This window comes from Streptomyces sp. NPDC033178, from assembly GCF_055577685.1.
In genome coordinates this window covers 56340-109709 of record NZ_JBVIPT010000009.1, presented here as the reverse complement: position 1 = coordinate 109709, position 53370 = coordinate 56340, and the positions used below count along the sequence as shown (strand labels likewise).

Below are 53370 nucleotides of genomic sequence, written 5' to 3'. Positions count from 1 at the left end.
TCAGGGGCGCGGGGAACTGCGCGCTCAGCCCAAACGAACCGGCACCCGGTCCCCAACCTCAGCCCTCACTCACCCAGGGGCGCGGGGAACTGCGCGAGCACCCCCACCGGCCCGCACACGCGAACGCCCCTCACATCAGCCACCCCGACTCCGCAGCAATCCGAACCGCATCGACGCGATTGCGGGCGTTGAGCTTGGTGACGACCGAGGTCAGATAGTTCCGCACCGTGCCCACGGAGAGATGGAGCGCCTCGGCGATCTCCGTCGCGTCCGCGCCCTGCGACGCGAGACGGAGGATCTCCGTCTCGCGCCCCGTGAGGGGCGACTCGCCGTCCGCGAAGGCGGAGAGCGCGAGCTGCTGGTCGATGACCCGCTCACCGGCCGCCGCCTTGCGGACGACCTCGGCGAGGTAGGAGGCCGGTGAGTCCTTGAGGACGAACCCGGCCACCTGCTGGGCCAGCGCCCGCCGCAACGTCCCCGGCTTGCCGAGGCTGGTGATGATCACCGTGCGGCAACCGGGCAGCCGCTCGTGCAACTGCCCCGCCGCGGTGATCCCGTCCACGTGTGGAAGGTCGTAGTCGATGACAGCCACATCCGGCCGTACGGCAAGCGCCGCCGAGAGGATCGCGTCGCCCCGGTCCACCTCTGCCACGACCTCCAGGTCGGGTTCGAGATTGAGCAGTGCCACCAACGCACCGCGCACCATCGAGACGTCCTCGGCCAGCAGAATCCGTATCAACCCGCCCCCAGCTCTCCCGCGGGCGCGACTCCGCAACCCCCTTGCGAGGAAGTCTAGTTGGGTCATATAGCCGAGTTGTGGAGGACTTGTGCGCAGGGGTCCGTTGTAGGGGCGTACCGGGGTCAGGTTCGGCCACTCACGGGGCGCTCGGTGCGCGTGGGGATGTCCGGATACGTCGTACGCGCCTCCTCCTCAAGCCCCGCCCGCCGCTGCAGCCGCCGCAGGGGGGCCGGGGCCCACCAGGTGGCCCGCCCGGTGAGCCGGAGCACGGCGGGCACCAGCAGGGCGCGTACGACCATCGCGTCCATCAGCACGGCCAGCCCCACGCCCAGGCCCAGCATCTTGATGTTGGTCACACGCGAGGTGCCGATCGCCACCATCACCACGGCCAGGATCAGCGCCGCGGCCGTGATGAGCCCGCCGGTGTGCCGGATGCCGAGGACCACCGCGGCACGGTGGTCGCCGCCGGTCTCGTACTCCTCCTTGATACGTGAGACCAGGAAGACCCCGTAGTCCATGGACAGCCCGAACGCCACGCAGAACATCAGCACGGGCAGTGCCGTCTCGATGTCCCCGGTGGGCGTGAAGCCGAGCGCGCCGGACAGGTGCCCGTCCTGGAAGACCCAGACCACGGCTCCGAACATCGCGGTCAGACTGAGCCCGTTGACGAGGACCGTGAGCAGCGGCAGCAGCACACTTCCGGTCAGCAGGAAGACCAGGATCAGCGTCGTGACGGCGATGACCGCGAGCGCCCAGGGCAGCCGCTCGGCCGTCCCGTGCTGGGTGTCGGCGAGCACGGCGGCCGGTCCGGTCACCGAGGTCTCGAAGGAGGCCGGAACCGCGCGGATCTTCTTTACGAGACTCACACTCTGCGGTGAAGCGCTTTCCGCCGAGTGCAGTACGGAGACGTACCCGACGGCCGGGGGTGCCTCTTCCACCCGCTTCCCGTCCACGAACCGACCGGCGGGGCCCGCGACTTGGACGACGTACGGCAGCCGCGACACCTCACCGCTGTACTCCGCGAGCGCTTCGGCGGCCGGCTTCCCTTCGACCAGTACGGCCAGTGCGCTGCCGGGGCTGCCGGGGAACTCGCCCCTCAACTCCTCCTGTACGACCCGGGCTTCGGTGCTCGACGGCAGCTGGCGGTCGTCGGCAGTGCCGAACCGCACGTCCTTGAACGGCAGTCCGAGCGCGAGCAGTACGGCGACCGTGCCGACGGCGAACAGCGGGGCGCGTCGCATCACCAGCCGGGCCAGCCGCGCCCAGCCCGCTCCCGGACTCCCGCCGCGCCTGCCGACCGGCAGCCGCAGGGCGTTGACCCGGTGTCCGAGCAGTACGAGCGCCGCCGGCAGCGCGACGAGCGAGGCCGCGGCGGAGATGAGGACGACCGCGATACCGGCGTACGCGAGCGAGCGCAGGAAGTACTGCTCGAAGACCAGCATCGAGGCGAGGCAGACCGCGACGGTCAGCGCCGAGTACAGCACCGTGCGTCCGGCGGTACGCAGGGTCACGGCCACCGCGTCCCGTGGCTCGCGGCCGGCCGCGAGCTCCTCGCGGTGGCGTCGCACCAGGAACAGCGCGTAGTCGATGGCGAGTCCGAGACCGAGGGCCGTCGTCAGGTTCTGCGCGTACACCGACACGTCCGTGAACTCGGTGATCACGCGCAGTACGGCGTTCGTGCCGAGCACCGACACGATCCCCACCAGCAGGGGCAGGGCTGCCGCGACCGCGCTGCCGAACACCACGACGAGCAGCACCAACGTGACCGGCAGCGCGATGACTTCGGCCCGTACGAGGTCGTCGGCGATCACCTCCTGGGAGGCGTGCCGCACCGCCGCCGGGCCGCCGAGCCGGACATCGACCGCGCCCTGCGCGCCCCGGTAGCGCGGCTCCAGAGCCTCCAGTGCGTCGTCGACTGCGTCCTCGTCCCCCTTGATGCGCGCGGTGATCAGCGCCTCGCCGCCGTCCCGGGCGCGCAGCGCGGTGTCCTCGGTCTGCCAGTACGAGACCACGCCCAACACGGTCTTCTCGTCGGCGAGTCGGCGGGCCAGGTCGCGCGCCGCGGAGGCGACGGCCGGGTCGTCGACGTCCCGTGACCTGTCGCGCGGCGACACGAGCAGCAGGAGACTGGGCTGCGAGGCGGGCCAACGGCGCTCCAACTCCGCTGTCGCGTAGGAGGATTCGGCGCCCGGGATCTGCGAGCCGCCGCTGCTCATGCGCTCGGCGACCCCGCCGCCGACCACCACCGAGCCCGCCGTGAGCAGCAGTATCAGGAGGAGCAGCAGACGCGGCCGGGTGGTCACCACGCGGGCGACCCGCCCCCGCGGTCCGGCTGCGGACTGTGGTGACGAAGAGGTCGGCGAACTCGGCGAACTCGGCGATGTCTGCGGTGTCATCGGCCCTGCCCTCCTGGACGGTCGCTCTCGCGAAAGACGATCGTCCGGTGAGGGGCTAAAGGGTCGGCTGGGGGCGTGTCTCGCCGCGGCCGGTCCGGTGCAGGGGGCGTTTCACTCGTCGGGGGAGTTCAGATACGCGCGCCATCCTCCGTACGCCGTGATGTCACGCGCGCCTTCCAGCGCGCCCGGCTCGCACAGGAAGCCGGGTGCGTCGTCGCCGTCGGCCAGTTCGACGCGGCCCAGAGCCATCGGCCGGGGCACCGCGGCGAGCAGCCGGCCGAGCCCCTCGGCGGGCAGCCGCCACACCTCGGCCTCGATCGCGGCGCCTCCCTCGCCCACGTGGACGAGACCGGGCTTGGGCGGTTCGGTCGACAGGGCGTGCAGCCGGTAGACGGGAGCGGTCCTGGTCGTACGTTCCAACCGGGCACCCAGGGAGAGGAGTTGGCCGTTGAGCGGCTGGCCCGACAGGTGGGCGCCGACCACGGCGATCCGGGTCGTCGGCGCTTCCAGGGTCCGGGCGATCAGGGCGAGGCGTTCGTCGGTGAAGGCCGGGCCGATCAGCATCACGCCGAACGGGAGGCCCGCCACCTCGCCCGCCGGGACGGCCACGGCCGCCAGGTCGAAGAGGTTCGTGGAGTTGGTGAAGCGGCCGAGCCGGGCGTTGGAGCCGAGCGGGTCGGCGGCGACCTCGGCGAGCGTCGGGTGGCCGGGGGCCGTCGGGAGGAGCAGGGCGTCCGCGTCGCCGAGCTCCGCCAGTGCGCGGGTGCGCAGGACCGCCAGACGCTCCTGGTCGGCGAAGAGCTGGTGGGCCGGGATGTCACGGGCGCGGGTGATGATGCCGGCGACCGTCGGGTCGAGGCCCGTACCGCCCTCGGAGAGCAACTTGTCGACGAAGCTGCCCACCGCGGTGTAGCGCTCGGCCACGAAGGCACCCTCGTAGAGCATCGCGGCGGCCTCGGTGAAGGGGGCGAGGTCGAGGGGGCGCAACTCGGCTCCCGCTGCCCGGAGTTGCGCTGCGGCCTCCTCGTACGCCTCGGCCCAGCCCTCGTCCAGCTCGCCGAGCTGCTCGCGGGGCGGGACGGCGATGCGCCAGGGGCCCGGGGCCCGCGGGGAGAGCGGCGGGAGGGCGCGGGCGGGTGGGGACGCCATGTGGGCCAACGCCTGTTCCGCCTCCTGGAGGGTGCGGGCGAAGACCGTCACGCAGTCGAGGGTGGCGCAGGCCGGGACCACGCCGTCCGTGGGGACGAGGCCTCGGGTCGGCTTGAGGCCGACGATGCCGTTGAAGGCCGCGGGGACGCGGCCGCTGCCCGCGGTGTCCGTGCCGAGGGCGAGGTCCACGATGCCGAGGGCCACCGCTACCGCGCTTCCCGAGCTGGAGCCGCCGCTGATTCTCTCGGGGGCGACGGCGTTGCGGACGGGACCGTGGGGGGAGCGGGTGCCGACCAGGCCCGTGGCGAACTGGTCCAGGTTGGTGGTGCCCAGGGCGATCGCGCCTGCCGCGCGGAGGCGGGCGACCACTGGGGCGTCCGCCTCCGGGCGGTATGAGTAGGCCGGGCAGCCTGCCGTGGTGGGCAGGCCTGCCACGTCGATGTTGCCCTTCGCCGCGAAGAGCTTGCCCGCGAGGGGGAGGTGTTCGCCTGCGGCGAGGCGGGTGTCGATGGCTTGGGCCTCCTCTTCCACCTCTGCCTGGGGGCGCAGGTCGATCCAGACCTCGGGGCGGGCTGTGGCCTCGATGCGGGCGTAGGCCCTGCGGACGCGGGCCACTGCGGGGCCCGCTGCGTGGGGCTGGGGCTGGGGCGACATCTGGGCTCCTTGCTTGCGGTTTCGTCGTCGAGTGCGGGCCGGTGGTCGTCTGTGCCCACCCGTTCCGCCCTGCGGAACGCCTGCCCACAGACAGACAGACGGACAGACAGACAGACAGACGGGCGGGTCGGGCTCCTGCCCGCGGACGGGCGGGCGGGTCGGGCTCCTGCCCGTGGACGGGCGGGCGGGGCTGGGTTCTGCCCGTGGACGGGCGGGCGGGGCGCCTGTCCACGGACGTACGGCATGGTGCAGGGGCTCAGGACGGTGGTGGGCCCACCACCGCCAACGCCGTCCCCGCCTCCACCTGGTCGCCGGGCCTGGCGAGGAGTTCGAGGACCACGCCGTCCATGGGGGAGGGGACCCGGGACTCCATCTTCATGGCTTCCAGGGCCAGCAGGGGCTGGCCCTGGATGACCGCGTCGCCCTGCTCGACGTTCAGCTGCCATACCGAGGCGGCGAACTCGGCCTCCACCAGGCGGCCACCCGGCGGCACCGTCACCTCAACGGGGGCGGCCACCGGGGCCGACACCGCCTCCGCACGGGTGAACTCGCCCGCCGCCTCCCAGGCGTCGCGCTCCGCGGAGAAGGCCGTGCCCTGCCGGGTGCGGAACTCCTCGATCGCGTCGGCGTTCTCGGCGAGGAAGGCCTCGTACGAGGCGAGGGAGAACGTGCCCTCCTCGATCCTCGGGACGAAGCGGCCCGAGGTGATGTCGGAGCGCAGGTCCAGCAGTTCGTCCGCGTCCACCGGGTACCACTTGATGCGGTCGAAGAAGCGCAGCAGCCAGGGCGAGCCCGGCTCGAACGCACCCCGCTGCTGCCACCCCGACCACACCTGCGTCGTACGGCCGACGAACTGGTAGCCGCCGGGCCCCTCCATCCCGTAGACGCACAGGTACGCCCCGCCGATCCCCACCGAGTTCTCGGCCGTCCACGTGCGCGCCGGGTTGTACTTCGTGGTGACGAGACGGTGCCGGGGGTCGAGCGGCGTCGCCACCGGCGCCCCCAGATAGACGTCGCCGAGGCCCAGGACCAGGTACTCGGCGTCGAAGACCGTCCGGTACACGTCCTCGACCGAGTCGAGACCGTTGACGCGGCGGATGAACTCGATGTTCCACGGGCACCAGGGCGCGTCGTCGCGTACGCCCGCCATATAGCGGGCGATGGCCTCGCGGGTCGCCGGATCGTCCCAGGAGAGCGGGAGGTGCACGGTGCGCGACGGCACGACGAGCTGGTCTGCGGGCGGGAGTGAGGTGACGATCTCCCTTACCAGGGACAGGAGTTCGGGCTGCGGGAGCTCGTCCGGGTCCGTCTGGATCTGGAGCGAACGGATGCCGGGCGTGATGTCCGTGATCCCGGGCAGCCCGGCCGATGACACCGCCTCCATCAGCGCGTGCACCCGCATCCGCAGCGCCAGGTCGAGCTGCATGGGCCCGAACTCCACGAGCAGGTTGTCGTCACCGCTGCGCCGGTACGTCACGTCGGCGTCCCGGGCCAGTACGCCGCCGTCGGCGATCTCCGCACGGTCCGCGACCGGCGCGGCGGCCGGGGTACGCCGCAGCCGTGCGGCCTCGGGCACGGTCACCGGCACGAACCGCACCGTGTCCCCGGGCCGCAGCTGGCCCAGCTTCCACCGCTGCCCCTTCGCGACGGTCGCCGGGCAGACGAACCCGCCAAGCGAGGGCCCGTCCGGGCCGAGCAGCACCGGCATGTCACCCGTGTAGTCGACCGCGCCGACCGAGTAGGGCGTGTCATGGATGTTGGAGGGGTGCAGGCCCGCCTCGCCGCCGTCGGTACGCGCCCAGCGGGGCTTGGGCCCGATCAGCCGTACGCCCGTACGTGCCGAGTTGAAGTGCACCTTCCACTCGGCCGCGTAGAAGTCGCGGATGTCCTCCTCGGTGAAGAACTCCGGTGCGGCGTGCGGCCCTTCGAGCGCACCGACCCGCCACTCGGCCCCGAACACCGGCCGCTCGCCGACCGGAACGGGACCGCCAACAGAAACAGGACTGGAAACCGGCCCACCTGCCGAAGCCACCGCGGCACCACCGGTCACCCCAGCAACACCACCCACCACAACGCCCCCGTGCAGCACATCCCCCGTCCGCAACGCCCGCCCACCGTGCCCCCCGAAGCGGCCCAGCGTGAACGTCGAGGCGCTGCCCAGGAAGGCCGGCACGTCCAGGCCGCCGCCGGCGAGGAGTACGTACGTCCGCAGCCCGTGTTCCGAGGGTGTGCCCACCTCCAGCACACCGCCCGCGGGGACCGTCACCGGTTCCCACTGCGGGACCGCCGTCCCGTCGACCGTCACCGGCGCCGGAGCACCCGTGACGCACACGGTCGTCGGATGAGTGAACTTCAACGCCGGGCCCTGCAGGGTGCATTCGAGCCCGGGAGCGCCCTCGTCGTTGCCGAGTGCCCGGTTGCCGAGCCGGAACGACAGGTCGTCCATCGGCCCGCACGGCGGTACGCCCACCTGCCAGTGGCCGGTCCGCCCCGGCCAGTCCTGGACCGTCGTCAGCGTTCCGCCGGAGACGACCTCGATCCGCGGCGTCGGATCGCTCACCGCGGCGAGGGTGGCCGTGGAGTGCGCGGCCGCCCGGAAGTCCGGGTCCGACAGCGCGGCCCGGACCAGGCCGAGGTTCGTCTCGATGCCGTCCACCCGTGTCCTGGCCAGCGCCTCGTCCAGCCGCTCCAGCGCGTGTGCCCGGTCGGAGCCGTACGCGACGACCTTCGCGAGCATCGGGTCGTACGCCGTGGTGACCTCGGTTCCCGTCTCGATCCAGCCGTCCACGCGCACGCCCCGCGGGAACTCGACCCGCGTCAACAGGCCCGCGCTCGGCCGGTGTTCGCGCGAGGGGTCCTCGGCGTACACGCGCGCCTCGACGGCGTGACCGCGCGGCGCCCCCGGATCGCGTACGACATCGGCGTCGCCGCGGGCAAGGCGCAGCATCCACGCGACGAGGTCGACCCCGTAGATCTCCTCGGTGACCGGATGTTCCACCTGGAGCCGGGTGTTGACCTCCAGGAAGTACGCCTCCTCGCGGGCCGCGTCGTAGACGAACTCGACCGTGCCGGCGGAGCGGTAGTCGATGCTCGCGCACAAGTCTCTTGCGGAGGCGGCAAGTTGGGCCCGTACGCGGGAAGGCAGGCCGGGGGCCGGAGCCTCCTCCACGACCTTCTGGTTGCGGCGCTGGAGAGAGCAGTCGCGGTCGCCGAAGGTGACGACCCTGCCCTCGCCGTCGCCGAACACCTGCACCTCGACATGGCGGGCGTGTTCGACGAGCCGCTCCAGGAAGACACCGGCGGAGGAGAAGGAGGCCGCGGCGACGCGCTGCACACGCTCCCAGGCGTCACGGAGGTCCTCCGGCGAGCGGCACGCGGACATGCCGATGCCGCCTCCGCCGCCGGTCGCCTTGAGCATCACCGGGTAGCCGATGGCCTCGGCCCGGTGCAGGGCCTCGTCGACGTCCGCGAGCAGGCCCGTCCCCGGTGCCAGCGGCACCCCCGCTGCCTCGGCCGCCGCCCGTGCCGTGTGCTTCGCCCCGAACAGCTCCAGCTGCTCCGGCGTGGGTCCCACGAACACGATGCCCGCGTCCTGGCAGCGCCGCGCGAACGCCGCGTCCTCGGAGAGGAAGCCGTAGCCCGGATGGATCGCCCCGGCGCCGGTGTCCTTAGCCGCCCGCAGGACGAGGTCCGCGTCGAGATACGACTCCTTGGCGGGCGCGGGCCCCAGCCGTACGGCCTCGTCCGCAAGCCGCACATGGGGCGCCGAACGGTCCGGGTCGGAGTACACCGCGACCGTGCGCAGGCCCAGCTCCCGTGCCGTACGGATGATCCGGACCGCGATCTCGCCCCGGTTGGCAACGAGAAGCGTGTCGAAGTCGGTCCCTCCGTCGCTGCTCGTCCCTGTGCCGGCCGTTCCGCCGCCGTCACTCATTCGGGAGCCCCGATCGTCATCTCCACCGCGGTCGGCTCGAAGCCGTTGCAGGGGTTGTTGATCTGGGGGCAGTTGGAGACCAGTACGAGCACGTCGCGCTCGGCGCGCAGGGTCAGCGAGAGGCCCGGCGCCGAGATGCCGTCGACGATGCCGAGGGTGCCGTCCTTCTCGACCGGCACGTTCATGTACCAGTTGATGTTGGAGACCAGGTCGCGCTTGCCGAGGCCGTAACGGGCGCCCTCCGCGAGGAAGTTGTCCACGCAGGCGTGCTGGGACCAGGTGTGGTGCCCGTACCGCAGCGTGTTCGACTCCTTGGAGCAGGCGCCGCCGACCGTGTCGTGCCGGCCGACGTCGTCCGCGACGACCGTCATCAGCGGCGTGTGTTCGTTCGACATGAGCACACTGCCCGTGGTCAGGAAGATGTTCCCCTGCGCCTGGATCGTGTCGGGCGCGCTGTACCGCACGGCCGTGTCGCCGGCGTCGTACACGAGGAAGTCGACGGCCTGGTTGCCGTGCAGGTCCGTGATGGTGAGCGTGGCGCCCGCGCGGACGACGGCCGACCAGGCGGCCCGGGCCGCGACGGTGGTCCTCTGGACGGTCTGCTCGCTCATGCGATCCCCCTGGCGGCAAGGAACTCGGCGGTGTTGAGGAAGGCGCGGTGGCCCTCGGGCGTGGCCTCCCACAGCGGATCGCCGGACCGGGTGGCCTCGGCACGCCAGGCCAGTACCTCCAGCGGCGTGCTCGTGTAGTCCTCGCGCGGATCGGCCGGGTGGGGAACATTGGCCAGCAGCACCGTGACGTCCTGCTCGGTGCGCAGCGTCACGCTCACCCCGGGACCGGCCGAACCGGTGAAGTCCAGGGAGCCGTCCTCACGTACCTCCACGCCCTGGAAGAAGGACAGCGAAGGCGGAAGATCCCGCGGCGCCAGCCCGTTCTTGGCCGCCGCCAGCTTGAACAGCTCACGCCCGGCGGGCGATTCGGACTGCGGCGTCCCGTCCCCGTACCGCTCCGTGTTCCGTACGAGACCGGAGGTGCCGCACAGCGCGTCGTGCCGCCCGGAGGTGTCGGCGATCACCGTGGCGAGGACGCGGCCCTGGTCGGAGAGGAGCAACTGGCCCTCGCCGAGGTAGGCGTTCCACTGCACCTTCACCGTGTCGGCCACGTTCAGGCGCTCCCACGGCCGGTCGGCGGCGAAGAGGAGCAGATGGGCGCAGGCGTCACCCCTGAGGTCGGTCAGCCGCAGCTCAGTGCCGCGCGCCAGCACCTTGTGCGTGTAGTTGCCGCCCGCCACCGTCTCGGCCCACACGAGGTGGCCCGCCTCGCACGGCGGCGCGGGCCAGGCACTCGCCGGGACGACGGGCATGGCCTCGGCGCGGGTGCCCTCCTGGGCGCGGGCGTGCGCGCGGGCTCCGTAAGTGGTCGCTGTCGCCATCGCGGGACCTCCGGCTCGGCAGTGGTCGGTCATGGGTGCGGTCGAGCGGGTGCTCGTATTTCTGTCGCCCGACAGAAATTAGGAGTCGGGCGGGTCGCCGCCGTTGCCCGCGGGTTGCGGCCCCGTTACCGATCCCTCACCGAGATCGCCTGGTGGGGCGGTGTGCGAGGATCGAACGCATGGGTTCCAGTGGACGACGAGTGGGCAGGCCGCGCGCCGAGCAGCGGCCGGACAGCGGCCTCTCGCCGCGCGACGAACTGCTCGCCGCCGCCGCGGAGCTGTTCACGACGCGCGGGTACGCGGCCACGACCACCCGGGCCGTCGCCGAGCGGGCGGGCATGCGCCAGGCGTCGATGTACCACTACGTGTCCGGCAAGGAGGAGCTCCTCGCCGCGCTCCTGGAGTCCACCGTCACGCCCTCGCTCGCCTTCGCCCGGCAGCTCCTCGCCGAGGACGACACCGCCGCCGAGGACCGGCTCTGGGATCTGTGCCGCACGGACGTCGAGCTGCTCTGCGGCGGCTCGCACAACCTCGGCGGGCTCTATCTGCTGCCCGAGGTCCACTCGGAGCGCTTCGCCGGCTTCCATGCCGTGCGGGCCGAACTCAAGGACGCCTACCGGCAGTTGCTCGCCGCGACCGAGGCGGGCGGTGGGCTCGCCAAGAGTGAGCTCGACCTCCGGACCGATCTGCTCTTCGGACTCATCGAAGGTGTGATTCTCGTACACCGCTCCGATCCCGAGCGGCCGGTCTCTGCCTTCGCCGAAGCCACCGCGGACGCGGCCCTGCGCATCGCCGGAATCTGAGCCGGAGGCCGCCTCCAGGCGGTGTCTCACCCCTTCTGATGAGGGGTTTTCGTATGCCTGTACGCCGTCACTCGCTGTGTGCGAATGACGGCGCTGCGTGTAAATGGAGCAGAGCGTACTCCTGTCGCGAGGGCGATTTCAGGTGCTTGCTGAATATGACACAGCGATGATCCGGTCGGACTAAGCTCGCCCGCAGCGCACCGAGTTGAGGTGTATTCGTGCGCTTGTTCCCCAAAGTTCTGTAGATCCAGTTACCTCCCCCGACCTCCAGTCGATTTGTCTCAGAGGGCATACATGGTGAGTGTTCAATCGCCTCCCGGTGGCCGAGAAGTTCCCTACGCGCGCGCGTTGTTGCTGCCTGCCATAGCGATGGCCGCGGCGACCGGGGCCGCCGTCGCCTTGCTGACGGGCCCCGCCCGGACCGCTGTCGGCTGGTGCGGTGCCATCGCGACAGTGCTCGTGACCGCGACAGCCGCCCAGGTGGTCCGCCGCGGCCGTGCCGTCCGCGCGGCGCGAGCCGAACTCGCCCACCGGACCCAAGTCATGGAACGGCGCGTCTCCCTGCACGACGCCGAGATCGACCACCTCCGCGAGGAACTGCTGCCCGCGGCGCTGGACCTGATGCGCAAGGGATCGTCGCCCCAGGACACCGTCCGGGTGATCGTCGACGAAGACCCCGCCCAGCTGAACATCCCCAAGCCCCAGCGGGCGTTGCTGCTCGAACTGCTGCGGATCATCGACCACGAGGAACTGCAGCGAGAGGCCGCGCAGCGCTCCTTCGTCAGCATCGCCCGCCGTGTCCAGGCGATCGTCCACCAGCAGAACGTGGAACTCCGCGAGATGGAGGAGGACCACGGTCGCAACCCCGAGGTCTTCGACGACCTCCTGCGCATCGACCACGGCACCGCGCTGATCGGCCGTCTCGCCGACTCGATCGCCGTCCTCGGCGGCGGCCGCCCGGGCCGCCAGTGGCCCAAGCCCGTGCCGCTCTACAGCGTGCTGCGCGGCGCCATGTCCCGGATCCTGGAATACCGGCGCATCGAACTGCATTCCATCGCCAAGATCGCCGTCAACGGCATCCACGTCGAGCCGGTCATCCACGCGGCCGCCGAACTCCTCGACAACGCCACCCGCTACTCGCCACCGCACACCAAGGTGCACGTCACCGCCGTCGAGGTGCAGACCGGCGTCGCCATCGAGATCGAGGACGCCGGCGTCAGCCTCAGCGAGGAGGCCCGCGCACGGGCCGAGGCGATGCTCGCGCGCGCGGCGCTCGGCCCGGACCTCAACAACCTGGGCGAGGACCCCCGGCTCGGCCTCGCCGTCGTCGGCCGCCTCATGGACATGTACAAGATGCAGGTCTCCCTGCGGCAGTCCGCGTACGGCGGTGTGCGCGCCGTGCTCGTCGTGCCGCGCAAGCTGCTCACCGAGGAGCCCGCCAACGCCCTCGCCCACGGCATCGGCGCAGCCGCCGTGCCCAAGGTCGACTTCGGCGGTGTCAAGGGCCCCGAGCGTTCGGTGAAGAAGCGCCGGCCGACCACCGGACCCCGTGTCTCCGAACGGGACGGCATGGAGGACGACGTCCCCGAGGTCACCGAGTGGACGGCCAACGGCCTGCCGCAGCGCCGCAGCCGCATGAAGGTCCCGTACAGCCAGCGGGTGAAGGAGGCCCGTGCCGCCGCCGCGGAGGCCGAGGCCGCGCGCAAGGAGGGCCGCCCGGTCATCGACTGGACCCGGTCGTCCACCCAGGTGCCCAAGAAGAAGAAGGAAGAGAAGGAACCCGGGCTGTGGGTCGAGGCCTTCATGGCCGGCCTCAAGGGCGGAGACGGCGACCAGAAGCAGACACCCGGCGAGACGAACAGTCCGGCCCCCACCGAGGCCGACGACGAGGGGGACCTCAAGTGACCCAACTGCGAGCCAACTTCGACTGGATGCTCAAGGAGCTGTCCGACGGGGTGTACGGCACTCGGCAGGTCGTCGTGCTCTCCGCCGACGGACTGCGCATCGCCCGGTACGGCGGCGACCCCGACGCCGCCGACCGCATCGCCGCGGCCTGCGCCGGACTGCAGAGCCTCGCGGGCGCCGTCGCGACCGAGATCCCCGACACCGACGGCAAGATGCGCATGGTGATCATCGAGATGGAGGGCGGCTACTTCTACATGATGGCCGCCGGCCCCAACGCCTACCTCGCCGTGCTGGCCGAGGCGCATGTGGACGCCGGGCTCATGAGCGCCCGCATGCGCGACCTCGTCGTACGGATCGGTGCTCACCTCACGAGTCCGCCCCGGCGGAACGGGCAGACCGTATGACTCCTCCACAACGACGACGGCGCTTCCCCAAGGAGGCGCCGAAGGAGAAACCCGCACTCCCGGCCCAAGAGCCGGGAGGACCTGGTGGACAGGGCGGAGAGGGCGGCGACGGCGAGACCCGCGAACCGGAACGGCTGTACGTCGTCACCGGCCAGGCCGAGGGCGGCGACCGCGCCGAACTCGACCTGGTGACCTTAATCGTGGCGTGCGCCGACGCTCCGCCCACCGCCCAGCCGGAGCAGTCGGCGCTGCTCCGGCTCTGCCAGGCCCCCATGTCCGTGGCCGAGCTCTCGGCCTATCTCAACCTGCCGTTCAGCGTGGTGACCGTACTGCTGACCGAGCTGCTGACGGCTGAACTGGTACAGGCGCGCGCCCCGATCGTCCGCTCGGAGCTGCCCGACCGTTCCCTCCTCGAAGCGGTGATGCATGGACTTCAAAAGCTCTGACACCATCCCGGGACCTCGCGCCGAGGACCATCTCCCGCACACGGCCGCCGCCGCGGTGAAGATCGTGATCGTGGGCGGTTTCGGGGTCGGCAAGACGACGATGGTGGGCTCCGTCAGCGAGATCAGGCCGCTGACCACCGAGGAGACCATGACGCAGGCCGGCATCGGTGTCGACGACAACTACGGCTCGGAGACGAAGACGGCCACCACCGTGGCCATGGACTTCGGCCGTATCAGCATCACCGAGCAACTGGTGCTGTACCTGTTCGGCACCCCCGGCCAGGAGCGCTTCTGGTTCCTCTGGAACGGCCTGTTCGAGGGCGCCCTGGGCGCGGTCGTCCTCGTCGACACCCGCCGCCTGGAGGTCAGCTTCGACGTCATCGGACGCCTGGAGGAGCGCGGCGTACCGTTCGTCGTCGCCGTCAACGACTTCCCGGACGCGCCCCGTTACCCCATGGATGACCTGCGGGCGGCGCTCGACCTCTCCGAGGAGATCCCCATGATGAAGTGCGACGCGCGCCGCCGTGCCTCCAGCCGGGACGTCCTGATGACACTGATGCGCTTCCTGCACTCGATCACCATGGCCTCGGCGTAGGCGCTCCGCGTTGGCGCTCCGCTGGACGCGCGGTGATGACCTGCGGGTCGGTGGGGGCTGGTCGCGCGGTTCCCCGCGCCCCTGAAGGGGCGCGGCACCCCTGCCGATCCCAGCCGCGCCCGCATCGACCGAACATCCGATACATACCGGCCCAACTTCCCAGAAACCAGAACGACTTCAGTTTCGGAGCCACCACCGTGACGCCTGAACCCCACTCCCTGACCGACACGGACGACCCCATGTCCGGCCCGCCGCCCGGCTGCCCCGCCCACGGCGGAACGGGCCCCGGCGGACTGCGCCGCCTGTACGGACCCGAGGCGCAGGACCTGGCGGGCCTGTACGAGAAACTCCGCGCCGAGCACGGCGCCGTCGCACCCGTGCTGCTCCACAACGACGTGCGCTTCTGGATGGTGCTCGGCCACGGCGAGAACCTCCACATGGTCAGCAACCCGGCGATCTACACACGCGACAGCCGTGTCTGGACCGCCCTCCTGGACGGCACCGCGGGGGCCGACCACCCGCTCATGCCGCTCATCGCGTGGCAGCCCATCTGCTCCCACGCCGAGGGGGACGAGCACCTGCGACTGCGCGGGGCGGTCATGGGTGCCATGTCGACCATCAACCCCCGCGACCTGCGCCGTCACATCAACCACTGGACCGAGCAGCTGGTCAACAAGATCTGCGAGCGGGGCACCGCCGACCTGGTCTCCCAGTTCGCCGAGCATCTGCCGATGGCCGCCCTGTGCGAGATCCTCGGTATGCCCGAGGAGTACGACGACCGTCTGGTGCAGGCCGCCCGCGACCTGCTCAAGGGCACCGAGACCGCGATCGCCAGCAACGAGTACGTCATGAGCGTCCTGATGCGGCTCACGGTCCGTCGCCGTGCCGAGCCCGCCGAGGACTTCACCAGCTACCTCATCAACCACCCGGCCGGGCTCAACGACGACGAGGTCGGCCAGCACCTGCGTCTCGTCCTGCTCGCCGCGTACGAGGCCACGGCGAACCTCCTCGCCAACGTGCTGCGGGTGGTCCTCACCGACCCGGGCTTCCGCGCCCAGCTCAACGGCGGTCAGATGACGGTGCCCCAGGCGGTGGAGCAGTCCCTGTGGGACGAGCCGCCGTTCAGCGCCGTGCTCGGCTACTTCGCCAAGCAGGACACGGAGTTGGGCGGCCAGCGCATCCGCAAGGGTGACGGGCTGTTCCTCGGGATCGCGCCGGGCAACGTCGACCCGCAGGTCCGCCCGGACCTGAAGGCGAACATGCGCGGCAACCGCTCGCACCTCGCCTTCGGTGGCGGCCCCCACGAGTGCCCCGGCCAGGACATCGGCCGTGCCATCGCCGACACCGGCGTCGACGCGCTCCTCAAGCGGCTGCCGGACGTCCAGCTCGCCGTGGAGGAGGACGAGTTGAGGTGGACCGCGTCGATCTCCTCGCGGCACCTGGTGGAACTCCCGGTGGTGTTCGACCCGGCATCGCCGCAGGACATCATGCGGCGACCAGGGGTGAACACCGTGACACGTCCGCGTCCGGACTCGGACAATGCCGTGTCGGTGCCCAGGCCCACGCTCGAACCCCGGCCCTCGGCACCCGAGTCGGAGGCCACAGCCACCGAACCGGTGCGCCGGCCCGGTGCCTGGCAGCGTTTCCTGCGCTGGTGGCGCGGCTACTGAGACCGTTCGTCACCGGCCCATTCGTCGTACGCGGACCACGCCAGGAGCATCCGTCCGCTGCGGTGCGCATGCCGGTGCCCCGTGACCGGATCGGTGAACTCCAGTACCCGCGCCAGCAGTTGGAGCGGGCGCCGGAAGTCACCGGCCGGCACGGGGCCGGTCACCACCGGGTACAGCGGGTCGCCGAGGATCGGCAGGCCCAACGCGTTCATGTGCACCCGCAGTTGGTGCGTCTGCCCGGTGCTGGGCAGCAGTCGGTATCTCGCCAGCCGGCCCCGGTGCTCGGCCAACTCGACGCGGCTCACCGCGTTCGGCTCGCCCGGCACCTCCCGGGCGGCCATCACACCCCGCTCCTTCTCGATCCGGCTGCGGACCGTGCGCGGCAGCTCCAGCGCCTCCCGGTACGGGGCCACCGCCTCGTACTCCTTGCGTACGGCCCGGTCGCGGAACAGCGACTGGTAGGCGCCGCGTTCCTCGGGCCGCACCGTGAACAGCACGAGCCCGGCGGTCAGCCGGTCGAGCCGGTGCGCGGCTCCGAGCGCCGGGATCCCCAGCTCGCGCCGCAGCCGCGCGAGTGCCGTCTCGGTGACATGGCTGCCGCGCGGGGTGGTGGCGAGGAAATGCGGTTTGTCGGCCACCACGATGTGCTCGTCCCGGTACACGACCTCCAGCGGGAACGGCACCGGCACCTCGTCGGGCAGCTCCCGGTGGAACCACACGAACATCCCCGGCACGTACGCCGCGTCGGGCGCGACGGGCCGCCCGTCGGCCCCGACGATCAGCCCCGCGTCGAGCATTCCGTCGATCACCCCGGCCCCCACCGCGAGCCGCTCCACCAGATGCTCCCGCACGGTCTCCCAGGTCCCGTCGAACGGCAGCCGCACCCGCACCGGATCCACCCCGTCACGCTGCGGCAGGGGAGAGGGCGGAACCGGCGATCTACGTCTCACCTGGTCAAGCGTACGCAGCGTCCGCCGACCGGGCCTTGTAGGCACGGTATGCGCCGCCCAGGACGAGGGTGACCCCGAGGAACAGCACGGTGAACCACTGGAAGTACCAGTGCCCGCCCGCCGGGTCGTACACCTGCGCGCGGGGCCAGGCCAGGTTGACCGTCATGAACAGGCCGTAGAGGAGGGCGAGCGCGTTGACGGGGACGCCCCAGCGGCCGAGGGAGAAGAGCGGGCGGCCCGTCTCGTCGGTGCCCTCGACCGTGAAGTCGCCGCGCACGCGCCGCCACAGCAGGGGGCCGGTGACCATCGCGTACGCGAGGTACAGCATCACGATGCAGGTGGTGCCGATGGCCAGGAAGGCTTCGGGCGAGGCGAAGTTGAGGAGCAGCAGGGCCGCGGCGAGGACACCGACGACCAGAGCGGGGGCGCTCGGCATACCGGTGCGCGGGTTGACCTTCGCGAGGCGTCCGGAGAAGGGCATCTGGCCGTCGCGGGCCATGGAGAACAGCATCCGGCAGGCCGACGTCTGGATCGCGAGGGTCGCGACCGCGATCGCGACGACCACGTCCACGAGCAGGGCCCGGCCCACGCCGTCACCCAGGCTGCTGGTGAGGACGTAACTCAGGCCCTCGACGCCGAGCCGGCCGTCGGTGAGGCTCGGCGCGGCGAGCAGACCGCCGAGGATGATCAGGCCGCCGAGCAGGCCCGCGGCACCGAGCGCGGTGAGGATCGTGCGGGGCGCGGTGCGCCGGGGGTGGTGTGTCTCCTCGCTCATCTCGCCCGCGCTGTCGAAGCCGATCATCACGTACGCCGCCGTGAACGACCCCACAAGGAGCGCCCCCACCAGGCCCGACTCGGCGGCCGTGCCGGTGTGGAAGGTGATGCCCGGGGTGCGCTCGGAGTGGGTGAACAGGAGCACGATGATCAGGGCGGCGCCGATGATCTCGGCGGTCACCCCGATGCGGTTGATCAGGGACATCACCCGGTTGTCGATGACGTTCACGAACGTCGTCAGGACCAGCAGGAGCACGCCGAGGATCGCCGCGTTGGCCGCGCCGCTCGCCGACGTGGGCGCCGGGTCGTCGCCGATCAGCTGGAAGCCGGACCAGATCGCGGGCATGACCACCTGCAGCGCGAGCGCCGCGGCGGCGACCACCACGATCTGACCGATCACCATGATCCAGCCGGCGAACCAGCCGAAGGTGAGGTTGGAGAGCCGGGACGACCACTGGTAGATGGCGCCGGAGATCGGATAGCGCGCGGCCAGTTCGGCGAAGCACGCGGCGACCAGCAACTGGCCGACCAGCACGGCGGGCCAGGCCCAGAAGAAGACGGGGCCGCCGAACGCGTACCCGAAGGCGAAGAACTGGAAGACGGTCGTCAGGACGGAGATGAAGGAGAAACCGGCGGCGAACGAGGCGTACCTGCCCAGGCTGCGGTGCAGCTCCTGGCGGTAGCCGAACTCCGCGAGGGAGCGGTCGCCGGACGACTCCGGCGGATCGGGGCGTACGTCGGAGGGGGCGGTAGTGGTCACGGCGGCGGCACCTGCCTTCGGCGCAGGGGAGCGGGATCCTGACGGCGACTTGCGGAACTCCGCGGCGGAATTCCTGTCGGGTGACAGAAATTAGGGAGAGCCTGTTTCGCCCGCGTGACGCGGCCATGTCGAGGCCGGGCCTAAGTCCTCACGCCCTTGCGCCGGATCCTGAGTCGCGATACATCGCGTGTATTGCGTTCGCCGTCGAGACGCGATGTGTTCGGCCGACGAGGTGGCGCGTCTGCTGGCCGAGCGGCTCAAGGTGCTGGACGTGCAGGCGGCCGGCGCCCGCGGCGGCCTGACGAAGCTGTACGAGACGCTGCCGCGGATCTTCCTCGTCGAGAGCGAGTACCAACTGCACATGGTCGAGGCGCAGGCCGAGTGGGTCCGCGGATTTCTGCGCGAGCTCCGGTCCGGCGCGCTCGACGGGATCAAGGAGTGGCGGAGCTTCCACGAGACCGGGGAAGTGCCGCCGGAGTTCGAGGAGTTGGAGGCCCGCCACTTCGACAAGGAGTGAATCACTTCGACAAGGAGTGAATCAGGAACAAGAAGACAGGAACAAGAAGACAGGAACAAGAAGAACAGACCCCGGCAGAGCTGTTGCACCAGCTCCGCCAGGGTCTCGAACCCCGAGCCGACTCCGCGGTGAGGCAAGCCAGGCGATCGAGGTGCGGCACACCCGGGATAGCCCGGCGCTCTTCACGCGGATCAGCCGTCATCCGCTCACCCAGGAGAGCAGTCGTCATGAGCACCCGTGCGCCACTGCTGCCCCGCTTCCACCTCACGGACGCGGCCGGCTGCCGGGTGAAGGGCTACTCGGGAGGCATGCAGCGCCGCCTCGACGTCGCACCTTCCTGCTGCTGCCGCTGACCTTCCTCTCCTCGGCCTTCATGGCCCCGGCCCGGATGCCCGGCTGGATGCGCGACATCGCCGACTACAACCCACTCAACTGGGCGATGGTGGCGGGCCGTTCGGTGATGTCGGACAACCCCGACTGGTCCGTCGTGCTGACCAGGAGCGGCGCATTCCTGGCCCTGGCGATCAGCGGTCTGGCTGTCGATCCGCACGTTCAGGTCGTACCAACGCTCGGTACAGCCCCTTAAGGAGCGGTCCGCTCTGTAGCCCGCCCCTTCAGGGGTGCGGGGCTCTGACATTTGCGGCTCCGCCGCGGGGCGCGACCAGCCACAACGAACCCGCAGACGACAACGAACCCGGGGCAGAGCCTAGGCAACCGGCGGAGCCTCCTGCTCCGCCTCGACCTGCGCGTTCCAGTCCCGCTTCGCGGCCTGCCACCCGTCCTCGTTGTGCCCCAGCCGCCAGTACCCGGAGATGGACAGATCCTCACGGGCGACCTCGTGCTCGACGCGGAGCAGCCGACGAAGCTCCTTCACGAACGCGGCCTCACCGTGCACGAACGCGTGCACCCGACCCTCGGGGAAGGAAAGGCCCCGCACGGCCTCGACCAGCGCCTCACCGAGCGGCCGGTCGCCGCGGTGCAGCCAGACGACCTCCACGTCGGAGTCGATCTTCTGCTCCTCCTCCGGCCCCGAGACCTCCACGAAGGCGTGCACCCGCGCGCCGTCGGGCATCGCCTCCAGCGAGGCGGCGATCGCGGGCAGCGCGCTCTCGTCACCGGCCAGCAGATGCCAGTCCGCGTCGGCGTCGGGGGCGTACGCTCCGCCGGGGCCGAGGAACCGGACGATCTCGCCGGCCTGGACGCGTGTCGCCCAGGGCCCGGCGAGGCCCTCGTCGCCGTGGATCACGAAGTCGAGTGTCAGCTCGCGCAGTTCGGGGTCCCATGCGCGCACCGTGTACGTACGCGTCACGGGCCACTGGTCGCGCGGGAACTCCTCGCGGATCCGGGTCATGTCGAAGGGCTCCGGATAGGTCACGCCCTCGGCCCCGAACAGCAGCTTGACGTAGTGGTCGGTGCTCGTGCCCGCGGAGAATTCGGCGAGGCCGTCGCCGCCGAGGACCACACGCTGCATATGCGGCGTGAGTCGCTCCGTGCGGATCACGCTCGCGGCGTGGGGCTTGGGAGCCCTCCGTGCCGGACGCTCTGCCATGACAGCCTCCCGAAGTTCGCTTAGGCTTACCTAAGTTAGCACCTCACCGCCCACTGGCGCCCCCTTCTTGAGAACCCGATTACCGTTCTGTGGGAATCGAATTGCTGCTTCACCTGCGGAGTGTCGTCAGCAGTCGCGCCAGCGAGCCACCCAGGCCCCAGCGTGTCGCGAGCTCCTCCAGAGCTGCCGGATCGCGCGGCGTGTGGGGCAGCGCGGTGGTCACGTCCGGCAAGGGTACGTCTCCGGCCACCCGGACGACCTTGGGCGCGACGGCGACATACGGCCGGGACTCGTCCAGACGCTTGCGCTGGGACGGTGTGAGCTTGGCCCTGGGGTCGTCGACCGCCGCCATGATCCCGGCCAGGTCGCCGAACTCGGCCAGCAGCTTGGAAGCGGTCTTCTCGCCGATGCCCGGCACCCCCGGCAGACCGTCGCTCGGGTCGCCGCGCAGCAGTGCCAGAGTCGCGTACCCCGCGCCGTCGACGCCGTACTTCTCGCGCAGCCAGGCCTCGTCCGTGACCTGGAGCATGCCGACGCCCTTGAGCGGGTACAGCACGCGCACCTCCCGCTTGTCGTCGACCAGTTGGTACAGGTCGCGGTCGCCGGTGACGATGTCGACCGGGCCCGTGGCGCGGCCGGCGAACGTCCCGATCACGTCGTCCGCCTCGTACCCCTCGACGCCCACGCGTGCGATGCCCAGTGCGTCCAGGACCGCCTCGATGACCGGCACCTGCGGCGAGAGGGTGTCGGGCACCTCCTCCTCGTCCGGGCCGGTCTCGGTCTCCTGGGCGACGCGATGCGCCTTGTAGGAGGGGATCAGGTCGACCCGCCACTGGGGCCGCCAGTCCGCGTCCATGCACGCGACCAGATCGTCCGGGCGGTGGTCCTTCACCAGCCGGTCGATGAACTCGAGCAGACCCCGCACGGCGTTCACCGGTGTGCCGTCCGGGGCCCGCACGGAATCCGGGACCCCGAAATAGGCCCGGAAGTACAGGGAGGCGGTGTCGAGGAGCATGGTTCGCCGGGGCTGCTGCGTCTGCTGCGTCACGCCTCGCATCATGCCGTACGCCGCTGACAGTCACCGGCAGTCACCAGTCGGCGCGGAGAGTGGACGAAAGCGGGTGCCCGCACCGTCCGGATGTAAACGCCTTGTGAACTGGGACACGGTCGCGTTTGCGCCATCCGGTCGGGGGCAGGCGCCGACCCGGAGCGAACCCGGTCGCATTTTCAACCACATCTGACATATGCGCACCGGACGAGCGGGCGGAACCCGCATCGCTCCACGGCCCGCCGGCGGGGGAGGCGGGCCGTCTTCGTTCGACCCGAGAGGTACTTGTGTCATCCAGGCTGCAGGCGGAACAGCTCTACAAAGTGTTCGGCAGACGACCCGGCGAGGCGGTCGAGCGACTGCGCGGCGGAGCCGACCGTGAGGAACTGCGCGCGGACGGCACCACGGCCGCGGTGATCGACGCGTCGTTCACGGTCGAACCGGGCGAGATCTTCGTCGTCATGGGCCTGTCGGGGTCCGGCAAGTCCACCTTGCTGCGCATGCTCAACGGACTCCTGGAGCCGACCGCGGGACGCGTGGTCTTCGACGGGCAGGATCTGACCGCGCTCAACGACCGTGAGATGCGCGAGGTCCGCTCCAGGAAGGTCAGCATGGTCTTCCAGCACTTCGCGCTCTTCCCGCACCGCAGCGTCCTGGAGAACGCCGCGTACGGCCTGGAAGTGCAGGGCGTGCCGCGCGCCGAGCGCGAGGAGCGTGCCACCAAGGCCCTGGTGCTGGCCGGACTCGCCGGCTGGGAGACGTCCTGGCCCGACGAGCTGTCCGGCGGTATGCAGCAGCGCGTGGGTCTCGCCCGGGCGCTCGCCACCGACGCCGACCTGCTGCTGATGGACGAGTCCTTCAGCGCGCTCGACCCGCTGATCCGCCGCGACATGCAGGACCAGCTGATCGAGCTCCAGAAGAAGCTCAAGAAGACCATCGTCTTCATCACCCACGACCTCAACGAGGCCATGCGCCTGGGCGACCGCATCGCCGTCATGCGCGACGGCAGCATCGTCCAGATCGGCACCGCCGAGGACATCCTCGTCCGCCCCGCGAACGACTACGTCGCCTCCTTCACCAAGGACGTCGACCGCTCCCGCGTCCTCACCGCGACCTCCGTCATGGACACGGAGCTGCGCGGCGACGAGGCCGACTGCGGCTGTGAGACCGCCAGGCCCGACTCCTCGTTCGGCGAGCTGTGCGCCATCAGCGCGCGGCTGACGCACCCCGTGGCCGTCGTCGACAAGAAGGGCAAGCTGGTCGGTGTCGTGCCCCGGCAGCGGCTCGTCGGCTTCCTCGGCGACGAACAGAGCGAACCCGTGCCCTGCGACACACCGCGCGACAAGAACGTCAAGGCGGTGAAGGCCGGTGCCTAGGATCCCCTTCGGCGACTGGGTCAACGACACGGTCGACTGGCTGCTCAACCACATGGCGTGGCTCTTCGACTTCCTGAAGACCGTCTTCCAGGGCACCTACGACGTCATCAACGACGTACTGCAGGCGCCCGAACCCCTTCTCCTCGCGGGCATCTTCGCGGTCATCGCGTTCTGGCTGCGCGGCACGTCCGCCGGTGTCCTCGCCTTCGTGGGATTCGCCTTCATCGACTCCCTCGAACTGTGGGAGAACGCGATGGTGACCCTGTCGCTGGTCCTCGTGGCGACGATCATCGCGCTCGTCATCTCCGTGCCCGTCGGCATCTGGGCGGCACGCTCGGACCGGGTCAGCGGCATCGTGCGCCCCGTGCTCGACCTCATGCAGACGATGCCCGCGATGATCTACCTCATCCCGGCGATCCTGTTCTTCGGCACCGGCGGACCCGCGGGCATCGTGGCCACCCTGATCTTCGCCCTGGCACCCGGCGTCCGTATGACGGAACTGGGCATCCGCCAGGTCGACAAGGAACTGGTCGAGGCCGCCGACGCGTTCGGCACCACCCCCCGCAACATCCTGCTGCGCGTCCAGCTGCCGCTGGCGCTGCCCACCGTCATGGCCGGCGTCAACCAGGTCATCATGCTCGGCCTGTCCATGGCCGCCATCGCCGGCATGGTCGGCACCGGCGGCCTCGGCGGTGACGTCAACGAGGCGATCGGCCAGCTCAACGTCGGCCTCGGCGCCGAGGCGGGCATAGCCATCGTCATCCTCGCCATCTACCTGGACCGCATGACCAGCGCCCTGGGCACCCAGGTCTCGCCGCTCGGCCGCCGCACCGCCGCCAAGCTGCGTGCCGCACAGGGCCTGCAGATCTGGTCCTACCGCCCCCGGCCCTCCGTGGCCGTCATCGGCGTCGTCGTGCTCGCGCTCGTCGCGGGCGGCATGGGCATCTTCGGCTCCGGCGACACCGAGACCACCGCGTCGGACGCCGGGAACGTCGGCCAGGGCAAGAAGGTCAGCATCGGCTACATCCCCTGGGACGAGGGCGTCGCCTCCACCTTCCTCTGGAAGGAGATCCTGGAGCAGCGCGGCTTCGAGGTCGAGACCAAGCAGTTCGACGCAGGACCGCTCTACACCTCGCTCGCCCAGGGCGACATCGACTTCCAGACCGACTCCTGGCTGCCGGTCACGCACGAGCAGTACTGGAAGAAGTACGGCAAGCAGCTCGACGACCTGGGCTCCTGGTACGGCCCGACGTCCCTGGAGCTGAGCGTGCCCGCGTACATGAAGGGCATCGACTCCCTGGAGGACCTCAAGGGCAAGGCGGGCGAGTTCGGCGGCAAGATCACCGGCATCGAGTCCAGCGCCGGAATGATGGGCCTGCTCAAGACCAAGGTCCTCAAGGAGTACGGGCTCGACAAGGAGTACAAGGTCGTCGACAGCTCCACGCCCGCGATGCTGGCCGAGCTGAAGCGCGCGTACGCCAAGAAGGAGCCGTTCGTCGGCACGCTCTGGTCGCCGCACTGGGCGTACAGCGAGTACAAACTGAAGAAGCTCAAGGACCCCAAGGTCGCCTGGGGCGAGGGCGACGGCGTGCACACGCTCTCCCGCAAGGGCTTCGCCCAGGACAACCCGGTCGTCGCCAAGTGGCTCAAGAGCTTCAAGATGACCGAGAAGCAGCTCACCAGCCTTGAGGCGGACATCAACAAGGCCGGCAAGGGCAAGCAGCAGGACGCCGTGCGCACCTGGCTGAAGAGCAACCCCGGTGTCGTCGACAAGCTGGCCCCGGTCGAGAAGTCCTCCTCCGGCACCCCGGCCGAGGCGAAGCGCACGGTGGACGTCGCCTGGTTCCCCTGGGACGAGGATGTCGCCGTCACCTACCTGTGGAAGGACGTCCTGGCCCGTCGCGGCTACAAGCTGAACCTGAAGCAGATGGACGTCGGCCCGGTCTACACGGGCCTGGCCACCGGCGACATCGACCTCAACTTCGACGCCTGGCTGCCGTACGCGCAGGCGAACTACTGGGACAAGCACAAGAACAACCTGCGCGACCTCGGCACCTGGTACGAGCCGACCTCCCTGGAGATCGCCGTTCCCTCGTACGTGAAGGACGTCAAGTCCCTCGCGGACCTCAAGGGCAAGGGCGATCTCTTCAACGGGAAGATCATCGGCATCGAACCGGGCACCGGCGAGATGAACCTCGCCAAGACGAAGGTCCTGCCCGGCTACGGCCTGGACAAGGAGTACGAGATCGTCGACGGCTCCACGCCCGCGATGCTGGCCGAGCTGAAGCGCGCGTACGCCAAGAAGGAGCCCGTCGCCGTCACGCTCTGGTCGCCGCACTGGGCCTACAGCGAGTACGAGCTGACGAAGCTCGCGGACCCGAAGAAGACGTTCGGTGAGGGCAACACGATCCGGACGATCTCCAGCAAGAAGTTCCCGGAGCAGTATCCGCAGCTCACGAAGTGGATCAAGAACTTCAAGATGAGCGAGGACGAGCTCGGCAGCCTGGAGAGCGAGATCAAGGACCGCGGCCAGGGCCAGGAGGAGGAAGCCGTCTCCGCGTGGCTGAAGGAGCACCCGGACATGGTGGAACGGATGACTCCGCAGTAGACACGTCCCCAGTGGGGGTCTCCGCGAGGGGTGGGCAGCGCCATACGGCGAGGCCCACCCCTCGCGGCGTCACCTGTGCATACGACCCGGGCAAGGGCCACGCCGACTTTCCGGCACCGTCCTCACGCCCCGGCAGCCGCGCCGGCGCTCCCACCGGCGCGAACCGTGACGGTCGGTCACGCGATCGGTGCGGCGATGTTTACAGCGATGTGACGGGCGCATGAAACGGTTTGCCGAACACCCGTAGGGTGCAGACAAGACATCAGGAACTCGCGAGAAATCGGCGTGTACGTACAACGAACGTGCCGCCACCGCACCGCACGTACCGCATGCACCGAGCAGCGCACCGACGACGCACAGGGGGGAGCCGAGGCGATGGACGAAAACAAGGAGACCCTTCGAGTGGGCGCGGCCGTCAGGCGGCGGCGCCGGGCACTGGAGCTCACCCTCGCCGTTGTCGCCGAGCGCAGCGGTCTGTCGGTGCCGTTCCTGAGCCAGGTCGAGAACGAGCGGGCGCGGCCCAGCATGCGTTCCCTCCAACGGGTCGCGGACGCCCTGCACACCACCTGTGTCGAACTCCTCGCCGCCGCCGACCCGGCGCGCAGCGTCGACGTGGTGCGCGCGGACGACTCCGAGTTCACCCACGAGCCCCGAGTGCGCCCCCTGGTGCGCGGTCACCACCAGTTGCACGCCATGGAGTTCTCCGGCGACCACGACGCCGGCCGCGAATTCCAGCACCGCAACGACGAGTTGATGTACGTGGCCGACGGCGCCGTCGAGGTCGAGGCGGAGGGCCGCGCGTACCGACTGGGACGCGGCGACACGCTGCACCTGACGGGCGGCGTACGGCACCGGTGGCGGGCGACCGACGCGGACACGCGTGTACTCATCGTCGCGGTCGCGGACCACATCGAGGCCGTGGAGGACGATCCACGCCGATGACCGTCATCCGGAGTACTCGGCCATGAGAGTGGTTCGGTCATGAGAGTGGTGTCACTCGTCCCGTCGCTCACCGAGGCCGTCGCCGTGTCCGCGCCGGGCGTCCTGGTCGGGGCGACCGACTGGTGCAGCCATCCGGCCGGTCTCGACGTCGTACGCGTCAAGGGCACCAAGAACCCGGACGTCGAGCGGATCGTCGGCCTCGCGCCCGACCTGGTGATCGCCAACGAGGAGGAGAACCGCGAGCCCGACCTGACCGCCCTGCGGCAGGCGGGACTCGACGTGTTCGTCACCGAGGTACGGGACGTGCCGGGGGCCTTCCGGGAACTGGAGCGGGTGGTCCGCGCGTGCGGACTGCCGACGCGGCCGCGGTGGCTGGACGAGGCCGAGGAGGCCTGGCTGGACCCGCCCCGCCCGGAGAGGCGGCTGCGCGCCGCCGTACCGATCTGGCGGCGGCCCTGGATGGTGGTCGGGCGGGACACGTTCGCCGGGGACGTGCTGGCGCGGCTGGGCGTCGACAACGCGTACGCGAGCCATGCCGAACGCTATCCGCGTGTCCCGGTCGAGGAACTGCGCGCCGCGGACCTCGACCTGGTCGTGCTGCCCGACGAGCCGTACCGATTCACGAACGACGACGGCCCGGAGGCGTTCCCCGGAGTGCCCTGCGCCCTGGTCGGCGGGCGTCATCTCACGTGGTACGGACCGTCGTTGGCGCAGGCACCGCGAGTGCTCGGCGAGGCGCTGCGAGCAGCCGTCCGCTGACCAGGCCACGGGCCGTGTGGACGGCGGCCACCGCCCAGGCCGCGAGGAGCAGGGCGTACAGGGCGACCGTGAGCCCGTCGTAGACGACGAGCCCGGTGTGCCGGGCGAGCCCCTCGGCGCCCGTCACGCACGTACCGACCGGGAAGGTGAACGCCCACCAGGTCATGCCGAAGACCATGCCCCGGCGGCGGGCCCGCAGCACCAGGGCAGCGGCCAGCGCCAGCCAGAGCAGTGCGAAACCCATCACCGGGACGCCGTAGAGCACGGGCAGGATCCCGAATCCGCGGTCGTACGGGGCGGGCACCACGCCCGGGGCGGCGACGGCGAACTTGTCGACGGCCGTCGTGGACTGCCCCAGCGGGCCCAGGACCAGGAACAGGGTCGGGGCGAGCGCGAGCGGCAGCGGGCCGCCCGTGACCAGGCGGGCGAAGATCATCGGCAGCATCACGAGCGTGGCGAGCAGGCTGAGGCCGAACATCGCGAAGCAGGCGAGCAGCAGGGTCTCGCGGGCCTGGCCGGCCGGGAGATGCGGTACGAGCAGGGGACCGAGCGCCGCGGAGACCATCGGTGCGACGAGGGGGAGCAGCCACACCGGGGTGGCCTGGGACGGGTCCACCCGGTGGCGCGCCACCATCAGGTACGGGACGGCCACGGCCGCCGCCAGGCCGATCAGGGTGCCCGTGGAGAAGAGGACGGCGTCCAGGGCGACCGCCGCCTGTGTGCCGATCCAGTCCCGCCCGACCACCAGCGCGCCGCCGCCCACGGCCAGCAGGGCCATGGAAAGACAGCCGTAGAAGGGGGCCATCGACGGGTCCAGGAGGTGGGCGCGGGCCTGGTCCCTGTGGTGCGTCCAGTGGGCCGCCCGGGCGGCGAGGAGGGCGACGAGCAGAGTCAGGGCGAGTGCCCAGACGGCAGTGCAGAACGTGCGCAGGCCAGGGACGCCGAAGGGGAGGCCCGCGCCTGCCGTGGCCACGATGGCCGTGCCCATCACCGGGGCGTACCAGTTGGGGCCGAGGTGGCGGAAGGGGGATGCCTTTGTCTTCGCCTCTGTCTCTGCCCCTGCGTTTGCCTTTGTGGGGCGGCTGGGGTTGGCATGGCTGGTGTTGTCCGTGGTGGCGGTGAGCGGGTGGGCTGTGGCCATGAGTTCACCGTGCCTCGGCGGGGGACGGCTCACCAGGGAGTACCGGTCTATGAGGACATAAGGTGGGCTTATGAGTCGGGATGACGGGACGAGTGACCAGGGGGCTCGCGAGACGGCGTCCATACCGGGAGGTGGGCTGTCGCACCGGGTCCCCGATCTTGGTGCGCTGGAGCTGCTGCTCGCCGTGGCGCGGCTCGGGAGCCTGGGGCGGGCCGCCCGGGAGGTCGGGATCACGCAACCGGCCGCCAGCAGCCGGATCCGGTCCATGGAACGGCAGCTGGGGGTCGCCCTCGTGGACCGCTCGCCCACCGGGTCGCGGCTCACCGACGCGGGGGCGCTGGTGACGGACTGGGCCCGGCGGGTGGTCGAGGCCGCGGAGGCCTTCGACGCGGGGGCGCAGGCGTTGCGGGACCGGCGGGACTCCCGGCTGCGGGTCGCGGCGAGCATGACGATCGCCGAGTATCTGCTGCCCGGGTGGTTGCTCGCGCTGCGCGCGCAGCGGCCCGACACCGCGGTGTCGCTGATCGCCGGGAACTCGACGGTCGTGGCCGAGCGGGTGCTCTCCGGTGAGGCTGACCTCGGGTTCGTGGAGGGAGTGTCCGTGGCGAGCGAGCTGGACTCCGTGGTGATCGCCCATGACCGGCTGATCGTGGTGACCGCACCCGGGCATGCGTGGGCGCGGAGGCGGCGGGCGCTCGACGCGGGGGAGCTGGCGGGGACGCCGTTGATTCTGCGGGAGGAGGGGTCGGGGACGCGGCAGGTGCTGGACGCGGCGCTCGGCGGACTGGCCCGCCCTCTGATCGAGCTGTCCTCCACGACGGCGGTGAAGGCGTCTGCGGCTTCGGGGGCGGGGCCGGCCGTTCTCAGCGAGCTGGCGTTGGGGGAGGAGCTGTCCGCTCGTCGGCTTGTTGAGATTCCTGTGGAGGGGGTTCGATTGAGCCGCGACCTCCGGGCCGTCTGGCCTGTGGGGCATCGGCCTACTGGACCGGCGCGGGACTTGTTGACGTTGACGCGGTCGTAGGGGCGCGGGGCTGTGACGTTTGCGGCTCCGCCCCCACTCTCGGCTTCGCTTGAGCGGGGCCCCATCGTGGGCGAGACCGGCCCCCACCCACCCGCACGTGACACGCCACCCGGGCACGCCACCCGGGCACGCCACCCGGGGACCCCACCCGGGCGGAGCCCCCGTCGCACCCGCGGTGGGAAAAGTGGTGGCGACAGGGAGAGCCGCCGACGGACGATGCAGTGCATGACGATGAGCGCACCGCCTGCGACAGGCGTCCGTACCCCGTGGGAAGCGGTACCCGAGCCGGTCAGGCGGGCCGTCGCGGACCTGCTCGGCGCCCCCGTCGTGGAAGCGGTCACACAGACCGGCGGATTTTCGCCGGGACCGGCCGCGCGGGTGAGGACCGCGGACGGCCGACGGGCATTCGTCAAGGCCGTCAGCGCCGAGGCGAACCCGGACAGCCCGGACATGCACCGACGCGAAGCGAGGAACGCCGCCGCCCTGCCGGCCGGGACCCCCGCACCGAGGTTTCTGGGAATGCACGACGACGGGAACTGGGTGGCGCTCGTATTCGAGGACATCGACGGGCATCAGCCCCATGTGCCTTGGAAAGACGGCGAGTTGGCGCGCGTTCTCGACGCCGTGAGGGAGCTCGGCCGCACGCTCACGCCGTCCCCCGTGGACGTCCCGCCGGTCGGAGCGACCCTCTCGCGCGCCTTCCGAGGCTGGCAGAAGATGCTGGACGAGGGGCACGGGGCCGGAGGCGGGGGCGGGGGCCTCGACCCCTGGACCGTGCGTAATCTTCCCACCCTCGCCGAACTCGCCGCTCCCTGGGCCGAGTTCGCCTCGGGCGACACCCTCGCCCATGGCGACCTCCGCGCCGACAACATCCTCCTCACAGCCCCGGAGAACGCACCGCATCGTGTGCTCTTCGTCGACTGGCCCCACGCCCAGCTTGCCGCCCCCTGGTTCGACCTCCTGGTGATGTTGCCGTGCGTCCGCGCACAGGGCGGCCCTGATCCCGAAGTGCTGTTCACCGAGCACCCGTTGGGGAGGGCGGCGGACCCGGCCGGAGTGACGTCCACCCTGGCGGCGCTGGCGGGATACTTCGTCGGACACTCACGGCGGCCCTCGCCGCCCGGCCTGCCGACGCTCCGCGCGTTCCAGCGGGCCCAGGGCGACGCCGCCCTCGAATGGCTCAGGAAGCGGCTCGGACCAGGCCGGACATGACTCGCGGGTCCTCGCCCATCTCAGGGTGCCACTGGACGCCCAACACCCAGTTGGGGCCGGGGAGTTCGACTGCCTCGATCGTGCCGTCCGTTGCGTGGGCGGAGGGGGCGAGGGCGGTGCCCAGGCGGTCCACCGCCTGGTGGTGGTAGGTCGGTACGGAGGTTTCCTCGGGGACCAGGGTGGCGTAGAGGGAGCCCGGGACCGGCTTCACCGAGTGGTGGCCGAAGACTCCTACCGATTCGATGTGGTCGTCGATGTGCTGGACGAGGGTTCCGCCGAGCGCGACGTTCAGGAGCTGCATTCCGCGGCAGATCCCGAGGAGGGGCGTGCCGGAGGCCAGCGCGGCGTCGATCAGGGCGAGTTCCCAGGTGTCGCGGGCGCGGGCCTCGGGGCCGCATCGTGGGTCGCGGGCGGCCCCGTAGCGCGACGGGTCCACGTCAGGACCTCCCGCGACCACCAGACCGTCGAGCCGGGCCACGGTCTCGGCGGCGTGAGCGGGTTCGTCCGGTGGCAGCATCGCGGCCAGGCCGCCCGCCGACCGGACCAGGCGCGGGTAGCCGGCCGGCAGCAGTGCCGCCTCCAGTTCCCAGACGCCCCAGCGTGCGGTCTCCAGGTATGTGCTGACTCCGATGAGCGGTCTGCCTGCCATCCCCACGCTCCCTGTTTTCTCGTGCGCCCCTAGGGAGGAGGCTAATAGACCGACCCCATACCTTTACAGGGGTGACCTGACCGGATCTTGTGTGTGGTGCCTCGCGCAGGTTCCTATGCCAGGAAGCCGCGCAGGAGTGCAGCCGTGCCCGCGCAGTGTTCGCGCATCATCTCGCGGGCCCCGTCCGCGTCCCCGTCGAGCACCGCCTCGACCAGTGCCTCGTGCTGGCGCTGCGAGTGCTCCAGGTTCCGGACCAGGAGGGGGATGCAGTCGAGCAGGTCGTTCACGGTGGCGCGTACGGCCGCGTACTGGGCGGTGAGTGTCGGGGAGCCGCACAGCTCGGCGAGGGTGAGGTGCAGGAGGGTGTCCAGGCGGCGGTAGTCCGCCAGGGGGGCGTCCTGGGTGCGGGCCAGGGCCTCGCGCAGGCGGGTCGACTGGTCGGAGGACAGGCCGTGTGCTGCGCAGAGGCCCGCCGCGCCCACCTCCAGGACCTCACGGAAGCGCAGGACGTCCTCTATGTCGACCTCGTCGATCCGGCGGCGCAGCTCCGCCTCGCCGGGGGCGTCGGTTCGGGGGAGGACGAACGTGCCGCCGTAGCGGCCGCGTCTCGACTCGACCAGGCCCTGGTCCTGGAGGACCTTCAGGACCTCGCGCAGCGTCACCCGGCTGATCCCGAGGCGGTCCGCCAACTCCCGTTCGGCGGGCAGCCGTTCGCCCCCGGGCACCAGGCCGAGCCGGACGACCTGGAGGATCTGCTCCAGGGCCTCCTCGAAGCCGTTGCCCGCGCGCACCGGGCGCAGGACCGGCGTCAACCGGTCGTTCAGTTCGTGTGGATCCGGCTGCGACATCCGGCCGTGCCCCCTTCCCAAGCAATGGTTCTCGGCAATACCTTATGGCTCTCGGCTGACCGAAGGAGGCATTTCCCGTGGCAGACCGCACACCACCCCTCAGTGTCGAGGAGCTGCACGCCCTCGTCGCGAGCGGCGAGATCGACACGGTCGTCCTGGCCTTCCCGGACATGCAGGGGCGGCTCCAGGGCAAGCGGTTCGCCGCGCGTTTCTTCCTCGACGAGGTCCTGCACCACGGTACGGAGGGCTGCAACTACCTCCTGGCCGTCGACACCGACATGAACACCGTCGACGGGTACGAGATGTCGTCCTGGGAGCGTGGATACGGCGACTTCGCCATGCACCCGGATCTGAGTACGCTGCGTCGTGTTCCCTGGAACGCGGGTACGGCGATGCTCGTCGCCGACCTCGCCTGGGACAACGGATCGCCCGTCGTGGCAGCGCCCCGCCAGATCCTCCGGCGTCAGCTGGAGCGGCTCGCCGAGCACGGGTTCACCGCGCAGGTCGGGACCGAGCTGGAGTTCATCGTCTTCAAGGACACGTACGAGCAGGCCTGGGACGCGAACTACAGAGGGCTGACGCCCGCCAATCAGTACAACATCGACTATTCGGTGCTCGGGACCGGGCGGATCGAGCCGCTGCTGCGGCGTATCCGCAACGAGATGGGTGCCGCCGGGCTGATCGTCGAGTCCGCCAAGGGCGAGTGCAATCCCGGGCAGCACGAGATCGCGTTCAAGTACGACGAGGCCCTGGTCACCTGCGACCAGCACGCCATCTACAAGACCGGGGCCAAGGAGATCGCCTCCCAGGAAGGTGTCTCGCTCACCTTCATGGCCAAGTACGACGAGCGCGAGGGCAACTCCTGCCACATCCACCTCTCGCTCGCCGACGCCGACGGCACCAACGTGATGGCGGGCGACGGAACGGGCGGGATGTCGCAGGTCATGCGGTACTTCCTCGCCGGACAGCTCGCCGCGCTCCGCGACTTCTCGCTGCTCTACGCGCCCAACATCAACTCGTACAAGCGGTTCCAGCCCGGGTCGTTCGCGCCGACGGCCGTGGCCTGGGGGTACGACAACCGCACCTGTGCGCTGCGGGTGGTCGGGCACGGTCGCTCGATGCGGTTCGAGAACCGGCTTCCGGGTGGCGATGTCAATCCGCACCTCGCCGTCGCGGGGCTCGTCGCGGCCGGGCTGTACGGCATCGAGCAGAAGCTGGAGCTGCCGGAGGCGTGTACCGGGAACGCGTACACCTCGGGGTACGAGCACGTGCCCACCACGCTGCACGAGGCCGCCGAGATCTGGGAGAACAGCGCCATCGCCAAGGCCGCCTTCGGCGACGAGGTGGTCGCGCACTACCGCAACATGGCGCGCGTCGAACTGGACGCCTTCGACGCCGCGGTGACCGACTGGGAGCTCCGCCGCTCCTTCGAACGTCTGTGAGGCCGAAGGTGTCGCACCTGCACGAACTGGTAGTTCTCAACCCTGCGACGGAGGAGGTCATCGCCACCGTCCCGGGCGCCACCCCCGAGGACGTCGACGCCGCGGTCGTACGGGCGGAAAAGGCACAGGTGCGATGGGCCGCCCTCGCGCCCGGTGAGCGGGCCCGGCTGTTGCGCCGGTTCGCCGTCGTCGTCGACGAGCATCTGGAAGAGCTCGCCCGGCTGGAGGTCCGCGAGGCCGGGCATGTGGTCGGCAACGCCCGCTGGGAGGCGGGCAATGTGCGTGATCTGCTCGACTACGCGGCCGGGGGCGTGGAGCGGCTCACCGGGCGCCAGATCCCGGTGCCGGGCGGTCTCGACATCACGATCCTCGAACCGCTGGGCGTCGTCGCCGTCATCGCGCCCTGGAACTTCCCGATGCCCATCGCGGCATGGGGTACGGCTCCGGCGCTCGCGGCGGGCAACGCGGTCATCCTCAAGCCCGCCGAGACGACGCCTCTGACGGCTCTGCGACTGGCCGAACTCGCCCTGGAGGCGGGCCTGCCCGAGCATCTCTTCCAGGTGCTCCCGGGAGCGGGCGCGATCACCGGCAACGCGCTGGTCGAGCACCCCAGGGTCGCGAAGATCGTCTTCACGGGGTCAACGGCCGTGGGCAAACAGGTGTTGGCGAAGGGCTCGGCGCTTCTCAAGCGCGTCACCCTCGAACTCGGCGGCAAGAGCCCCAACATCGTCTTCGCCGACGCCGACATCGAGGCCGCCGCGGCAGCCACCCCCATGTCCTTCCTCGACAACTCCGGCCAGGACTGCTGCGCCCGCACCCGCATCCTCGTCCAGCGGTCCGCGTACGACCGCTTCCTCGAACTGCTGGTCCCGGCCGTCGAGTCCGTCGTCGTCGGCGACCCGGCCGACGAGAAGACCGCCATGGGCCCACTGATCTCCAAGTCCCAGCTGGAGCGCGTACGGTCGTACGTCACCGGGGCCACCGACCGTGCGGTCGGCATCCGGGGCACCGCCCCCGAGGGCCCCGGTTTCTGGTTCCCGCCCACCGTCCTGACCGGAATCGAGTCTCACGCGCGCGTGGCCGTCGAAGAGGTCTTCGGACCGGTCGCCGTGGTCCTCCCCTTCGAGGACGAGGCCGACGCGATCCGCCTCGCCAACGCCACCGAGTACGGCCTGTCCGGTTCCATCTGGACCCGGGACGTGGGCCGCGCCCTGCGTGTGTCGAGCGCCGTCCGCGCCGGGAACCTGTCCGTCAACTCCCACTCCAGCGTCCGCTACTGGACCCCCTTCGGCGGCTTCAAGCAGTCGGGCATCGGCCGCGAACTCGGCCCGGACGCCCTGGCCGCCTTCACCGAAACCAAGAACGTCTTCATCAGCACGGAGGGCCCCGCACAGTGAGCGCATCGACCGACGACATCATCTGCCGCCGCCTGGTCGGCCGCACCGCCGTCATCACCGGGGCCGGCAGCGGCATCGGTCTCGCCACCGCCCGCCGGCTCGCCTCCGAGGGCGCCCACGTCGTCTGCGGCGACGTCGACGAGACCCGCGGCAAGGCGGCCGCTGAGGAGATCGGCGGCATCTTCGTGAAGGTCGACGTCACCGACCCCGAGCAGGTCGAGGCGCTCTTCAAGACCGCGTACGACACGTACGGGTCCGTCGACATCGCCTTCAACAACGCGGGCATCTCGCCGCCCGACGACGACTCGATCCTGGAGACGGGCCTGGACGCCTGGAAGCGCGTCCAGGAGGTCAACCTCACGTCCGTGTACCTGTGCTGCAAGGCGGCGATCCCCTACATGCGGCAGCAGGGCAAGGGCTCGATCATCAACACGGCGTCGTTCGTGGCCCGGATGGGCGCGGCGACCTCGCAGATCTCGTACACCGCCTCCAAGGGCGGAGTTCTCGCCATGTCCCGTGAGCTGGGTGTGCAGTTCGCGCGGGAGGGAATCCGCGTGAACGCGCTGTGCCCCGGGCCGGTCAACACGCCCCTCCTCCAGGAACTGTTCGCCAAGGACCCGGAGCGTGCCGCACGCCGCCTCGTACACATCCCGGTCGGGCGGTTCGCGCGGGCCGAGGAGATCGCCGCGGCGGTCGCGTTCCTCGCCAGCGACGACTCCTCGTTCGTGAACGCCACGGACTTCCTGGTGGACGGCGGGATCTCTGGCGCATACGTGACCCCGCTCTAGGCCTCTGGCGGAGGCGGGCGTGTCCCGGTGGGCGGGTGGCGCCTAGAGTGCCGGGATGAGCATGACGCCCCCGCCCGGGTGGTACCGGGACCCCTCCGCCCCGCACATGGAGCGCTGGTGGGACGGGACCGCCTGGACCGAACACCGGCGCTCACCTGACGCGTCGACGCCACAACAGCCGTACGCGCAGCCGCAGTTCACGCCTTCGACGCCGACGGTGCCGCTCGGGACCGGCAGCTCCGGCGCCTCCCGCGGCTCCGGCCGTGCGAAGGCGATCGCCCTCACCGCCGCGGCGGTCGTGCTGGTCGCCGCGATCGTCACGGGTGCCGTCGTCCTGAGAGGGGACGACGGCGACCCGCAGACGCAGACCGCGCCGACACCCACGTCGTCCGAGCCCACGGGCGCCGCGCCCTCCCCCTCGCCCTCGGAGTCCAGCTCCGAACCGTCCGCCGACGACCCCTCCGTCGTCGTGGACGAGCTCAACGGCATCACCCTGCCGCTCCTCGACGGCTGGGCCAGACCCCAGAGCGTCACCGAGACCGACATCATGATGACCACGTCCGGGACGTACGACTGCCCGGGCGACGACGGCCTCTGCCGCCACGGCACGGTCATCTCGCGCACGGTCACCTCGAACGACGAGAAGTCCCCCGAGACCCTCGCCAAGGGCGACATATCCGAGGCGGCCGACCGCGCCTACGACCGCAACAAGGTCAACCAGCGCCCCTTCCACGGCATCACCTCCCACGAGGTGGTCGAGCAGGGGTCGGTGGCGGTCGCCGGCCGCACCGGGTACTTCGTGCGCTGGCGCGTCAAGACCGAGGCGGGACCCGGAGGTTACGTCCAGTCGATGGCGTTCCCGTCCAGTGTCGGCTCGGAGTCGATGGTCATGGTGCGGTACGCCTTCGACGCGGGCGAGGAGGGGCCGCCCCTCGCCGACATGGACCGGATCACCAAGGGGATCCGCCCAGTTGGAGACGAGGGCACGGGCGGCGGAGTGGGCAGCAGCATCGGCCCCACCGAGTAACCGGCCCCACCGAGTAACCGACTCCGGCCTGCCCGGCAGGCCGGAGTCGACCGTCGGCTACAGGAACGTGTGGCCTTCCCCGCGATAGGTCGGGACCGTCGCCGTCACCGCGTCGCCCTCCACGAGCTGCAGCACGTCGAACCGCTCGCACAGTTCCCCGGCCTTCGCGTGCCGGAACCACACCTTGTCGCCGATCAGCAGATCGTCCGCGGGTGAGCCGAGCAGCGGCGTCTGCACCTCGCCGGCCCCCTCCTGGGCGTCGTACCGCAGCCCCTCGGGCAGGTACGGCACGGGCGACCGGTCGGGACCCGCGGCACCCGACGCCGGGTAGCCGCCGCCGAGGACGGTCACCACACCCACCCCCGGCCTGCGCACGACGGGCTGCGCGAAGAGCGCGGCCGGACGCCCGCTGAACGACGTGTAGTTGTCGAAGAGCCGAGGCTGGTACAGCCCCGACCCGGCCGCGATCTCGGTCACCGAGTCCTCGGCCGCGGTGTGCTGGACGCTGCCCGTGCCACCGCCGTTGACGAACTCCAGGTCCGGCGCGACGGCCCGGACCGCCCGCACGACGTCCGCACGGCGCTGCGCCAGCTCCTTGCGGGCCGTGGCCTGCATCAGCCGGATCGCACGCGACCGCAGCGGCCGCCCCTGCACGGAGTCGCCGACCCCCGCGATGTGCCCCTCGTACGCCATGATCCCGACGAGCCGGAAACCGGGCCGACGAGCGACCGTACGAGCCATCTCGGCGACCTGGGCGGGGGAGTGCAGCGGCGAACGGCGGGCGCCGACCCGGACCCGGCCGCCGAGCATCTTCAGCGCGGTGTCCAACTCCAGGCAGACACGCACCTCTTCGCGTCCGCCGTCCCGGTCGTCGTCGATCAGCTTCAGCTGCGCCGGGTCGTCGACCATGACCGTCACGGCGGCCGCGAGCTTCGGATCGGCGGCGAGCTCCGCGTACGCCTTGCGGTCCGCGGACGGATACGCGAGCAGTACGTCCTCGAAACCGGACCGTGCCAGCCACAGCGACTCGGCGAGCGTGAACGACATGATCCCGGCGAAGCCGTCCCGGGCCAGCACGCGTTCGAGCAGCGCACGGCAGCGTACGGACTTGCTCGCGACGCGTACGGGCTTGCCTGCCGCCCGCCGTACGAGATCCTCCGCGTTGGCGTCGAAGGCCTCCAAGTCCACGATGGCGACGGGTGCGTCTAGGTGAGCGGTGGCCCGGTCGTAACGGGCCCGGTCTGCGGCGCGGGCAGTCATGGGCGAAGCCTGCCAGACCTGATTACCGCAGGGTAGGGGGACGTTCCGGGCAGATGCCCCGGGCCTGCCGACTGGTTCCCACTCGCACAGCGTCAACCCGTAGAGTGACGCGCACGCAAGCAGGGAACGGGTCCGGAGGGGATCCTTCGGCGGGCCGGTCGCCGGGGCCGAGGAAACGGGGGGTGCATGAGCACGGAAGCGCGCCGCGCCTCCATTCCGCCACGCCCCTCGACGCCCCCCGAGCAGCCCTCGGCGGAGAGCGGACGAGAGCAGTCCGAGGGATCCGGGGATACGGCAAACGCGGGCAACCCCGATACGCCGTCGGGCCGTGGCGCCGCCGAGGCGCCCGAGAGCCCGGACCACCGGCCCTGGTTCGACGCTTTCGGATCTGCGAGGTCGGGGCGTGCGTCGCACCAGCCCGGGACCGCGGGTGTTCCGCAGCGGCCCGAGGGGTCGGACGCCGATGACACGGACTCCCTGGCCGGGCGCGACTTCATAGACGTACCGCCCAGGCCCGGCAGCGCGGGGACCCGGCCGGGCTCCGGCGCCCCGGGCACACCGCACCGGCCGCACGCGTCGGACGGGACCGGCCCCCGAGGCACGTCCTCGGCCGCGCCGTCCCGCTTCCCGAACCTCCGTCCCGCCGGCCAACGGCGCCACGAACCGGAGATGCCCCCGCCGCCGCCCGCTTCGGCACGCTTCCCGGACACACCGCCGCCCGACACGGGTGCCATCCCGCGCGTGGACCGGACAGGGAAACCGCCCGTCCCACCACGTCCGGCGACCGGCCCACGCACCACCCCGACGAGCCCGGAGAACGCGGCTCGCCCACCACGTCCGGCCGGCGCCCCCGGGGTGACTCCGGGACACACCGAACAGACGACTCCGGCACGTGCCGAGCAGACGGGCGTTCCGCCGCGTCCACCGCGTGAACCAGGCGCGGCCCCAAGGGCCACCGACCGGGCCGATGTCCCACGCCGTCCGGCGACCGAGTCCGGGGCGACCGCAGGGCGTGCGGGGCAGGCAGGCATCCCGCAGCGTCCGGCGGGGGATCCGCATGCTTCGAGGAGGAACGCCGAGGGGGCGGCCGGGGTCCCGCCGCGTCCCGCGAACGCACCGGGCGGGCCGGGCGGGCCGGGAGCGGCCGGTCGGAGCACTCGGGGGACCGACGGTCCGGCGCGGCCCGCGGCCGAGCCCCGCGGCCCGATGACGAACGGCGAGGGCAGGTCCGTCCCGCCCCGTCCCGCCGCCGATCCGCGGACGGCCGACGGCACCTCCCGGACAGCCGACGGCACCTCCCAAAAGCGTCCCGGCTCCGGACTGCCCCTACGACCCTTCGTCCCGCCGAGGCCGGAGACTCCGGCGCCCCGGCCAGGCGCCGCCGAACGCCGCGTCGCGCCGCCGTCCGGGCCGGGTGCCGCGGAACGCCCGGCCAGGCCGCCCGTTCCGCCGCGGCCGAGCACCTTCCACCCCTCCGCGCGGCGCACCGGTGCGCCCTGGGAGACCCCGTCGGAGACGACCACCAGGCTCCGGCCCGTCCCGGCCGAGCCGCCCGCGGCAGCCAGCACCCCGCGCCGTCCCGACATCCGCCTGTCCGGCTCGGCAGAGTCCTTCACGGAACCCACCCCGCACGTCACCGAGCCCCCCGACCCGACCCACCGCCCCTTCGTGTCCCTCGCGGCCCCCGACACGTACGACAACGACACCGTCCAGCCGCACACCGGAGGCGCCCGGCCGCGCCCCCGCCTCGCGGCCGTGGTGGCCTGCGTCGTGCTGGGGCTCGGGCTCATCGGCGGTGCGGTGACGGGCAGTTGGCTGAGCGGTGACAGCGCGGGCGGGGCAACACCGGACGCGTTCACGGCGGCCGGGGCCCTGTGGCACAGCATCCCCGTGGACGAGCTCTTCCCGCCCACCGTCGACGGCGAGGGCGCGGGCCCGGGCGGCGCCGACCGCACGTGGACCCGTATCGCCGTGGCCCCGGACAGCGGCTGCAAGGACGCCTTCGACCCGCTCCTGCGCAAGGCCCTCGCCCCCGCGGGCTGTCTGCGCCTCCTGCGCGCGACGTACACGGACGCCACCCGCAGCCACGTCACCACGGTCGGCCTGCTTTTCACGAAGGCGGACTCCGCGGCCATGAGCACCCTGCGCGCCCGGTTCAACGCGCAGGGCCTCGACCGGCGGCGCGACCTCATGCCCCGCCCGTACGCGGCGCAGGGCACCCTCGCCGCCGGGTTCGGCGACGCCCAGCGCGCGTCCTGGACCATGTCGGTCCTGACCGACGCCCCGGTCGTCGTCTACGCCGTCTCCGGCTTCGCCGACGGCCGTACCGTCACCGAACCGCAGCCCGCCGAGGACGCGATGAAGGCCGACGCCACCACGCCCGCCGCCCAGGGCGGCCTGGGCCACGACGCACAGGGCCTCGCCGACCGCATCGAGCGAAGCCTCCGAAAAACCGTCAACTCGGCCACGGAGAAGCCGTCATGACCCGCAGGGCCCTGCACAGGAGGGGACTCGTGGTCGGCCTTCTGGCCGCCACCATCGCCCTCCTGCCCTCCACCGCCGCTCACGCCGACGGCATCCGCGCCAAGCAGTGGGCCCTCGACGCGATGCACACGCAGGAGGCGTGGCAGACGACCAAGGGCAAGGGCATCACCGTCGCCGTACTCGACACGGGCGTCGACGACGAACACCCGGACCTTGAGGGCAACGTCCTCACCGGCAAGGACATGGTCGGCTTCGGCGCCGGCCGCGGCGACCGCCCCTGGGCCCGCCACGGCACCGCGATGGCCGGCATCATCGCGGGCCACGGACACGGCGTGGGCGACGCCGACGGAGTCATGGGCATCGCTCCCGAGGCCAAGATCCTCCCCGTCCGCGTGATCCTCGAAGACGGCGACTCCGCGCGCGGCAAGGCCCGCAACACCCGCGGCAACGCCCTCGCCGAAGGCATCCGCTGGGCCGCCGACCACGACGCCGACGTCATCAACCTCTCCCTCGGAGACGACTCCAAGTCCGCCCACCCCGAGGCCTCCGAGGACGCCGCCGTCCAGTACGCCCTGAAGAAGGGCTCCGTCGTCGTCGCCTCGGCCGGCAACGGCGGCGAGAAGGGCGACCACATCTCGTACCCGGCGGCCTACCCGGGCGTCATCGCCGCGACGGCCGTCGACCGCTACGGAACCCGCGCCTCGTTCTCCACCCGCCGCTGGTACGCCACGGTCAGCGCGCCCGGCGTCGACGTCGTCATCGCCGATCCGGACCGGAAGTACTACGAGGGCTGGGGCACGAGTGCCGCGTCGGCCTTCGTCTCCGGCGCGGTCGCCCTGATCAAGGCGGCCCACCCGGGCCTGTCCCCGGCCCAGATCAAGCAGCTCCTGGAGGACACGGCCCGCGACGCCCCCAGCGGCGGCCGTGACGACTCCCGGGGCTTCGGCTTCGTGGACCCCGCGGCCGCCATCAAGGCGGGCGCCGATCTGAAGCCCGAGGGCCTGAAAGCGGCGGCCCACGACAACAAGTACTTCGGCAAGGGCCCCGACACCGCCAAGGAGGACAGTCCCACCTCGGCCTGGGCGGGCCCCCTGGCAGGCAGCACCGGCGGCGTCCTCCTGGTGGTGGCCATCATCCTCTGGCGAGGCAGCAGAAAACCGACGGCCCCGTAGGGCGCCCCTTCAGGGGGCGCGAGGACCGCGCGCTCAGCCCTCCTCGAAACAGGCCACCGCCGCCTTCGCAGCAGCCTCAACCACCGAAACCCCCTTCTCCTTCGTCGAGTTGCCGTCCGACAGGACAGCCACCAGATACTCCCGACCGTCCACACCCACGCGCCCCACGCTGTTGATGTCCCACAGCCCGGTCGCAGTCCGAGGCAACCACCCGTTCTTCAGGGCGATTTCGGAGGACCCGGCAGCGGACACCCCCCAGTCCTGCCCCACGGCGATCTCCCCCATGAGCCCGGCCAGATACGCCCGGGACCCCTCACTCAACTCCGACGTCGTCCCGAACACCTGCCGCAACAAGGTGAGTTGATCGGCGGCCGTGGTCTGCGTCAGCCCCCACAACGCCCCGTCCCCACCCTCCGTGTCCAGCAGCCCGAACCGCTCGTTCGCCGCCCGCAACCCCTCCGCCTGCCCGATCGCCGTCCACAGGGCGGTCGCCGACGCGTTGTCACTGTTCCGGATCATCGCCGCGGCGTACGTCTTCTCCTGCGCGGTGAGGCCCCGGCCCGCGTCCTGCGCCTTCAACAGCAACGAGGCCAGAATGTCGACCTTCACGATGCTCGCGGTGTCGAACGCCCCGTCCCCGTACACCGCGCTCTCACCGGACGACACATCCAGCACCGCCACCGAGACCTCCGCCCCGTCCTCGACGGCCACGGCCTCCACCGCCTCGGCGAGCAGCGCGTCCCGGTCCACCACGGGACTCGGACTGGCCGCAGGCGTGGGCGCCGCCGACGCCGCAGCCGTGGGCACCGCCGAAGATTCCACCGTCGCCTCCATCGCCGCCGTCGCCCCCGACGAAGCACTCGCACCGGACGCCACCGAGGAAGATACGAGCCCCTCGCCATCGTGCGCCTGCGCCTTCACGTACATCGTCCCCGAGGACGCGGCGCCCACGAGCACGACGGAGGCGACCGAGGCGTACACGAGAGACCTGCGACGGAACGGACGGCCACCGCGCGGACGAGCCCTGTGGGGGAACATGCCGCGATGGTGGGCCCCGGCACTGTGCGCCCGGTTAGACGGATGTTAGAAGCGTGTCAGCGATCCCTGAGAAACCCGTGAACTCCGTGAACGGCGGGTTTCCGAGCGACACAAAGCGCACGATCGGCCCACCGGGCGGACCGGTGCCGCCCACCGGACGGGCCGCCACCGCCCACCGATAGGGTCGGTGCCCGTGGCGAACAAGAACATCCCCGACCCCGGCTTCTCCGACGACGACGGCTCCGCCGACCCCCGGCTGAGCGCGGCGCTCACGGCCTGGGCCGAGGACCGGTCCGCGCACGGCCCCGTCCTCGCGGCGCTCAGGGGGGCCCGGCTCCTGGTCCCCGTCGTCGCCGTGCTCGGCGAGGTCGAGGAGGACGAGAACGGGCTGCGCCGCGAGAAGACCAGCGACATGGCCGTCCCCACCCTCAAGGCCGGCGACCGGACCGCCCTGCCCGCCTTCACGTCCACCGAGTCGCTGGCCCGCTGGGACCCCGAGGCCCGCCCCGTCGCCGTACCTCTGCACCAGGCTCTCCAGGCCGCAGCACACGAGAAGGCCGACACCGTCGTACTCGACCTGGCGGGCCCCGTGCCGTACGAGCTCACCGGCCCGGCCCTGCTGGCGCTCGCCGAAGGGCGCACCACGACGGACCCGCTGGCCGATCCGGCCGTGGTCGCCGCGGTCCGTGCCGCGGTCGCCGACGAGCCCCTGGTGCTCCGCGCCCACCTCGGCCCCGGCCGTGCCGACGGCACCCTCGCCCTCGTACTGGACCCGTCCGCGGCCCCGGCCGAGACCGCCCAGGCCGTCGCCCGGCGCCTCGCCGCGGACGAAACACTGAGGGCCCGCCTGGTACGCGGCCTCGACCTGGCACTCCTGCCGGCCGAGGCGACGCCACCGGGCGAGCCCCTGTACGTACGCCAGTGATGGACGTACGCCGGAAGTAGAAGCAGGCGGGACGTACGTCGGAAAAGGGCGGTGCCGGACGGGTCAGCCGAAGATCGGACCCGTGTACTTCTCGCCCGGTCCCTGGCCCGGCTCGTCCGGGACGAGCGACGCCTCGCGGAACGCCAGCTGCAGCGACTTCAGGCCGTCGCGCAGCGGGGCCGCGTGGAAGGAGCTGATCTCGGTCGCGCTCGCGTCGAGCAGTCCGGCCAGCGCGTGCACCAGCTTGCGTGCCTCGTCGAGGTCCTTGTACTTGTCGCCCTCCTCGGTCAGACCGAGCTTCACGGCGGCGGCGCTCATCAGGTTGACGGCGACCGTCACGAGGACCTCGACCGCGGGGACCTCCGCGATGTCGCGGGTCATGGCGTCGAAGTCGGGGGTCTCAGGAGGGGTCTCACTCATGCCCCACACGATAGGCCCCGGCCCGTCGGCCTCCGTCCGCGGGAGCCCCGGCTTGGTCCGAGGGGGTCCCGGCCCCGTACCTCGGAGGCCCGGCCCCGTACCTCGGAGGCCGGGCCCCTTCCGCAGGGGCCCGGGAAACAGTGCATGCAGGCCGATTCGCACCACCCCGGGGGAGCTGCTAACCTTGTGTAACGACCGGCCGGTCACTCCTGTGCCCGGCCCGCAAGTGGAGGCTCCGATCTCCCACCCGACTGTCCTCCGGGACGGCGGGTCACCCGGTCAGGCGGCCACCATCGTTCCGTACGGACGATGGAGTCGCTGGATATGCGCCCCGCGGGCCACCGCGGCGGTGCTCCGGTCATCCTTGGAGCCACCGCCTGTGTCCTGTCCGGGGCATTTTTCATGTGCCGCGGCGGTTGGTCCAGTCAAAGAGACGTATGCGAGCTGTTTGCCAGACAGTCCGTGTGGTGCTATCCGAGGAGGATCCATCAGCACCGAGCCCCGCATCAACGACCGGATTCGCGTTCCCGAAGTGCGACTTGTCGGTCCCAGCGGCGAGCAGGTCGGGATTGTTCCGCTTGCCAAGGCCCTGGAACTTGCGCAGGAGTACGACCTCGACCTGGTCGAGGTGGCTGCGAGCGCGCGTCCCCCGGTCTGCAAGCTCATGGACTACGGGAAGTTCAAGTACGAGTCGGCCATGAAGGCCCGTGAGGCGCGCAAGAACCAGGCGCACACGGTCATCAAGGAAATGAAGCTCCGGCCGAAGATCGACCCGCACGACTACGACACCAAAAAGGGTCACGTCGTCCGGTTCCTCAAGCAGGGCGACAAGGTCAAGATCACGATCATGTTCCGTGGTCGCGAGCAGTCCCGCCCGGAACTGGGCTACCGACTGCTGCAGCGTCTCGCTTCGGACGTCGAGGACCTCGGGTTCGTCGAGTCCAACCCGAAGCAGGACGGCCGAAACATGATCATGGTTCTCGGTCCGCACAAGAAGAAGACCGAGGCGATGGCCGAGGCCCGTGAGGCCCAGGCGGCCCGCAAGGCTGAAGCGAAGGCCAACCCTGGCAAGTCGCAGAACCACACGGGTGACGACATTCCCGAAGGGGAGGTCGCCGACGCCGACACGGAGACCGCCGAGGCTCCGGCCGAGGCTTCCGCCGAGGCCTGATCCCGGGGCGAGAGTCCAAGGGGGTTCCCGGACGCGAGTCCGGGGACGTCAACCGATACACATGACGTTCCGTTGTGCCCGGTTTCACGACCGGGCACAGGAGCGCCACTGACGAGGAGAGAACGGCGCTATGCCGAAGAACAAGTCGCACAGCGGTGCCAGCAAGCGCTTCAAGATCACCGGCTCCGGCAAGGTGCTCCGTGAGCGCGCCGGCAAGCGCCACCTGCTCGAGCACAAGTCGTCGCGCGTCACGCGCCGCCTCACCGGCAACGCCGAGATGGCCCCGGGCGACGCCAAGAAGATCAAGAAGCTTCTCGGCAAGTGACGTTCGGGCGCCTCGGCGCCGTACGTCTGGACCGGGACCCAATCGAATTCGGGCCGTGTGGCGACCACCACGGCCCCGCTACAAGGAGTTAACAAGTGGCACGCGTCAAGCGGGCAGTCAACGCCCACAAGAAGCGCCGGGCGATCCTCGAGGCGGCCTCCGGCTACCGCGGTCAGCGTTCGCGCCTGTACCGCAAGGCCAAGGAGCAGGTCACCCACTCGCTGGTCTACAACTACAACGACCGCAAGAAGCGCAAGGGTGACTTCCGTCAGCTGTGGATCCAGCGCATCAACGCTGCGGCCCGCCAGAACGGCATGACGTACAACCGCCTCATCCAGGGTCTGAAGGCCGCCAACATCGAGGTGGACCGCAAGATCCTCGCCGAGCTGGCCGTCAACGACGCCAACGCGTTCGCCGCGCTCGTCGAGGTCGCGCAGAAGGCCCTGCCGTCGGACGTCAACGCGCCGAAGGCTGCGTGACGCTCGCGCTGGCCTTGGCCGGAACCGCTGTGGACCCGCTCGCCTTTCGGCTTGCGGGTCCACTTGTGTTTTCCTCCGCCGCGCGTCGGGCCGGCCGGTTCGGCACCGCCGGAACCCGCCGTCGTGGCTGAGTGGCGCCGCGGCGGAAACGAGGGCCCGCCCCGGCCCCGCGAACCCGGCGGAATGGCTTGCCCAGACCCGTCCAGACCGGTGAAGCAGGGCCATGACGTGCCCACCCGTGAACCAAAGGTGACCCCATGCCTGTCGGCCCCGAGCTGATCTCCCCCCGTTCCGCCCGCGTTTCCGCCGCCCGGCGGCTCGCCAGGCGGAACTTCCGGGGGAAGGAGCGGCTGTTCCTCGCGGAGGGGCCGCAGGCCGTGCGGGAGGCCGCCGGGCACCGGGGAGATCGCGGTGAGACGCTGGTCGAGCTCTTCGTGACGCCGGACGCCGCCGAGCGGTACGCCGACATCGTGGGGGAGGCCCGGGACGCCGGAGCCCGGGTGCACCTCGCCGACGAGGACGTCATCGCGGACATCTCCACGACCGTCACCCCGCAGGGACTCGTCGGGATCTGCCGGTTCCTGGACACGCCGTTCGAGGAGATCCTCAAGGCCGAGCCCAGGCTGGTCGCCGTACTGGCGAACGTCCGGGACCCCGGGAACGCCGGCACCGTCCTGCGCTGCGCCGACGCCGCGGGCGCCGACGCCGTCGTCCTCACCGACGCGTCCGTCGACCTCTACAACCCCAAGTCCGTACGGGCGTCGGTCGGTTCGCTGTTCCATCTGCCCGTCGCGATCGGCGTACCCGTGGAGCACGCGGTGCGGGGGCTGAAGGACGCCGGGGTGCGGATTCTCGCCGCCGACGGCGCGGGCGAGGACGACCTCGACGACGAGCTCGACAAGGGCACCATGAGCGGGCCCACCGCCTGGGTCTTCGGGAACGAGGCGTGGGGGCTCCCGGAGGAGACGCGCGCGCTGGCGGACGCCGTCGTGCGCGTACCCATTCACGGCAAGGCCGAGAGCTTGAACCTCGCGACGGCGGCCGCCGTATGTCTCTACGCGTCGGCTCGAGCGCAGCGTGCCCGCCGTGCTGGTTCCTGAGGGGGTCCGTTCCGTCACTCCCAGCTAGTAGGGTGACGGGCTCGGGGGCCCTGCGCCAGACGAGAGGTGGGGTACGGGGATGAGTGTCGGCACGAGCGGTGCGAAGAGCGCACTGCGGGCGCATGACGTGCGGAGCGCGCCCGCGCCCCGGCACGGCGATCTCGCCGAACTCGGCCTCGACCCCGACGAACTGCCCGACGGACTCGTGATCGCCGACGAGCGCGGCCGGGTGATCTGCTTCAACGCCGCCGCCGCCCGCATCACCGCCACTCCCGCCGCCGACGCCCTCGGCCGGCACCTCGAGTGGGCCCTGCCGTTAGAGGACCTCGAAGGCCGCCGCTGGTGGCAGCTGACCGACCCGTACGGCGGGCTGGCGATCCGGGTCGGGCAGCCCGAGCGCAATCTGCTGCTCCCGGGGGGCCGGGAGGTGCTGGTCTCGGCACGGTACGTGCGCGTGCGGCCCACCGGTCCGATCCGCCGGGTCGTCGTCTCCCTCCGCGACACCGAGGCCCGCCGCCGCACCGAGCGCAGCCACGCCGAGCTGATCGCCACGGTCGCCCACGAGCTGCGCTCGCCGCTCACCTCCGTGAAGGGCTTCACCGCGACGCTGCTCGCCAAGTGGGAGCGCTTCACGGACGACCAGAAGAAGCTGATGCTGGAGACGGTGGACGCGGACGCCAACCGGGTCACCCGCCTCATCGCCGAACTCCTCGACATCTCGCGCATCGACTCCGGGCGCCTGGAACTGCGCCGCCAGCCCGTCGACATAGGCGCCGCCGTCGGCCGGCACATCCAGGCGTACGTCGCCTCCGGCCAGTCGGCCGACCGCTTCCTGCTGCGCATCGGCCAGCCCCTGCCCGATCTGTGGGCAGATCCCGACAAGGTCGACCAGGTGCTCAGCAACCTGCTGGAAAATGCGGTGCGGCACGGCGAGGGAACCGTCACCATCGACGTGGAGCCCGCGCCGTCACTCCGCGAAGGAGAGGACGCCTGCACGTCGGTCACGGTGAGCGACGAAGGCCCCGGCATCCCGGAGGAGTCCATGAACCGCGTCTTCACCCGCTTCTGGCGGGGCAGCAAGCGCGGCGGCACCGGCCTCGGCCTCTACATCGTCAAGGGCATCGTCGAAGCGCACGGCGGCACCATCACGGTCGGCCGCGCCCCCGAGGGCGGCGCACAGTTCCGATTTACGTTGCCCGTGGGCACCCCGGCGTACCTGCAGTAACGCCGAAGCGGCCCCACGGGCGCATTCGCATACCTCACCCCCGTTAGACTCGGCCTTTGGCACCTTTGCGTCCCCTTTTCAGGGACAGGGCGTCTCGTTTTCAGAGACAGGGCGTCCCGCGAGTCGCGACGGGGACCGTTGGCCAACCAATCGGAAGCACGGGAAGAGATGTCGGCACCGAACAAGTCGTACGACCCTGTTGAGGTCGAGGCACTGAAACCGGAAGAGATCGAGCGCATGCGGGACGAGGCGCTCGCCGCCTTCGCCGCCGCCGGTGACCTCGACGCGCTCCAGGAGGCCAAGGTCGCCCACACCGGCGGCGCCTCGCCGCTGGCCCTCGCCAACCGCGAGATCGGCGCGCTGCCCCCGCACGCCAAGGCCGCCGCCGGCAAGCTGGTCGGCCAGGCCCGCGGCGCGGTGAACAAGGCGCTCGCCGGCCGCCAGGCCGAACTGGAGGCCGAGCGCGACGCACGCGTGCTGGTCGAGGAGGCCGTGGACGTCACGCTGCCCCACGACCGCGTACCGTCCGGCGCCCGGCACCCGCTGACCACCATGATGGAGCGGGTCGCGGACGTCTTCGTGTCCATGGGATACGAGATCGCCGAGGGCCCCGAGGTCGAGGCGGAGTGGTTCAACTTCGACGCCCTGAACTTCGGCCCGGACCACCCGGCCCGGCAGATGCAGGACACCTTCTTCGTGCAGGGTCCCAAGGGTGCTGACAGCGACGGTGAGTCCGGTGTCGTGCTGCGGACGCACACCTCGCCCGTGCAGGCCCGTGCGCTGCTCGACCGTGAGCCGCCCGTCTACGTCGTGTGCCCCGGCCGCGTGTACCGCACGGACGAGCTGGACGCCACGCACACCCCGGTCTTCCACCAGATCGAGCTGCTCGCCGTCGACGAGGGCCTGACCATGGCCGACCTCAAGGGCACTCTGGACCACATGGTCCAGTCGCTCTTCGGCGCGGACATGAAGACCCGGCTGCGCCCGAACTACTTCCCGTTCACCGAGCCGTCCGCCGAGATGGACATGCTCTGCTACGTCTGCAAGGGCGAGTCCGTCGGCAACCCCGACCGCCCCTGCCGCACCTGTTCCAGCGAGGGCTGGATCGAGCTCGGCGGCTGCGGCATGGTCAACCCGCGCGTGCTGACCGCCTGCGGTGTGGACCCCGAGAAGTACAGCGGATTCGCCTTCGGGTTCGGCATCGAGCGGATGCTGATGTTCCGCCACAACGTCGAAGACATGCGAGACATGGTCGAGGGTGACGTCCGGTTCACCCGGCCGTTCGGGATGGAGATCTGATGCGGGTCCCGCTTTCCTGGCTGCGGGAGTACGTCGACCTCCCCGCCACCGAGACCGGCCGCGATGTGCAGGCCAAGCTCGTTTCCGCCGGCCTGGAGGTCGAGAGGGTCGAGCAGCTCGGCGCCGACCTCAAGGGGCCGCTCGTCGTCGGCCAGGTGCTGACCATCGAGGAGCTGGAGGGCTTCAAGAAGCCCATCCGCTTCTGCACGGTCGACGTCGGCACGGCCAACGGCACCGGTGAGCCGCAGGAGATCGTCTGCGGCGCCCGCAACTTCGCCGTCGGCGACAAGGTCGTCGTGGTCCTGCCCGGCGCGGTCCTGCCCGGCAACTTCGCGATCGCCGCGCGCAAGACGTACGGCAAGACCTCGCACGGCATGATCTGCTCCGGCGACGAGCTGGGCATGGGCGACGACGGCTCCGGCGGCATCATCGTCCTGCCGCCCGAGCACGAGGTCGGCACGGACGCCGTCGAACTGCTCGAACTCGTCGACGAGGTCCTCGACATCGCCGTCACGCCCGACCGCGGCTACGCGCTGTCGATGCGCGGTGTCGCCCGCGAGGCCGCCACCGCCTACGGGCTGCCGCTGCGGGACCCGGCGCTGCTCGACGTGCCGGGTCCGAACGCGTTCGGCTACCCCGTGCAGGTCTCCGACCCGCAGGGCTGCGACCGCTTCACCGCGCGCACCGTCACCGGTCTGTCGCCCGAGGCGCACTCCCCGATCTGGCTGCGGCGGCGCCTCCAGAAGGCGGGCATGCGCCCGATCTCGCTGGCCGTCGACATCACCAACTACGTGATGCTGGAGCTCGGTCAGCCCCTGCACGCGTACGACCGCTCCCGGGTCCAGGGCACGATCGGTGTGCGCCGGGCCGAGCCGGGCGAGAAGCTCACCACCCTCGACGGCGCCAAGCGCACGCTGGACGCCGAGGACCTGGTGATCACCGACGACCGCGGGCCGATCGGCCTGGCCGGTGTCATGGGCGGTGCCCACACCGAGATCGACGACACCGAGGGCACCACCACCGAGGTCGTCGTCGAGGCCGCGCACTTCGACCCGATCTCCATCGCCCGCACGGCCCGCCGGCACAAGCTGGCCTCCGAGGCGTCCAAGCGCTTCGAGCGGGGCGTCGACCCGGAGGCCACGTCCGCCGCCGCCCAGCGCACGGTCGACCTGCTGGTCCTCCTCGCGGGCGGCACCGCCGACGGGGGCGTCACCGAGGTCATCGCGCCCTCGGCGCCGCGCACCATCAGCATCCCGGCGAACCACCCGGACAAGGTCGCGGGCGTCGACTACGGCCGCGAGACCGTCGTACGCCGTCTCCAGGAGGTCGGCTGCGACGTCTACGGGCAGGACGAGCTGATCGTCACCGTGCCGTCCTGGCGGCCCGACCTGACGGACCCGAACGACCTGGCCGAAGAGGTCATCCGCCTTGAGGGCTACGAGAACCTGCCCTCGACGCTGCCGAAGCCCCCGGCGGGCCTCGGTCTCACCGACCGGCAGCGGCTGCACCGCCGGGTCGGCCGCGCGCTGGCCGGCGCCGGCTATGTCGAGGCGCTGAACTACCCGTTCATCGGCGAGCACGTCTTCGACCAGCTCGGCCTGGCCGCCGACGACCCCAAGCGCCGGGTCGTCAAGCTGGTCAACCCGCTCTCCGACGAGGAGCCCGCGCTCCGTACGACGCTGCTGCCGGGCCTCCTCCAGGCCCTGCGCCGCAACGACGGGCGGGGCTCGCACGACCTGGCCCTCTTCGAAACAGGCCTGGTCTTCCACCCGCAGGACGAGCTGCGCGTCGCGGTGCGGCTGCCCGTCGACCGCCGTCCCACGGACGAGGAGATCGCGTCGCTCACCGACGCGCTGCCCGTCCAGCCCCGGCACGCCGCCGTCGTCCTCGCGGGCGCCCGTGAGCAGGCCGGCTGGTGGGGCAAGGGCCGCCCGGCCGACTGGGCCGACGCCGTCGAGGCCGCGCGCGCCCTCGCCCACGAGGCGGGGACCGAACTCCTCGTGCGCCAGGGCCAATACGGGCCGTGGCACCCGGGCCGCTGCGCCGAGCTCGCCGTCGTCGTCGACGGCGCCGAGCGGGTCATCGGTTACGCGGGCGAGCTGCACCCCCGTGTCCTCAAGGCCCTGGGGCTGCCCGCGCGCACCTGCGCGATGGAGCTGAACCTGGACGCCCTGGAGCAGGCGAGTGCGGGGCTGCCCAAGGGCCCGCATGTGTCGACCTTCCCGGTCGCCACGCAGGACGTCGCGCTGGTCGTCTCCGGGGACGTCCCGGCGGCCGACGTCGAGGCCGCGCTCCGCGAGGGGGCGGGTGAACTGCTGGAGTCCATCCGGCTTTTCGACGTCTACGAGGGTGAGCAGCTCGGCGAGGGACGGAAGTCGCTGGCGTACGCGTTGCGCTTCCGCGCGGACGATCGCACGTTGACCGTGGACGAGGCCTCCGCGGCGCGTGACGCTGCGGTTGCCCTCGCGGGCGAGCGTGCGGGGGCTGTTCTTCGGAGCTAGCTCTTTGCAGGTGGTGCCGGGGAACTGCGGGTTGATGGCTTGCTGCGGATGTGCCGTGGCTTGTCGCGCAGTTCTCCGCGCCCCTTTCAGGGGCCCGTGGCTGGTCGCGCTCCCACGGCGGAGCCGCAAAATTTCACAGCCCCGTGCCCCTTTCGGGGCGCTGTTCGTGTCACCTCACTCATTTGGGTGACAAGTGTGGGCGATCCGGGCCGATCGGGGCAGGCGGTCGACAGAATCGACCCGGCCGAACAGGCCGGTGCCTGCGCTGAACAGGGCCTTAGGGGGGCCATCGGCATGATCCATACCAAGGCTGGGGGTCTCCGTCGGGCCAGTCCCGGGGTGAGCCACCGGACACGATGGCGGAAAACCGTATACCGGACGCTCGGTCGCACACAGGCCGACAGACTGCGCCGTGCCCGAGCCCGCCGGCTGGGCCGCAGCGAGGCCCGTCGGCTCGGCCGGGATCAGCAGCGACTGCGGCGGGTGCTGGAGCTGGGGCTGCCCGCGGTGTGGGGCGCGGCGGCGATCACGTACAAACTGGCCTGTCCGCTCGCCCAGGAGGACGGGCTCGGCGCCCGGATCGTCACCTGCGCCGTCTTCTTCGCCGTCGGCACGGGCCTGATGCTGCACGTCAGACGGGGACTGCTGCGTGAACTCCGGCAGATCCGCAAGGTCGCGGGGGCCGCTCAGGGCGCCCTCCTTCGCCCGCCGCCGTCGCGAGTCGACGGGCTGAACATCGCGGCGGCACAGTTCTCCGCCGACCGCGGGGCCACCGTCGGGGGCGACCTGTACGAGGTGATCGGCACCGAGCACGGGGTGCGGATCGTGATGGGCGACGTCCGCGGGCACGGGCTCGCCGCCCTCGGCACCGTCGCCGCCGTGCTCGGCAGCTTCCGCGAGGCCGTCCACGACGAGGCCGAACTCGCGGGCGTACTGCGGAGGCTGGAGCGCGCCATGGCCCGCCATCTGCGGGAGCGTGCGAAGGCCGAGCACCCCTCGTCCGGGCTCGACCCCGACAACCCGGTCGCCGAGGAGT

General features: G+C 71.2%; 44 protein-coding genes and 2 pseudogenes (1 of these 46 cut by a window edge). 30 read left to right on the top strand and 16 right to left on the bottom strand.

Features of this window, described 5'->3' with window-relative positions; all coding sequences use genetic code 11:
* Positions 1-130: 130 nt before the first annotated feature.
* The 6 genes from ACZ5VQ_RS23060 to ACZ5VQ_RS23035 all read right to left on the bottom strand — a co-directional run bounded on the left by ACZ5VQ_RS23060 (position 131) and on the right by ACZ5VQ_RS23035 (position 10304).
* On the bottom strand, positions 131-739 hold the full coding sequence (locus tag ACZ5VQ_RS23060; RefSeq protein WP_362077813.1) for a response regulator transcription factor: 609 nt from the start codon (positions 737-739) through the stop codon (positions 131-133).
* 122 nt (positions 740-861) lie between these two features.
* Positions 862-3135, bottom strand: coding sequence for an MMPL family transporter (locus ACZ5VQ_RS23055; protein WP_469106504.1), 2274 nt, complete (start codon positions 3133-3135; stop codon positions 862-864).
* Positions 3136-3246: 111 nt separating this feature from the next.
* Entirely contained in the window at positions 3247-4938 is a 1692-nt protein-coding gene (gene atzF, locus ACZ5VQ_RS23050) for an allophanate hydrolase (RefSeq protein WP_469106503.1), read from the bottom strand.
* Positions 4939-5194: 256 nt separating this feature from the next.
* On the bottom strand, positions 5195-8872 hold the full coding sequence (gene uca, locus ACZ5VQ_RS23045; protein WP_469106502.1) for an urea carboxylase: 3678 nt from the start codon (positions 8870-8872) through the stop codon (positions 5195-5197).
* Positions 8869-9483, bottom strand: a complete 615-nt coding sequence (locus ACZ5VQ_RS23040; RefSeq protein WP_143635614.1) for an urea amidolyase associated protein UAAP2 — start codon at positions 9481-9483, stop codon at positions 8869-8871. The genes uca and ACZ5VQ_RS23040 overlap by 4 nt, the downstream gene beginning before the upstream one ends.
* Positions 9480-10304: an urea amidolyase associated protein UAAP1 gene (locus ACZ5VQ_RS23035; protein ID WP_469106501.1), complete on the bottom strand. Its 825-nt coding sequence runs from the start codon at positions 10302-10304 to the stop codon at positions 9480-9482. Before ACZ5VQ_RS23035 ends, ACZ5VQ_RS23040 begins: the two co-directional genes overlap by 4 nt.
* Positions 10305-10483: 179 nt before the next feature.
* On the opposite strand from ACZ5VQ_RS23035, the gene ACZ5VQ_RS23030 reads away from it, so the two are divergent.
* The 6 genes from ACZ5VQ_RS23030 to ACZ5VQ_RS23005 all read left to right on the top strand — a co-directional run bounded on the left by ACZ5VQ_RS23030 (position 10484) and on the right by ACZ5VQ_RS23005 (position 16127).
* A complete protein-coding gene (locus ACZ5VQ_RS23030; RefSeq protein ID WP_469106500.1) occupies positions 10484-11107 on the top strand; it encodes a TetR/AcrR family transcriptional regulator in 624 nt (207 codons plus the stop codon).
* 294 nt (positions 11108-11401) lie between these two features.
* Positions 11402-13012 (top strand): sensor histidine kinase, encoded by a 1611-nt coding sequence (locus ACZ5VQ_RS23025; protein WP_469106499.1) that lies wholly within the window; start codon positions 11402-11404, stop codon positions 13010-13012.
* A complete protein-coding gene (locus ACZ5VQ_RS23020) occupies positions 13009-13416 on the top strand; it encodes a roadblock/LC7 domain-containing protein (RefSeq protein ID WP_143635607.1) in 408 nt (135 codons plus the stop codon). The genes ACZ5VQ_RS23025 and ACZ5VQ_RS23020 overlap by 4 nt, the downstream gene beginning before the upstream one ends.
* A complete protein-coding gene (locus ACZ5VQ_RS23015; protein WP_200399379.1) occupies positions 13413-13862 on the top strand; it encodes a DUF742 domain-containing protein in 450 nt (149 codons plus the stop codon). Before ACZ5VQ_RS23020 ends, ACZ5VQ_RS23015 begins: the two co-directional genes overlap by 4 nt.
* On the top strand, positions 13843-14457 hold the full coding sequence (locus ACZ5VQ_RS23010) for a GTP-binding protein (protein WP_469106498.1): 615 nt from the start codon (positions 13843-13845) through the stop codon (positions 14455-14457). Before ACZ5VQ_RS23015 ends, ACZ5VQ_RS23010 begins: the two co-directional genes overlap by 20 nt.
* Before the next feature lie 197 nt (positions 14458-14654).
* Positions 14655-16127 (top strand): cytochrome P450, encoded by a 1473-nt coding sequence (locus ACZ5VQ_RS23005; RefSeq protein ID WP_469106497.1) that lies wholly within the window; start codon positions 14655-14657, stop codon positions 16125-16127.
* Here ACZ5VQ_RS23005 and ACZ5VQ_RS23000 read toward each other — a convergent pair.
* A complete protein-coding gene (locus tag ACZ5VQ_RS23000; RefSeq protein WP_469106496.1) occupies positions 16121-17077 on the bottom strand; it encodes an RluA family pseudouridine synthase in 957 nt (318 codons plus the stop codon). The genes ACZ5VQ_RS23005 and ACZ5VQ_RS23000 overlap by 7 nt on opposite strands.
* Before the next feature lie 4 nt (positions 17078-17081).
* On the bottom strand, positions 17082-18611 hold the full coding sequence (locus tag ACZ5VQ_RS22995; RefSeq protein ID WP_469106495.1) for an amino acid permease: 1530 nt from the start codon (positions 18609-18611) through the stop codon (positions 17082-17084).
* Between the two features lie 214 nt (positions 18612-18825).
* Here ACZ5VQ_RS22995 and ACZ5VQ_RS22990 point away from each other — a divergent pair, with 214 nt between their 5' ends.
* The 3 genes and pseudogenes from ACZ5VQ_RS22990 to ACZ5VQ_RS22980 all read left to right on the top strand — a co-directional run.
* Positions 18826-19128 (top strand): hypothetical protein, encoded by a 303-nt coding sequence (locus tag ACZ5VQ_RS22990; RefSeq protein ID WP_469106494.1) that lies wholly within the window; start codon positions 18826-18828, stop codon positions 19126-19128.
* Positions 19129-19355: 227 nt separating this feature from the next.
* Positions 19356-19481: a hypothetical protein gene (locus tag ACZ5VQ_RS22985; RefSeq protein WP_469106690.1), complete on the top strand. Its 126-nt coding sequence runs from the start codon at positions 19356-19358 to the stop codon at positions 19479-19481.
* Positions 19460-19733, top strand: a pseudogene (locus ACZ5VQ_RS22980) (ABC transporter permease); the annotation flags it as partial. The gene ACZ5VQ_RS22985 and the pseudogene ACZ5VQ_RS22980, both read left to right, overlap by 22 nt.
* Before the next feature lie 101 nt (positions 19734-19834).
* Here the strand turns inward: ACZ5VQ_RS22980 and ACZ5VQ_RS22975 are convergent.
* Both ACZ5VQ_RS22975 and ACZ5VQ_RS22970 read right to left on the bottom strand, forming a co-directional pair.
* Positions 19835-20677 (bottom strand): siderophore-interacting protein, encoded by an 843-nt coding sequence (locus ACZ5VQ_RS22975; protein ID WP_469106493.1) that lies wholly within the window; start codon positions 20675-20677, stop codon positions 19835-19837.
* Between the two features lie 109 nt (positions 20678-20786).
* The gene (locus ACZ5VQ_RS22970; RefSeq protein WP_469106679.1) at positions 20787-21734 is read right to left on the bottom strand and encodes a 5'-3' exonuclease; all 948 of its coding nucleotides are present in this window, start codon (positions 21732-21734) and stop codon (positions 20787-20789) included.
* 278 nt (positions 21735-22012) lie between these two features.
* Here ACZ5VQ_RS22970 and ACZ5VQ_RS22965 point away from each other — a divergent pair, with 278 nt between their 5' ends.
* The 4 genes from ACZ5VQ_RS22965 (at position 22013) to ACZ5VQ_RS22950 (ending at position 27410) form a co-directional block, all read left to right on the top strand.
* Positions 22013-23101: a quaternary amine ABC transporter ATP-binding protein gene (locus ACZ5VQ_RS22965; RefSeq protein ID WP_469106492.1), complete on the top strand. Its 1089-nt coding sequence runs from the start codon at positions 22013-22015 to the stop codon at positions 23099-23101.
* A complete protein-coding gene (locus tag ACZ5VQ_RS22960) occupies positions 23094-25709 on the top strand; it encodes an ABC transporter permease/substrate binding protein (RefSeq protein WP_469106491.1) in 2616 nt (871 codons plus the stop codon). The genes ACZ5VQ_RS22965 and ACZ5VQ_RS22960 overlap by 8 nt, the downstream gene beginning before the upstream one ends.
* Before the next feature lie 375 nt (positions 25710-26084).
* Positions 26085-26651, top strand: a complete 567-nt coding sequence (locus ACZ5VQ_RS22955; protein ID WP_143635589.1) for a helix-turn-helix domain-containing protein — start codon at positions 26085-26087, stop codon at positions 26649-26651.
* 39 nt (positions 26652-26690) lie between these two features.
* Complete coding sequence (locus ACZ5VQ_RS22950; RefSeq protein WP_469106490.1) at positions 26691-27410, top strand: helical backbone metal receptor; 720 nt, start codon at positions 26691-26693, stop codon at positions 27408-27410.
* Here the strand turns inward: ACZ5VQ_RS22950 and ACZ5VQ_RS22945 are convergent.
* On the bottom strand, positions 27337-28551 hold the full coding sequence (locus ACZ5VQ_RS22945; protein ID WP_469106489.1) for a TDT family transporter: 1215 nt from the start codon (positions 28549-28551) through the stop codon (positions 27337-27339). The genes ACZ5VQ_RS22950 and ACZ5VQ_RS22945 overlap by 74 nt on opposite strands.
* A gap of 70 nt (positions 28552-28621) precedes the next feature.
* On the opposite strand from ACZ5VQ_RS22945, the gene ACZ5VQ_RS22940 reads away from it, so the two are divergent.
* Together ACZ5VQ_RS22940 and ACZ5VQ_RS22935 are read left to right on the top strand one after the other, a co-directional pair.
* Complete coding sequence (locus ACZ5VQ_RS22940) at positions 28622-29572, top strand: LysR family transcriptional regulator (RefSeq protein ID WP_469106488.1); 951 nt, start codon at positions 28622-28624, stop codon at positions 29570-29572.
* Between the two features lie 225 nt (positions 29573-29797).
* Positions 29798-30784 carry a phosphotransferase family protein gene (locus ACZ5VQ_RS22935; protein ID WP_469106487.1) on the top strand — a complete coding sequence of 329 codons (987 nt, stop codon included), beginning with the start codon at positions 29798-29800 and terminating at the stop codon, positions 30782-30784.
* On the opposite strand, the gene ACZ5VQ_RS22930 is transcribed toward ACZ5VQ_RS22935, so the two are convergent.
* Both ACZ5VQ_RS22930 and ACZ5VQ_RS22925 read right to left on the bottom strand, forming a co-directional pair.
* Complete coding sequence (locus ACZ5VQ_RS22930) at positions 30753-31433, bottom strand: gamma-glutamyl-gamma-aminobutyrate hydrolase family protein (protein ID WP_469106486.1); 681 nt, start codon at positions 31431-31433, stop codon at positions 30753-30755. The two genes, ACZ5VQ_RS22935 and ACZ5VQ_RS22930, sit on opposite strands and share 32 nt — an antisense overlap.
* 113 nt (positions 31434-31546) lie before the next feature.
* Positions 31547-32281: a FadR/GntR family transcriptional regulator gene (locus ACZ5VQ_RS22925; protein WP_469106485.1), complete on the bottom strand. Its 735-nt coding sequence runs from the start codon at positions 32279-32281 to the stop codon at positions 31547-31549.
* A gap of 77 nt (positions 32282-32358) precedes the next feature.
* Between ACZ5VQ_RS22925 and ACZ5VQ_RS22920 the strand changes: the two genes are divergently transcribed.
* The 4 genes from ACZ5VQ_RS22920 (at position 32359) to ACZ5VQ_RS22905 (ending at position 36935) form a co-directional block, all read left to right on the top strand.
* Positions 32359-33723, top strand: coding sequence for a glutamine synthetase family protein (locus ACZ5VQ_RS22920; RefSeq protein ID WP_469106484.1), 1365 nt, complete (start codon positions 32359-32361; stop codon positions 33721-33723).
* An 8-nt stretch (positions 33724-33731) separates the two neighbouring features.
* A complete protein-coding gene (locus ACZ5VQ_RS22915; RefSeq protein ID WP_469106483.1) occupies positions 33732-35120 on the top strand; it encodes an aldehyde dehydrogenase family protein in 1389 nt (462 codons plus the stop codon).
* Positions 35117-35908, top strand: a complete 792-nt coding sequence (locus ACZ5VQ_RS22910; RefSeq protein ID WP_362077889.1) for a 3-oxoacyl-ACP reductase — start codon at positions 35117-35119, stop codon at positions 35906-35908. The genes ACZ5VQ_RS22915 and ACZ5VQ_RS22910 overlap by 4 nt, the downstream gene beginning before the upstream one ends.
* Before the next feature lie 61 nt (positions 35909-35969).
* The gene (locus ACZ5VQ_RS22905) at positions 35970-36935 is read left to right on the top strand and encodes a DUF2510 domain-containing protein (protein ID WP_469106678.1); all 966 of its coding nucleotides are present in this window, start codon (positions 35970-35972) and stop codon (positions 36933-36935) included.
* 57 nt (positions 36936-36992) lie between these two features.
* Here the strand turns inward: ACZ5VQ_RS22905 and ACZ5VQ_RS22900 are convergent, their stop codons facing one another.
* Positions 36993-38195: an amino acid deaminase/aldolase gene (locus tag ACZ5VQ_RS22900; RefSeq protein ID WP_469106482.1), complete on the bottom strand. Its 1203-nt coding sequence runs from the start codon at positions 38193-38195 to the stop codon at positions 36993-36995.
* Between the two features lie 1206 nt (positions 38196-39401).
* Here ACZ5VQ_RS22900 and ACZ5VQ_RS22895 point away from each other — a divergent pair.
* Both ACZ5VQ_RS22895 and mycP read left to right on the top strand, forming a co-directional pair.
* Positions 39402-40679, top strand: coding sequence for a hypothetical protein (locus ACZ5VQ_RS22895; RefSeq protein WP_469106481.1), 1278 nt, complete (start codon positions 39402-39404; stop codon positions 40677-40679).
* Positions 40676-41851, top strand: coding sequence for a type VII secretion-associated serine protease mycosin (gene mycP / locus ACZ5VQ_RS22890; RefSeq protein WP_469106480.1), 1176 nt, complete (start codon positions 40676-40678; stop codon positions 41849-41851). Before ACZ5VQ_RS22895 ends, mycP begins: the two co-directional genes overlap by 4 nt.
* Before the next feature lie 33 nt (positions 41852-41884).
* Here mycP and ACZ5VQ_RS22885 read toward each other — a convergent pair whose 3' ends face one another.
* Positions 41885-42889 (bottom strand): serine hydrolase, encoded by a 1005-nt coding sequence (locus ACZ5VQ_RS22885; RefSeq protein ID WP_469106479.1) that lies wholly within the window; start codon positions 42887-42889, stop codon positions 41885-41887.
* A gap of 193 nt (positions 42890-43082) precedes the next feature.
* Between ACZ5VQ_RS22885 and ACZ5VQ_RS22880 the strand changes: the two genes are divergently transcribed.
* Positions 43083-43814 carry an SseB family protein gene (locus ACZ5VQ_RS22880; RefSeq protein WP_469106478.1) on the top strand — a complete coding sequence of 244 codons (732 nt, stop codon included), beginning with the start codon at positions 43083-43085 and terminating at the stop codon, positions 43812-43814.
* 63 nt (positions 43815-43877) lie between these two features.
* Here the strand turns inward: ACZ5VQ_RS22880 and ACZ5VQ_RS22875 are convergent, their stop codons facing one another.
* Positions 43878-44234 (bottom strand): DUF1844 domain-containing protein, encoded by a 357-nt coding sequence (locus tag ACZ5VQ_RS22875; RefSeq protein WP_362077904.1) that lies wholly within the window; start codon positions 44232-44234, stop codon positions 43878-43880.
* Positions 44235-44696: 462 nt separating this feature from the next.
* Between ACZ5VQ_RS22875 and infC the strand changes: the two are divergent.
* From infC to ACZ5VQ_RS22835, 8 genes and pseudogenes are all read left to right on the top strand, one after another.
* Positions 44697-45405, top strand: a pseudogene (gene infC, locus ACZ5VQ_RS22870) (translation initiation factor IF-3).
* A 130-nt stretch (positions 45406-45535) separates the two neighbouring features.
* On the top strand, positions 45536-45730 hold the full coding sequence (gene rpmI / locus ACZ5VQ_RS22865; RefSeq protein WP_019065473.1) for a 50S ribosomal protein L35: 195 nt from the start codon (positions 45536-45538) through the stop codon (positions 45728-45730).
* A gap of 95 nt (positions 45731-45825) precedes the next feature.
* Positions 45826-46209, top strand: a complete 384-nt coding sequence (gene rplT / locus ACZ5VQ_RS22860) for a 50S ribosomal protein L20 (protein WP_003970214.1) — start codon at positions 45826-45828, stop codon at positions 46207-46209.
* Between the two features lie 257 nt (positions 46210-46466).
* Positions 46467-47309: a TrmH family RNA methyltransferase gene (locus ACZ5VQ_RS22855; RefSeq protein ID WP_362077908.1), complete on the top strand. Its 843-nt coding sequence runs from the start codon at positions 46467-46469 to the stop codon at positions 47307-47309.
* A 79-nt stretch (positions 47310-47388) separates the two neighbouring features.
* Positions 47389-48534: a sensor histidine kinase gene (locus ACZ5VQ_RS22850; protein WP_469106477.1), complete on the top strand. Its 1146-nt coding sequence runs from the start codon at positions 47389-47391 to the stop codon at positions 48532-48534.
* A 168-nt stretch (positions 48535-48702) separates the two neighbouring features.
* Positions 48703-49833 (top strand): phenylalanine--tRNA ligase subunit alpha, encoded by a 1131-nt coding sequence (gene pheS, locus ACZ5VQ_RS22845; RefSeq protein WP_200399402.1) that lies wholly within the window; start codon positions 48703-48705, stop codon positions 49831-49833.
* Positions 49833-52334 (top strand): phenylalanine--tRNA ligase subunit beta, encoded by a 2502-nt coding sequence (pheT, locus tag ACZ5VQ_RS22840; protein ID WP_469106476.1) that lies wholly within the window; start codon positions 49833-49835, stop codon positions 52332-52334. The genes pheS and pheT overlap by 1 nt, the downstream gene beginning before the upstream one ends.
* A 339-nt stretch (positions 52335-52673) precedes the next feature.
* Positions 52674-53370 carry the 5' portion of a PP2C family protein-serine/threonine phosphatase gene (locus ACZ5VQ_RS22835; protein ID WP_469106475.1) on the top strand. The gene runs 482 nt beyond the window's last position, so the window shows 697 of its 1179 coding nt (coding positions 1-697); its start codon is at positions 52674-52676; its stop codon lies off the right edge, out of view.

Coding starts and splice junctions, on each gene's coding strand:
- pheT (WP_469106476.1), top strand. CDS start 49,833: ATGCGGGTCCCGCTTTCCTGGCTGCGGGAGTACGTCGACCTCCCCGCC.
- ACZ5VQ_RS22930 (WP_469106486.1), bottom strand. CDS start 31,433: ATGGCAGGCAGACCGCTCATCGGAGTCAGCACATACCTGGAGACCGCA.
- ACZ5VQ_RS23015 (WP_200399379.1), top strand. CDS start 13,413: ATGACTCCTCCACAACGACGACGGCGCTTCCCCAAGGAGGCGCCGAAG.
- ACZ5VQ_RS23035 (WP_469106501.1), bottom strand. CDS start 10,304: ATGGCGACAGCGACCACTTACGGAGCCCGCGCGCACGCCCGCGCCCAG.
- ACZ5VQ_RS22985 (WP_469106690.1), top strand. CDS start 19,356: ATGAGCACCCGTGCGCCACTGCTGCCCCGCTTCCACCTCACGGACGCG.
- ACZ5VQ_RS22905 (WP_469106678.1), top strand. CDS start 35,970: ATGACGCCCCCGCCCGGGTGGTACCGGGACCCCTCCGCCCCGCACATG.
- ACZ5VQ_RS22970 (WP_469106679.1), bottom strand. CDS start 21,734: ATGCGAGGCGTGACGCAGCAGACGCAGCAGCCCCGGCGAACCATGCTC.
- ACZ5VQ_RS23030 (WP_469106500.1), top strand. CDS start 10,484: ATGGGTTCCAGTGGACGACGAGTGGGCAGGCCGCGCGCCGAGCAGCGG.
- ACZ5VQ_RS22900 (WP_469106482.1), bottom strand. CDS start 38,195: ATGACTGCCCGCGCCGCAGACCGGGCCCGTTACGACCGGGCCACCGCT.
- rpmI (WP_019065473.1), top strand. CDS start 45,536: ATGCCGAAGAACAAGTCGCACAGCGGTGCCAGCAAGCGCTTCAAGATC.
- ACZ5VQ_RS23055 (WP_469106504.1), bottom strand. CDS start 3,135: ATGACACCGCAGACATCGCCGAGTTCGCCGAGTTCGCCGACCTCTTCG.
- ACZ5VQ_RS22955 (WP_143635589.1), top strand. CDS start 26,085: ATGGACGAAAACAAGGAGACCCTTCGAGTGGGCGCGGCCGTCAGGCGG.
- ACZ5VQ_RS23010 (WP_469106498.1), top strand. CDS start 13,843: ATGGACTTCAAAAGCTCTGACACCATCCCGGGACCTCGCGCCGAGGAC.
- ACZ5VQ_RS22940 (WP_469106488.1), top strand. CDS start 28,622: ATGAGTCGGGATGACGGGACGAGTGACCAGGGGGCTCGCGAGACGGCG.
- ACZ5VQ_RS22945 (WP_469106489.1), bottom strand. CDS start 28,551: ATGGCCACAGCCCACCCGCTCACCGCCACCACGGACAACACCAGCCAT.
- ACZ5VQ_RS23025 (WP_469106499.1), top strand. CDS start 11,402: ATGGTGAGTGTTCAATCGCCTCCCGGTGGCCGAGAAGTTCCCTACGCG.
- ACZ5VQ_RS22925 (WP_469106485.1), bottom strand. CDS start 32,281: ATGTCGCAGCCGGATCCACACGAACTGAACGACCGGTTGACGCCGGTC.
- uca (WP_469106502.1), bottom strand. CDS start 8,872: ATGAGTGACGGCGGCGGAACGGCCGGCACAGGGACGAGCAGCGACGGA.
- pheS (WP_200399402.1), top strand. CDS start 48,703: ATGTCGGCACCGAACAAGTCGTACGACCCTGTTGAGGTCGAGGCACTG.
- ACZ5VQ_RS22885 (WP_469106479.1), bottom strand. CDS start 42,889: ATGTTCCCCCACAGGGCTCGTCCGCGCGGTGGCCGTCCGTTCCGTCGC.
- ACZ5VQ_RS22855 (WP_362077908.1), top strand. CDS start 46,467: ATGCCTGTCGGCCCCGAGCTGATCTCCCCCCGTTCCGCCCGCGTTTCC.
- ACZ5VQ_RS22935 (WP_469106487.1), top strand. CDS start 29,798: ATGACGATGAGCGCACCGCCTGCGACAGGCGTCCGTACCCCGTGGGAA.
- ACZ5VQ_RS23040 (WP_143635614.1), bottom strand. CDS start 9,483: ATGAGCGAGCAGACCGTCCAGAGGACCACCGTCGCGGCCCGGGCCGCC.
- ACZ5VQ_RS22850 (WP_469106477.1), top strand. CDS start 47,389: ATGAGTGTCGGCACGAGCGGTGCGAAGAGCGCACTGCGGGCGCATGAC.
- atzF (WP_469106503.1), bottom strand. CDS start 4,938: ATGTCGCCCCAGCCCCAGCCCCACGCAGCGGGCCCCGCAGTGGCCCGC.
- ACZ5VQ_RS22875 (WP_362077904.1), bottom strand. CDS start 44,234: ATGAGTGAGACCCCTCCTGAGACCCCCGACTTCGACGCCATGACCCGC.
- ACZ5VQ_RS22895 (WP_469106481.1), top strand. CDS start 39,402: ATGACGAACGGCGAGGGCAGGTCCGTCCCGCCCCGTCCCGCCGCCGAT.
- mycP (WP_469106480.1), top strand. CDS start 40,676: ATGACCCGCAGGGCCCTGCACAGGAGGGGACTCGTGGTCGGCCTTCTG.
- ACZ5VQ_RS22990 (WP_469106494.1), top strand. CDS start 18,826: ATGTGTTCGGCCGACGAGGTGGCGCGTCTGCTGGCCGAGCGGCTCAAG.
- ACZ5VQ_RS22975 (WP_469106493.1), bottom strand. CDS start 20,677: ATGGCAGAGCGTCCGGCACGGAGGGCTCCCAAGCCCCACGCCGCGAGC.
- ACZ5VQ_RS22950 (WP_469106490.1), top strand. CDS start 26,691: ATGAGAGTGGTGTCACTCGTCCCGTCGCTCACCGAGGCCGTCGCCGTG.